Raw genomic sequence first — 56,744 nt, 5'->3', positions numbered from 1 at the left:
GCGAGAGCTGACCGCTCCGCGCAAGCACGGCCGAGGCGGAGCACCGGACGGATTCCGGTGCCCCGCCTCTCCGCATGTCCAAAAGAGGTTGCTCAGGCACCGCGCTGTCGCCACCATCTGCCCATGACCACGATTTCTGCCTCCCTGCCGCTGACCGGCGCCGCTCGACCGGCGCCGGTCCAGCAGCCCGGCTCCTCGCGGAGGCCGACTCACGCGCGGCCGTGACCGCCGCTCTGGTCGCGGGACTTCTCGCCGGTTTCGGCATCGCCATTCCGGTGGGAGCGGTCGCGACGTACCTGGTAACCCTCACCGCTCGGACATCACTCAAGATCGGCGTCTGCGCCGCGCTCGGCGTCGCGACGGCGGACGGCCTCTATGCCCTGATCGCCGTGGCGAGCGGCTCCGCACTCACCCACGCCATCCAGCCGATCATGCTTCCCTTGCGCTGGGCCTCGGCCCTGGTGCTCATCGCACTGGCCGCACGGGTCGGTGCGACCGCGATCGGCCACTACCGCAAGCGCCGGCCGGCCGCCCGGGCGGACGAGGCGCCGATCAGCCCCATCCGCGCCTACCTGGGCCTCCTGGGGATCACGATGCTGAACCCCACCACCGTCGTCTACTTCACCGCCCTCGTCCTCGGCAGCCAACCCGCAGCAGTCCCCCACCACACGGACCAGGCGATATTCGTCCTCGCCGCCTTCGCCGCGTCCGCCATCTGGCAACTGTTCCTCGCCGGCGGCGGCGCACTGCTCGGCCGGGCCCTGACCGGCACCTGTGGACGCCTCATCACCGCCCTGGTCTCCAGCACCCTGATCACCGCCCTCGCCCTCCGCCTCCTCATATCGCCCCCGTGAGGCGGTGGCCGATGACCACCCCGAACGAAGCCCCACCCCCACCCCGTTCCCGGATCCCGCCCCCTGACCCCCACCAACGTCCCCCCGAACCGGCCACGCCCGGTAGGCTGTAGCCGCTCCGTCGCAGGTAGGCGGGGCATGGGTGGGTTGCCCGAGCGGCCTAAGGGAACGGTCTTGAAAACCGTCGTGGCAGCGATGTCACCGTGGGTTCAAATCCCACACCCACCGCAGCAGATCAGCGTAGGCACTGGTCAGAGGGGGTGCTCCTCGGTGAGGGGCGCCCCTTCCGCATTGATCCTGTCTCACTGTTTCTCACCCGTAGACCACTGTGGATCAGTGCACGTCCCCCAGCTGTCCCCCAGGATCCGGCAACTCCTTGGAACAGATCGAGCCGGGCGACTCCACGTGCCGCAGGATCGGTACGGCCTTGAGTTACAAGTTTCTCTACGATTTCAAGGCGCCTCGCTCCGCTCGCTGCGCGCTCCCCGGCTCATCGCCGCTCCCGCCGCTCCTGTCTCTGCCCTGCTCCGGGCCCCGGCTACGCCGGTCGCGCAACTTGAGAGCGAACGCCAGTGGTGCGGAGAAACCCTCTCTGGCTGGGGCGGTCGGCTCCATGGCTTTAGCCACCTGCCCGATTCGGGGCCTGCGTCGAGTAAGACCAGGGGGCCACTCGATCAAATTCCGGGCAGGATCACAGCCTGCCCGAGTTACCGGCCAGCGTACGGCACGTAATAAATCTCGCCCCGTGAAGTGTGAAGAAAGTCCGACTCCCACACACGCTGCACGGTCTCACCTGTGGGCAGGACCCAAGATCTCTCCGAATCGTATATACGACGCGAGTGGATCGGCCACAGCTTCCCCTTGCCGTAGCGGGCATACTCCCGGATGGGATCTAGCTGGGCGTCAGCAACCAGGGAGTGCATGGCTACGGGATTGTCCAGTAAGCGCTCAGCCAGCGACTCAAGAGCAATCGCGAAAATTCCCCTACTTGCCATTCATCGCTTGCGCCTGGAAGGTTGATTATCGCTCGCCCCCCGCGAGTCAAGTGCGGCACGGCTTCCGGCGGCACGCTAATCACTCCATCCACAACGCCATCGGCGTAACGATGGATAATCGCGGGGAGATTCGGGCCAACTGTTCCTTCCAGGGGAGGGATGCGGCGTTTCTTACTCGGTATGGCTTGGTGGAAGCGTAGAGCAATAATTTCGGGTGACTCTAAGAATGGCTTCTCAACCTTAACGGCAAAGTAGTTATTGCATGCATCGCAGACCGTACCTGCAGGAAGGATCATGGTGGTGTTGCCTAGCGATTCAGGCACGACGTGCTCAACGCTACGCGATCCTTTAGCGTCCCTCTTGCAGAAAATGCATAACATTGCCCCTCCCCAATTCTTGTGACCAGGCTCTTCAGGAGAAGATGATTCTAGAGTTCTGTACGCGGCTGTGCGACTCATTTTAACGGGGTCATTCGCGATCTACGCTGACTATTTGGAGCGAGGGCTGGAATCTTCCTGAGGGCGCGTGCAAGAGCGGTGCTGAGGCAAGCCCTGACTACTGTCTGAGGTGTTGGGCGACAGGCGGGTGGTGAGTGTCGCTCTGTGAATGGACCCGTGATCATCACTCTGGTATTGGCGGCGGTGGCGGCCGGAACATCGGGCAGGGGCCGAACATGCGAACGCCCCCGACCGGCCAACCAGGTTAGGGGCAGCTCTTTCTTCACGGTGGCATCGCTGCCATAGATGATCTTGAGGTTACCGGTATTGAGCACACAAGGTCGGCTTGGGTTCACCTCGATCGCAAGGGCACTCGATTCCAGGAAAACCACACCAGCGACCTTCAGTGATCTCCCGCTGCAGAGCGACCTTTTCAGAATCTCTCTCCGATGCCAAGTAATCCCGCCATTCGATTGGATCACGGTCTACAGGGGCGGGTATTGGCCCTTCCGTGCCTATGTCGAGACTGGCGGGGATGCCGAGTGGTTCAAACTCATCTACATCAGCCTCAAGCCCACAGATTTGGCAGAAATAGGAATGTGCCACAAATGTGCTGATCCCGCTGTCATCTTTGCGTGTGGGGTAGCCAACCAGCATCCCAGAGTGACCCTCGACCGGGCACGGCACTCCAAATCCAGATCTCCCGGGACCGAACATCCCTGCATAACTCCACAGAATTGGACCTGGCGGGGCGGGGGAATCCAATTTTCCATAATTTTCTGCGATATAGGTGCACGCTTTCGCCAATCGCACACGCATGCGGCGGGTAACATCATCTAGATGCGCTTTGCCGAGACTCTCTCGCACGCCAACCCAAGTGCCCCAATAGGCGTCACGTGATTCCCTCAGTTCCTGCAGGAGTGCGTCTACGACATCGAAGCACGTAGCCATATTGTTCTCAGCCATGGAAACGTCAATGATGCCGAGATGGGCCACGCCATTGCGTGCGTTTAGAACCGACACCCAGCGCTGGGTACTGACACGGTCGAGACGTTTTGTGAACTCTCGCGCGAGCTCAAGGGCGTCTCTCGCTGTAATCGATGCCCCATTCTCCAATCGGCGTTCCGCAGCATGCCGAGTTCGCCGATGAATCGCCCCCGTCAGATGCAGCATCATCGTTGTGTTGTCTGCGATGATTGTGGGCTCCACGGTAAATAGGAAGCCTTTGAGAAGGTGCTCTGCTGCAACCTGGGCATGGTGGACAGCAAGGTCGTACGCGGGCGGCTCGGCAGCGGCATGCCGCATGGCTTCATGCATCCAACGCCGTGACGATACAAGGAACATGTCCGCATCGAAGATCCCACCAGTGCTAGACATGTGGAGATCGTAGCCAGCCCCCGGGGACGACGTACACGGGATTCTCTGACGGGAGGTTCGTGCCACTGCGGGATCCACGGGTCGCACCGGGGATCGGTGCGGCGGGCGACCAAGCACCGACACTGCTTCCCCGCAGGCCAGCGCGCCCTAGAGCACCTAAGTTTCCCGAGCTTAGGTTCTATTGCCTTACTTAGGGTGAGGGCGTGAAACCGGCTGACAAATCGAGGTGAAACGGGACCTGCGGAGCCGTGGGCGTCCAACCTTGTTGAAGGGCGAGATCTATGGCGCGACCAACATCTGAGGGCAGTACAGGCTAGGCCTCACGACCGAACCAGTTGCTTACGTGCGGCTGGGTGGTGGTGACCATCGTCCATGAGGTAGCGGCGATGAGTTGGCTGGCGCGGGATTGGCGGCCTCGGAGGGTCTTGATGTAGATGCGGTACATGACAGCCAGGGCGTGGCCGGCCGCTCGCGGGGACGGGGTTGGGCGGCGGGGTGAGCCAGGCTCGCGTCTGCCCGTCCCCCTGGTGTCCCCCAGCGGTGCTCTGATTGGGCCACGAGGTGGTGTTCGTACTGGTCAGTGACGTGCCGTCGCTGGCCGCTGGATCCTCTTGAAAACCGTCGTGGCAGCGATGTCACCGTGGGTTCAAATCCCACACCCACCGCAGCAGGTCAGAGAAGTAGCAGGTCAGAGGGTGCGGCTCCGCTTCGGAGTCGCACCCTCTGTGTTCACCCTGTCTCACCCTGAGCCCACAAATCCCAGCGTGAATCAGTGCGTGTGGGCCATGTGTGGGCCAGGATCACCCCTCGTGCGGTGCCGTTGCTGGTGGCAGGTTGCCGCGATGGCTTGGTGCCGGCGGCGCCAGGCGGTCCAGTGCAGGACGTGGTCACGGACGGGCGGCAGCAGGAGGGCCTGCAGAAGGCGGATGAGTTCGGGACAGGTCAGCGGGATGAGCCGGTCCGAGATGGCAGGGCTGGACTGCGCGGCAGTGGCCATGAGGGCGAGGACGGCGGCGGCGATCAGGGAGAACAGCGATCAGCGCATCCAGGAATTCCAGCAGGTCACCTGGCCCTGGTCGAGTCCGGTGAAGCCCTTGGCGAGCTGGACGGTCTCCTCAATCCGCCAGCTGCGACAGATCACTTCCACCAGCGTGCCGAGCGAAACATCGCCGGGCGCCCAGCAGCGGAAGGAGGACACCTCGCCGGTGTATCGGTGCCGGCGGGCGACCAGCACGCTCATCCCCGTACCGGCCTCGTTCTCGTCGGGGGCGTCGTCGGGGCGGACATCGAGCCAGGCCCAGTCATACTCGCGGGTGCCCTTGGTGCCGGGTCCGGTCTGCCGGCGCATCCACTGCCCGGGCCGCACCTTGCTGATCATTTTGCGGGCCTCCCACCGGCGGCCACTTCCGTCGGTGACCTGGTAGGTGGAAGCGATGCCGACCGTGTAGCCGAGACACATCGGTACGCGAACTCCCCTTCTCGCATTTGCGATTGGCGGACTTCGCCGAGTCGGAGCCGTGGCGTCGCGTACGTTCAGCACACGGGATGGCGCACCACTCGGGCGATTACGCCGCTTCGACCACGGGCGGTCAGGTGGTCTACGAGAGCCGGCTGGAGCCGGCCCGTCTGCTGCTGGCGGACTTCGATCCCACGGTATGCGGCATCTCTGCCCAGCCGTGTCGCCTGGTCGCGCGGATCGACGGCAAGGTCCGCAGCCACGTGCCGGGCTTTCTGCTGGTCACGCGAGCGGGCACCGTGCGCGTGACCAACGTCAAGCCAGCGCAGCATTTGCAGGATCCGAAGGTCGCGGGCGGCGACGGTGCTCACGCCGTGGCAGGTGGTGCCAGGGAGTCTGCCAGGTCGGCGAAGTCGTGGATGAGCCGGGAGCGGCGGGTGGCGGTCCAGGCCAGGCAGACCTGTCCCGGTCCGAGGTCCTCGACGGTCAGGGCGACGACGTCGGGGCGAGTGTAAAAGGTGGCGGTGGAGAGCGGGATGACGCAGACGCCCGCGCCGCGGGCGACGAGTTCGAGTTTCTCCTCCACGCTGTGGATGGGCGGGACCTCGGGGCGCTCGCCGGTGCGCAGTTCTTGGGCGATGTCCCGCCACTCCGGTACGGCGTCCGGGTCTTGCAGGAGGTGGTCGCCGGCCAGGTCGGCGATGGTGAGGGCGGACTTCCCGGCCAGGGGGTGGTCCGCAGGAAGGACGGCGACGCGGGGTTCGGTGAACAGGGGCCGTACGCGCAGCCCTTTCTGGTCGATCGGCAGGCGCACGATGCTGACGTCGGCCCGGCCGTCGCGCAGGACCTCCACCTGATCTTCCCAGCCGGTGCGCAGCAACCGGACGCTCAGCCCTGGGTGGCGGGCGGAGAGCGCCCGCACGGCGGGGGTGACGGTGATGCCGGGCATGAAACCGATGGTGAACACCGGGGTGTCCGCGGCCGCGGCGGTGACCCGGCGCACCGTGGCCTCGGCTGCCGCCAGCAGCGGGCCCGCCTCGTCGAGGAGCCGGGCTCCGGCGGGGGTAAGGACGGTGCCCCGGCGGTCGCGGAGGAAGAGGGCCACGCTCAGGTCGTCCTCCAGGGCGCGTACCTGGCGGGAGAGGGCCGGCTGAGCGATGTGCAGCCGCTGGGCGGCGCGGCCGAAGTGCAGCTCCTCGGCGACCGCCACGAAGTACCGCAGTTTTCGCAGGTCGACGTCCATACCGTTCCGCCTCCCGTCCTCATCCGTATCCATCCACCTCCTAATGATGTTGTCAAGCCGCTGCTGTGACCGGGAGCTCACGTTGGTAGCACCGTCCGTCACTAATCAGGGCCCACGGAACGTTGACCCGTCGCCGGGTCAGCGCGAGGACGGCCCATGGCACGGGGGCTACTCCGGCGAGGCCGGCGAGGCGGTCGGCGTTCAGGTCGGCCCGCTGGTTGGTGAGGACACGCAGCTCGATGGCGTCCTCGTCGTCCGGCCGCAGCACGGTCAGGTCGCGCCGCATCCGGGCCTGGTCGGCGATGACGGTGGCGTCCTTGGCGTCGGTCCTGCCCATGCCCCGTAGCCGGCCGATGCCCGGTTGACCGCGAGACCGGGGATGTAGAGCAACTGCTGGCTGTGATTGAGCAGCACGCTGATCAGCAAGGCCGCCATGCCGTCGGCGACATCGACCGCCCACGCGGCGTCCTCGTCGATCGCCAGCACGTCGGCGAGCAGAGCCAGCAGTTCCGGCTCGTCGTTCAGCACGCGGCGCGACAGCAGTCGCTTGCCCTCGGCATCCAGGACCACGCAGTGGTGGTGGGTCTTGCCGATGTCCACGCCCGCCCATATCTGGGGCACGGGTTCCTCCGGTCCGTCGGTGATTGTTGTTCTCCCGAACGACCTCGCCAGCGTGGTGCTACTCAGCGATACACCCGCAGGTGCTCGCAGCTCCTCATCAGCGGCCGAGTCGTCGTGAGACTCCGGGTGGCCAGGTGGGGTGAACCATCGAGGGCAACCGCTTGACAGCCATACCCGGAGTCTCCGGGTCTCCGGGTATGGCTGGCCCGTCCAACCCACCAACAAGGTAGGACCGCTTGATACCCCGCCGGGTCCGGCGGCTCGCGGGTCCGGCGGGGTGAGGCCGACCCGGACGAGAAGGGCGCTCGCCCCAGGACGGGGCATCGCTCACCCCTGGGCGAAGAGGGCCAGCGGGTCGGTGCGCGCGGGCACCCAGCCGAGCTCGTCGCGGGCGCGTGCCGGGGTGAGCTGCTGGTCCAGGGCGAAGGCGTCGGCGATGTCGCCCATGGCCGCGCGCGCCTGCTCCAGGGTGACGGAGACAGTCTTGCCCCCGAGCCCGACGCCCCGGCTGATGGCTTCGGCGCACTCCCGGGAAGTCGGGTTGACGCCCCCGACGCCCGCGTAGACGGAGCCGGGCCGGGCGCGCAGCGCGGCCACGTAGAGTTCCGCGAGGTCCTCGACGTGCACCAGGGCCCAGTGCTGGGATCCGTCGCCGATATGAGCGATGGCCCCGGCCTGCTTGCCCGGCCGGGTGAAGAAGACGTCGATGAGGCGATTGTCGCCGCCGTAGAGCAGGCCGGGCCGGATCACGACGGGACGGCCGCCTCGTGCGGCGCGGGCGAGGACGGCGTCCTCAACGGGGCGGCGCCAGGAGACCAGGGCGGGCGGGTTCCAGGGGGCGTCCTCGTCGACGACGCCGCCCGTGTCGCCGTAGACCCAGGTGCCGCCAGTATGCAGGTAGGTTCCGGCGCCGATGCCGTCCTGGATCGCGGTGGCCGCGGCGAGGTCCTCGTCGCCCGACTCGGCCTGCGCGAGGTGGATGACCGCCTCGGCGTGGGCCGCCGCCTCGTTGAGCACCCCCAGGGCGGTCAGGCCGCCGTGGACCGGCTCCGCCCCGAGCGCCCGGACCGCCCGTGCGGCGTGCTCGCTGCGGGCCAGGGCGCGCACGGTGTGGCCGTGGTTCAGCAGCGCGCCGATGACCGCATTGCCGAGGTAGCCGGAGCCGCCGGTGACGAAGATCTTCATGACGTTCGTCCTCTCGTTTCGGGATCGCCTACAGCCTGCGGCGTGTCCGGTACCGGTGTCCAAGACCCGTTCGGGCGGCTGTGATGCTGCCGAAGCATCACAGTCATGGAGGCCGTCACCACGGCGACCGCGCCGAGCGCGGCGGCCGAGACGGGACCGTCCGCCACCAGGAGGCGTTGCCGGAATGCACGGACCCGGCGCTTCCCACGACGCGGCGACGACGAGCAGGGCCAGCAGCAACCCCATCGGAAGCAGCTGGATCCGGGTGTCGCCGCCCGCTCCGGACAGGCGCAGCGCGAGGACGAGCAGCCCCGCGGCCACCGCCGTGCCGCAGCCGGGCCGGCCGGCCGCGACCGCCATACCGCCCACCGATGAGGCAGCCCACGGGAACACCGGTGATCGCGTGCTGCTGGACCACATCCTCGCCGTCCCCCACGTCATCGACGCCCGCAGTACGTTCGTCATCCGCACCGTCCTCTCGCGTGGCCCGGTGCCCCTGGAGGACTGGCCTCACCGGCGGAAGCGGCCCGGCTCCGGGTGGGGTGACGCCTCCGGGCACCACCGGATGATCCGCGCTGTGCCCGGCATCCCGTACGCAACAGCCGCCGGGGCCCGAGCCCGTCGACGGTACGGCGCGCCGAGAAGCGCCCGGCCGCCCTGCCCGCAGCGGCTCTGCCGGAAGCGCCCGAGGTCCCATGCCGCGAGGGCATCACAGCGCTTGGAACAGGTCTTGGACGCGCCCTGCGCGCGGACCGCAGGGTGGAGGCAACACTGAGGTGAAGGGAGATGACGGGAATGGCCCGCGTTCTGATCACCGGGTCCGCCGACGGCCTCGGCCTGATGGCGGCCCGGCTGCTTATCCGGCAAGGGCACGGCGTGACGCTCCACGCCCGCGACACCGAGCGCGGCGAGGACGCGCGGGCGGCGTTGCCCGATGCCGAGGGCGTCGTGACCGGAGACCTCTCCTCGCTCGGCGGAATGCGCGCGGTCGCAGAAGGAGCCAACGCCTGCGGGCGGTTCGACGCCGTCGTGCACAACGCCGGCATCGGCTACCGGGAAGCGCGCCGCGTCGGGACCGAGGACGGGCTGTGCCACGTGTTCGCCGTCAACGTCCTGGCCCCGTACGTCCTCACGGCGCTGATCACACGACCGGACAGGCTGGTGTACCTGAGTTCGGGCATGGCCCGCCACGGGCAGGCGGACCTGTCCGATCCGCAGTGGACGCGGCGGCGCTGGAACGGCGCGCAGGCGTACAGCGACAGCAAGCTGCTCGACATGCTGCTCGCCCGCGCGGTCGCAGAGCACTGGCCCGGCGTGCTGTCCAACTCCGTCGAGCCCGGATGGGTGCCCACCAAGATGGGCGGGCCTGGCGCCCCGGACGACCTGGCGCTGGGGCCGGTCACCCAGGCATGGCTCGCCGTCAGCGACGAACCGTCCGCCACGCTCACCGGAGAGCACTTCTTCCACCAGCGCCGCCACCCCACCCCCGTCGGCGCCCGCTCCCACCAGGCGGGCCGCGCACTGCTGGACTACTGCGCCGGCCTCACCGGGATCGCCCTTCCCGCCCGGCAGTGACCGGGCCCGCGGGACGGCCCGTCCCCGTGCCGGCCCGCGGGACGGCCCGTCCCCGCCCGCGTCCCGCTTTCCCTCCCGTCCGGAACCGAGAACCGGCCCACCCGGAAACGTAAGGCTGAGTGAGAACATGCGACACGACATCGAATTCGACGCCGAGGGCGTCACCCTGCGTGGCTGGTTCTACGAGCCCGAGGGGGCCGCAGGCCCTGCACCGTGCGTGGTGATGGCGCACGGCTGGTCGGCCACCCGGAGGATCTACCTGGACCGCTTCGCCGAGGTGTTCGCCGCCGCCGGAATGGCGGTGGTGGTGTGGGACAACCGCGGCTTCGGCGACTCGGACACCGCGCCGGGCAAGCCCCCCTACGAGATCGACCCCTGGGAGCAGATCCGCGACTACCAGCACGCCATCACCTACGCTCAGAACCGCCCCGAAGTCGACCCGGACCGCATCGGTGTGTGGGGCAGCAGCTTCTCCGGTGGGCACGCCTTCGTCGTCGCCGCCGTCGACCAGCGGATCAAGGCGGTCAGCGGGCAGGCCCCCTTCATCAGCGGACGCGCCACCTACGACAACGTCGCCCGAGCGAACAACCAGGTCGTCGACCCCAAGATCTTCTCCGATGACCGGCGGGCCCGCGCGGCCGGCCATGCCCCCACGATGATCCCCGTGATCGGTGAGGACCCCGCGCAAGTGACCGGCATCCCCACCCCGGACGCCCATGCCTGGTTCACGGACGCCCGCCAGCGACTCGCCCCCGAATGGCACGATGAAGTCACCCTGCGCAGCCTGGAGTTGCTCCGCGGCTACGAGCCCGGCTCCTACCTGCCGCTGATCACGCCGACGCCGCTGCTCATGATCGTCGGCCGCGACGACGGCCTGACCGGAGGAAACCTGGCCGCCTCCGCCTTCCAGACGGCCGCCGAACCGAAGAAGATCGTGTTCGTGCCCGGTGGCCACTTCGCGGCCTACACCGGACCGGGCTTCGGCATCGCCTCCGCCGCCGCCCGCGACTGGTTCGCCGAACACCTGTGAGCCCCCCACTGCCCGTGGAGCCCGGGATCCCGGGCTCCACGGGACGCCGAACGCGGCGGCACCGCCCGACGGACCCGCCCGTCGGGCTCGCCGCGACACCGTCTTCCCCTGGGGCAACAACGCGATCGTCAGCGTCCTCGCCGGACTCGGCACCGCCTACCTCGCCTGCCCGGGTTCAGCCTCCGCGACGAAGGACGCGGCCCCGAAGGGGTGCCTCTCGCCGAGGCGCCCCTTCGGCGCTGGATCGCCTGGGATCGGTGTTGGTCCCACAGGCGGACCCTCGAATCTGGCGCTGCCGGCCGGCGGATGGGGGGCCGGTGGGCAGACCTGGGGGCGGCGGGGCCGTGTGGCGGTCTTGCGTGGGTTGCCTTCTGTTGGGATGTCCGTAATTCGCTCTCTCTACCGTGCGCGGCATGAAGAAGCTTTTGATCACACTGAGCGCTGCTGCGCTGACCATCGGTCTTGCCGCGCCCGCGATGGCCGACCGGGGACATGAGAACTTCGGTCAGGCCACGCTGACCGGATTCGCGTCGCTTCCGGCCGAGACGTTCGTGCCTGGCAGCCTGCCGTCCGGCTTCGCTCTCGGCACTGAGCCGACCAATGGGATCACGGCGCCGTTCGCCGGGCAGCCGGTGCAGGGGTTCAGCGGGATCCTCAACAGACACGACGGCACCTTCGACGTGCTGTCCGACAACGGTTACGGCAACAAGGCCAACAGCGCCGACTTCCTGCTCCGTGTCCACCACATCAAGCCGGACGCGCGGACCGGGAAGGTCAAGGTGCTGGGCGGGTTCAACCTGAGCGACCCCCACCGCCGCGTGCCGTTCGCGCTCACCCGCGCCGACCGGGTGCTGACCGGCGCCGACTTCGACGTCGAGTCCATCGTCCGGGCCTCCGACGGCACCTACTGGATGGGCGACGAGTTCGGCCCGTTCCTGCTGCACTTCTCGGCGAAGGGGCAGCTCCTCCAGGCTCCGATCCCGCTCAAGGGCGTGCAGGCCCCGGAGAATCCGTATCTGAACGGCGGAAAGCCCAACCTCGGCAGCAGCAAGGGCTACGAGGGCATGGTCCGCTCGGTCGACGGCCGTCACCTCTACCCGCTCCTTGAGGGCACGGTGGACGGGGACAAGCCCGGCGACCTGCGCCTGAACGACTTCGACCTCCGCAAGGGGCGTTACACCGGGAAGCACTGGGTCTACCGCCTCGAGTCGCCCTCGCATGCCATCGGCGACGCCATCGCCGTGGACAGCCACCGCTTCCTCGTCATCGAGCGCGACGGCGGTGAGGGCGACGCCGCCGCCTTCAAGCGCATCTACCTGGCCGACAACCGCGACCGCAACCGGGACGGGGTCATGGACAAGACGCTGGTGGTCGATCTGCTGAACGTGGCGAACCCGAAGGGACTCGGCGGCTTCGGGAAGACCTTCCGCTTCCCGTTCACCACGATCGAGGACGTGGTCCTGCTCGACGACCGGACGGTGGCTGTCATGAACGACAACAACTTCCCGTTCTCCTCGGGCCGCACGCCGGGCAAGCCGGACAGCAACGAGTTCATCACCGTACGGCTCTCGCAGCGCCTGGACGCCGACAAGCGCGCGTTCAACTAATACCCAGCCGGCCACCGCGTGGTCCTGACGAGGTGGGGGAACCCGCCAGGACCACGCGACGGCCGTCGATCACTGGCCAGGCGCCGGGCGCTGATCGCCGGCCGGGGCCGCCGGCATGTGTTCGTCGATGAAGGCGAGTGTCTCGGCGCTGCGCTCGGCCTGTTTCCACTGGGTGACCCACTTCCGCAGCCGTACGGCCAGGGCGGCCGCCTCGGGCTCGTCGAATCGGCCCATGAGGATCAAGGCGTGGCAGCGGCGGACGACCTGGTCGTGGTAGCGGAAGACCGCAGGGTCCATCGAGAAGGGGAGCGCCAGCCACCGCTGGATGTAGTCGTCCGCCCACGCGGCGGCCACTCCGGTGCTGAATTGCAGGGTGAGGTCGCAGATGAGGGTGTCCAGCGCCCCGTTCATGTTCGCGGCCGGCCCATGGCGCTCGGCGTAGTCGAGGCAGCTGCCGATGCTGTTGAGCCAGCGCGTGGCGCTCTCCCTCGACGTGATGTACGGGCGGACCTGAGGTCCCGCCGAGGCCAGACGGGGGATGAGATCCTCGCTGTCGGTGTGGGTCCGGACCCAGGCGAGCAGCGCTTCGAAGATCGTGAGACTCATCAGCCGCTTGCGCAGGATCCACTTGCTCAGATACGTGAAGTCCTGGGCCGGCACATGCGCGGTGACCCAGGTGTCGACCAGGCCGGTCATGTCCGCCGGTATCTCCTGCCAGGGCAGCAGCCTGAGTAACGCTCCCAGCAGGAAATCGGCGTTGACCAGGGAGGGGAAGGCCCGGGCCCAGGTGAGTGCGGTGGTGATGGCCTGCTGCGTGTCGTGCGGTGTGAGGTCGGCGCGCGCCAGGAGCGGCGCCAGGATGAACTGGGCGTCGGTGATGGCGCCGTGGCTGCTCAGCCAGGTGAGCGCGATCGTGACGGACCGCTGGGAGTCGTCGGGCGTGAGGTCGGTGCGCGACAGCAGCGGGTTGAAGACGAACTGGGCTTCGACCGTCGTGCCGTGGTGGTCCAGCCACGTGTGCGCCGTGGTGACGGTCCGCTCGGCTTCGTCCGGTGTGAGGTCGGCGCGTGCGAGGAGTGGCGCGAGGACGAACGGGGTGTAGGAGACGGTGCCGTAGCCGGCCAGCCAGGTGAGCGCCGTGGTGACGGTCTGCCGGGCGTCGTCGGGTGTGAGGTCGGCGCGGGACGCCAGCGGGTGGAAGACGAACCGGGCCTCGGCCGTGGTGCCGTAGCCGGCCAGCCAGGTGAGCGCCGTGGTGACGACCTGCTGGGCGTCGTCGGGTGTGAGGTCGGCACGGGCCAGCAGGGGGTTGAGGACGAACTGGGCTTCGACGGTCGTGCTGTGCGCGGTCAGCCAGGTGAGTGCGGTGGTGACGGTCCGCTGGACGTCGTGGGGTGTCAGGTCAGGTCGTGACAGCAGCGGATTCAGGACGAAACTGGCGTTCAGCGACAGACCGTGCCGGTTCAGCCACGCCAGCGCGGTGGGCACCAGCAGGAGCGCGCCGTCGCCGGTGAGATGGCGAAGCCCTCGGTACAGCAGGTGGCGGGCGTTGAGACCCGTACCGAAGTCGGTCAGCCAGGGGGTGACCACTTCCTGCCAGCTCCGTACCGCGGCGGTGGACCAGGGCGGCCCCGAGCAGATCGCCCCCAGCGCGTAGCTGCCCACGTCGGCGTCGCTGCGCATGACGCGGCCTATGTCGGGCGCGTGCCGCGCGAACCAGCTGTCGAGTACGGGAGTGACCGGGCCGGCGCGGCCCGCCAGGGCCAGGTCGTTCACCAGACGCCCGACGTTGACGGCGAAGCGCCCCACCGTACGGGGGTTCGTGAGGCAGCCCGCGAGCATGGCGTCGGTGCCGGAGAGGTCGGGCACCGAGTCGCGCTCGGGCAGGATCACGGACTCCATGAGCTGGTCCGCCACCACGTCGTGAGCCACCGCGAGCACCCCGTTGTCGGGCTCCAGCCACCCCAGGGCAAGCAGCGTCGCCACGATGTCGGCCGCCGCCTCCTCGACCTGACCGGTGGCCCGGGACAGCGCCGCGTGCGCGGCCGCGATCACTTCCGTACGGGGCTGGGGGCAGGCAGCGGCAGCCGCCGCGGCGGCCACGAGCGCGGACGAGGCGCGCGCGGGACGGAAGGTGTCCTCGCGTCCCGCGACGGTCAGTCCGTCCTCCCTGAGCCTGCGTTCCAGCCAGCCGGGCAGCTCGCCGCCGGACCGCAGGCCGGCCGCCTCCGGGACGGAATGGCCTTCCACGACCCGGCGTTCGACCTCCCGGGCGATCAGCAGGGCCACGATCGGACGGTGCCCGCAGACCTCCAGCATTCGGCCCATCCCCAGCTGGTGGATGGCGGTCGGCGCGATCGTGGCCAGGGCCTTGTCCGTGACCATGCGCTGGAACTCGTCGTCCTGCCGCAGTTCGACCTCGTCGAAGAGCTCGTGCAGCAGGGCGCGGTCGGCCTTTTGCAGCCAGCCGGGCCGTACGGACGCGAGCAGCGCGACCGACACGCCGCGGCGGTGCGCCTCGGGGATGAGGCGATGCCGCAGCGCGGGAAGGTCGAGCAGGGATTCGTTGAGGTAGTCGACGACCACCAGTACGGCACTGGCCTCCGCGAACACCTGCTCGGCGATCTGGTCGGTGATCGACGCGTCCTCGCCCGGGAGGACGTGCAGCACCCGCCAGCCGGCGTCGAGCGCTCTGCGCCCCACTTCCATGCTGGTACGGGTCTTCCCGGTACCCGCCGCGCCCACCAGCAGGACGCCTCGCTCGGCAGAGGTCACCAGCCGCCGGAAGAGGTTCTGCGGTTCCGCGAGGTGGTGGGTGCCGGGGCTGACGAAGGGGAGCCGCTCCGGGGTCAGATTCTTCTTGAAGTCCCCGAAGCCCTCGATGAGTTCTTCCTGCGGGATCACCGCCCGCAGCAGGGTCCGGGACATCTGACCGGGAGGATCGACCAGTACGGGGTGCGGGCGCACCCCGTTCATGACGAGGTGGTCGACGAACTCCTGATCCTTCAGCGCCTCCGCGATCGGCTCCGCCTCCGCGCTGCTGGTCCCGCCCGCGGGCAGCCGGCTCGCCTGGACGCCGACGAGCAGGGCGCCGTTCTGGACGAAGAGGGCCGCGCCCGATATCCCCTTCCACGGGTCCGGTTTGCTTGCCAGAGGCGGGGAGGTGGTGAACGAGAGGTCCAGCAGCCCCGACTTCAGGTTGGAGCCCAGCTGGATGAACCCGTCCACCTGTCTGTTGTCCCGCCGCAGCAGCCCCTGGACGCCGACGGAGGCGGGGCGTTCCGCGAAGGCCGGGAAGCCGATGGCGGTGAAGGGGATACGGCCCACGCCGGGGCGCAGACTGCCGAAGGCGACGGGCGGCACCTTGTCGGTGACCTCGTCGAGGCGGACCAGCGCGAGGTCGTGACCGGCGCTGTGCCACACCGAAGTGGCGGGGAGGTCGGTGGTGCCTCCGCCCAGCCGGACGGTGCAGTCGATTCCCCGGCCGTTGTCGCTGTCGTTGTTGCTGCGGGTGCCGGCGCCGTTGGGAGTGGTTTTGAAGAGGTGGGCGACGGTGAGCACCAGCCGGGAGCTGATCCGGTAGCCGGAACCGTACGCGGTACCGCGCCCGACGATGACCTCGGCCACCCGGCCGGCGTCGATAGGGCTCATCTACGGGTCAGCCCGCGGCGAGGAGGTCCGAAACGTCGTCACCGGTCAGGACGGCGTCGCCGGTCTTCGTCTCGGCGGTCAGGCTGAGCTTGACGACATGGGTTTCCCCGGTCTTGACACCGCCCTTGCCGCCGAGCGAGACGACCCAGAACCGCACACCTGCCTGTGCCTCGGCGGACCGCTCGACAGCGACCTGGAGCTCCAGGTCGATGGAGTTGATCCGGAAGCGGACCTCTTGGTCGTCCGCGTCGAGACGGGCCCTGTCGATCTCCGACCTCAACGATGCGAGCAGGTCGGCGAGTTCGATACCCATACGGTCCCCCAGTGACGGATGGTCCACGACGGCCAAGAGAGCTCGAAGCTACCAGGAGAACTCCTGGGAGTGAGGGGGTTGGGCGAGACCGGGCGGTGGCGGCCGACGGCCCGGTCCGCGGTGGCGGCCGCCGGGCCGGTCCTGGGCGGTGGCCGGGCCGGTCCTGGGGGGTGGCTGGCTACAACCACCGCCCCGTCTCGATGGTCTAGCCATCGAACGCCACTTCATGTGCACCCGCAGTTCGTCCCATGTTTCCCCCACCGAGGAGAACCGTCGTGCGTCAGCTTTTCCGTCCCTCGACCGCTGCCGTGGCCGCTGCCGCCGCTGTAGCGGCCGCCGTACCCGTCCTCGCTATGGCCCCGGCCGCGCAGGCCGACGAGGGGCAGCCCCGTCTGGTGGTGACGGAGCTGCCCGGGACGGAGCTGAAGGTCGGAGAGCTCCGCCAGGACTCCGTGACGATCACCAACAACGGCACCGCCGCCGCCAACGGTGTCGTCTTCCGGATACGCCTCACCCGCGGCCTGGAGTATCCGGAGCCGGTCGAGGGCTGTACGTACACGACCGTGCGTGATCAGGTCCGCCAGGCGCTCTGCCAACTGGACACCGTGATCGAGCCCGGGAAGAGCTTCAGCGTGCCCATACGGTTCAAGGTGCTGCCGAAGGCGCTGATGGAGGTCATCGAGTACGGCACGGGCCCCACCGGCGGCGTACCGGTCGAGGGGATGACCGAGAGCCACCACCGGCTGGCGGTGGACTCGGACAGCTCGGCCGATCTCGTCGCGGTGGGCGACCGGGCCGAGGGCGAGCCGGGCAGCACGGTGACCGTCAAGGCCGCGCTCCGCAACGACGGCCCCGGCTGGGTGCAGAACCATGTGAGCGACGATCAGCCGGCGATCATGGTGACCATTCCCCAGGGCACGACGGCGATCGAAGTACCCGAGGAATGCCAGCCCTTCGCCATCGACGGGCCGAGCGGACCGTCCGAGCCGGGCAAGCCGCGGTATGTCTGCTACCCGAGCGACTACACGCTGGAGGTCGGGTCGGTCCACTCGTACACCTTCGTTCTGAAGATCAAGAAGGGCGCGCACGACACCTCGGGTGAGGTGAAGGCCACGTCGGTGTACGACATTCACCCGGAGTTCGACCACAACCCGGCCAACGACAAGGCGAAGATCGACATCGATGTGCGGGGGGCGGGGTCCGGTTCGGGCTCCGGTTCCGGGTCGGGTTCGGGGTCGGGTTCCGGGTCCGGGGGCGGCTCCGGGACGAGTGGTGGTACGACGGGCGGGAGCGGCGGCTCCGACGCGGGTTCCGGTGGCACGGGCGGCAATGTCCCGCAGGCCCAGTCCGCCGTGACTCCCTCGGCGGTCACCACCGGAAGCCTCGCTTCCACCGGCGCAGGCAGCACACCGCTCGTGGCGGGCGCGGCGGCAGCGGTCACCGCGCTGGGTGGCCTGCTGGTCATGGGCGTACGTCGTCGTAAGGGAGCCGACGCTTCCTGACGCACGGCAGAGGGCGCCCTCCTGGCCGGAGGGCGCCCTCTGCTGTTGTCTCGGCGGTCCCCTCTGCCGTTCCTCAGCGGCCGGCGGTGAGGCGGGCGGCCGAGGCGATGGTCGCGCGCGCCTCGTGTTCGTTCAGGCCGGTGCGTACGGCGGCGTCGACAAGGGACTCCACGAGCGCCTCGCCGAAGCCGTGTTCGTACGCGCGGCACGCGGCCCAGAACAGCCGCGTGTTGCGCTGGCCCGCGTGCGCGGCGAGGACGAACTGCACCAGGCCGTGGCCCTGCGCGGGCCGGCTCCGGGAGTGGTGAGGGCGCGCGGGGGGAGTGAGCAGGCGCAGCAGCGCGCGGGGGCAGGGCGCGGGCGAGAGCCCCGCCGTGCCGGGAGCCGGCCGGTAGGCGCCACGGGCGGTGACCGAGCCGGGGCCCACCAGATAGCCGCCCGCGCCGCGCACGTCGATGCCGGGGGCGAGCCGGCTCGCGGAGTTGGGCACCACGACGTTCGGCGGGCCCGTCAGCCAGATATGACGGCCCCCGCTCGGGGTCAGGACGATCACGGTCTCCGGGAGCGTGAACAGATGCTGGAGGGCCAGCTGCTGGAGCGCGGCGACGGAGTCCGAGGCCGGTCCGGCCTGCGCGGTGGTACCGGTGGCGCCCGTGATGGTGGCTTCGTGCGGGGAGCCGTCCGCGTGGGTGATGTCGAGATCGATGCCGATGAGCCGGTGCGGGGGCCTGCCGCAGGCGATGCCGTAGCCGGTGGCCCAGGGCGCGAGGGCGAACAGGGCGCGTACGGCGGCCGGGTCGGTGGTGGCGTCGTACACCCCGTGGCCCGGGAGCCCGCACTCGCTGCGGCAGAGGACCGGCTCGGGCTCGCCCCGGTGGGGTGAGCGCAGCGCGGGGAGCTTGGTGGGGGAGAGGGGGAACACGGGGAGCCCGCGCTCGGCGGCGGACAGTGCGTGAGCGAGGGCCGGGGTGGCGGTGTGCCGGGCGGTGGTGGCCATGCGTCCATTTTCGTACAAGCGTTCGAAGAAGGGAAGGGGGGTCGGCGTAGCGATGGGTGGGCGGTGGACGGGCGGTGGACGGTCTGCGGGCGGGCCGAGAATCTGGCGGAACGGTTCACCTCCTGCGGGGCCGGGATCCGTCGGTGCGCAGCGGCCGGAAACGCGGGCTTCGAGGGTGCTTCGAGGGTGTTTCGAGGTTACAAGGGGTTTATCGGCTGGTCCTCACGCTTACGAGGGAATCAGGTGCTCCGGGGGCTCCATGGTGGTTCGCGGTGGATTCGGCGGGCAGCTCTGAAGCGCGACGTCGTCATCACGTCCAAGGCGGTTGGCCAACTTCCTTGGAAAAGCCGCACTTCTGGTTCCTGGAGGAAATGACATGGCAAGCTTCCGTACCGCCCGTGCCGCCGCCGCTGTTGCCGCGCTGCCCCTCGCAGCCGCGCTCTTCACGGGGGTGGCCCAGGCCGATAACGGAGCTCTCTCCGACGACGGGGCGAACGCGACCGTGGCCACGCTCAGCGGCAGCGGGGTGGGCGGTGCCAACTTCGGCAATTCGACGACCACACAGCAGGTGGCGACGGGGGCCGGGGCGTCCAACCGGAACAACACGGCGAACGTGGTCGGCTCGGGGGGCCCCACGCTGATCGACCAGTCCAACAAGAAAGTCGCGGTGAACTTCACCAATCTCTGGTGACCTGCGGCCCGATGGGGGGCGTGACTGCGGCCCGATGGGGGCGTGACTGAGGGGTGACAGCGCTGCGCGGCGGTGCTCCGGTACCGTCGCGCAGGCCGTTTCCCCGGGGTCGACCCTGACGGCCTCCCGGCCTTTCCTCCACCTTCAGGAGGTGGAGCCAGCACCACCCCTACTCCCTGAGGCGGACATCGCTTCGGGACCTGGGGCCGATCCCCCGGGGTGGGCCCCACTCCTAGCGTGGAGCCATGACCACGTCTGTCTGCACGAGCGCCTCCAAAGCCGCCAAGGCGGCCTCGTACTCGCCCTACCAGCCCTATGCGTCGTTCTCCTCGTACGTCCGGGCACGGGGGCCCGTGCTGCTGCGTACGGCCCGCTCGCTCACCTCGGATCCGTGCGACGCGGAGGACCTGCTCCAGACGGCCCTCACGAAGACGTATGTCGCCTGGGACCGGATCGAGGACCACCGCGCCCTGGACGGCTATGTCCGCCGGGCCCTCGTCAATACCCGTACGTCGCAGTGGCGCAAGCGCAAGGTCGACGAGTTCGCCTGCGAGGAGCTGCCGGAGCCGGCGGGCGTGCCGGAGCCCGACCCGGCGGAGCGGCAGGTGCTGCACGACGCGATGTGGCGGGCGGTCATGAAACTGCCCGACCGTCAGCGGGCGATGGTGGTCCTGCGCTACTACGAGGATCTCAGCGAGGTCCAGACGGCGGAGGTGCTCGGGGTCTCGGTCGGCACGGTCAAGAGCGCGGTGTCCCGCGCGCTCGGAAAGCTCCGCGAGGACCCGGAACTCTCACCTGTCCGCTGATCCCGTCCGCTGATCCTTCCTCCTGATCCCGACGGTTCCTGCGGTGGGTTCTACATGGGTTCTACTCCCGGGTAGTGACATACCGCGCGGTACGTGCGCAGAATCTCCGGAACCCTTACCGCCACGTAGCGCTAGCGCCCACCGGGAGGACGCCGTGCTGAGCACCATGCAGGACGTACCGCTGACTGTGACCCGCATCCTGCACCACGGGATGACCATCCACGCGACGTCGCAGGTCACCACCTGGACCGGGGAGAGCGAGCCACAGCGCCGCAGCTTCGCCGAGGTCGGCGGGCGCGCGACGCGGCTCGCCAACGCCCTGCGTGACGAGCTCGGAGTCGCCGACGACGAGCGCATAGCCACCCTCATGTGGAACAACGCCGAGCACGTCGAGGCGTATCTCGCGATCCCCTCCATGGGCGCGATCCTCCACACCCTTAATCTCCGGCTCCCCGCCGAGCAACTGATCTGGATCGTCAATCACGCCGCCGACCGCGTGGTCATCGCGAACGGTTCGCTGCTGCCGCTGCTCGCCCCGCTCCTCCCGCATCTGCCGACCGTTGAGCACATCGTCGTCTCCGGCCCCGGCGACCGTGGTCTCCTCGACGGGGCCGACGCGCAGGTGCATGAGTACGAAGAGCTGATCGCCGGCCGCCCCACCACCTTCGACTGGCCCCAGCTGGACGAGCGGGCCGCCGCGGCCATGTGCTACACCTCCGGCACCACCGGTGACCCCAAGGGGGTCGTCTACTCCCACCGCTCCATCTATCTGCACTCGATGCAGGTCAACATGGCCGAGTCGATGGGACTGACCGACAACGACACCACCCTGGTCGTCGTCCCTCAGTTTCACGTCAATGCCTGGGGCCTGCCGCACGCCACCTTTATGGCGGGCGTGAACATGTTGATGCCCGACCGCTTTCTGCAGCCGGGCCCGCTCGCCGAGATGATCGAGCGCGAGAAGCCCTCACACGCCGCCGCGGTCCCCACCATCTGGCAGGGCCTGCTCGCCGAGGTGACCGCCCGCCCGCGCGATCTGACGTCCATGGCCCGGGTCACGATCGGGGGTTCGGCCTGTCCGCCGTCGCTGATGGAGGCGTACGACAAGCTCGGTGTACGGCTCTGCCACGCCTGGGGCATGACGGAGACCTCACCGCTCGGCACGATGTCCAACCCGCCCGCCGGACTCACCGACGAGCAGGAGTGGCCGTACCGCCTGACCCAGGGCCGTTTCCCGGCCGGTGTCGAGGCCCGGCTGGCCGGCCCCGGCGGCGACTTCCTGCCCTGGGACGGCGAGTCGGCCGGTGAGCTGGAGGTCCGCGGCCCGTGGATCGCCGGCGCGTACTACGGTGGCGCGGGCGGCGAGGCGGTCAAGCCGGACGACAAGTTCAGCGAGGACGGCTGGCTGAGGACCGGTGACGTCGGTGTCATAAGCCCCGACGGCTATCTCACCCTCACCGACCGCGCCAAGGACGTCATCAAGTCCGGTGGCGAGTGGATCTCCAGCGTTGAGCTGGAGAACGCGCTGATGGCCCACCCGGAGGTGGCGGAGGCGGCGGTCGTGGCCGTGCCGGACGAGAAGTGGGGCGAGCGGCCCCTCGCGACGGTCGTCCTCAAGGAGGGCGCGACCGCCGACTACGCGGCGCTCAGGGGATTCCTCGCCGGGAAGATCGCGAAGTGGCAGCTGCCGGAGCGGTGGGCGGTGGTGGCCGCAGTGCCGAAGACGAGCGTGGGGAAGTTCGACAAGAAGGTGATCCGCAAGCAGTACGCGAACGGCGAGCTGGACATCACTCAGCTGTAGCGCGCCGAATGGGGTGAGCGGTACGTGGCTGGGGCGGCGACGGTTTCACGTGAAACCATCGCCGCCCCAGCACCCGTTCCACTGCCCGTTCCAGGTCCTGCCCGACCGGACCGGACCGCACAGGAGCAGGACAGGACCTAGTTCGTTCCGATCTTCGCGAGCAGATCCACGATCCGGTCCTGCACCTCGGCGCTGGTGGAGCGCTCCGCGAGGAACAGCACGGTCTCGCCGGAAGCGAGCCGCGGCAGGTCCGCCTGGTTGATGCCGGTCGAGGTGTAGATGACCAGCGGGGTCCGGTTCAACTGGCCGTTCGCCCGCAGCCAGTCGATGATCCCCGCGCGCCTGCGACGTACCTGCATCAGGTCCATGACGACCAGGTTGGGCCGCATCTGGGTGGCGAGGGTGACCGCTTCGTTGTCGGTCGCCGCCCGTGCGACCTGCATCCCGCGCCGCTCCAGTGCCTCCGTCAGGGCGAGCGCGATCTCCTCGTGCTCCTCGATCAGCAGCACGCGCGACGGATGCTGCTCGCTGTCGCGCGGTGCCAGGGCCTTGAACAGTACGGCCGGGTCGGCGCCGTACGCCGCCTCCCGCGTCGCCTGGCCCAGACCCGCCGTCACCATGACGGGAACCTCGGCGGCGACCGCGGCCTGGCGCAGCGACTGGAGTGCGGTACGGGTGATCGGTCCGGTCAGCGGGTCGACGAAGAGCGCCGCGGGGAACGCGGCGATCTGGGCGTCGACCTCCTCGCGGGAGTGCACGACCACCGGGCGGTAACCGCGGTCGCTCAGCGCCTGCTGGGTGGAGACATCCGGCGCGGGCCAGACCAGCAGCCGGCGCGGGTTGTCGAGCGGCTCCGGGGGGAGTTCGTCGTCCACGGGCCGTGGCTGGGGGCGGTTCGCGACCTCGACCGCACCGCCGGGGCCGTCCAGCGGCTGGGGGCCCTCGGCGCCCTCGTCGGGGGCCCCTATCGCGTACGACCGTCCCTCGGAGTGGGCGGAGGGCAGTCGCGAGCCGCCTTGGGAGGAGCCGGACTGGCCCTGGGGGTGACCTTGGGCGTGACCTTGGGCCTGCGGGTGCGGCCTGGCGTCCGACTCGGGGTGGTCGTCGCCGTCGGGCGGCGTGCCCAGCTTGCGGCGCCGGCCCGAGCCGAGGGACTGCGGCTGGTTCTGCTGCTGGGTGAGGTGCTGGGCGAAGGGCACGCCCTGGCCGAGCGTGCGCACGCTGAAGGCCCGCCCTTGAGTGGAGTCGGGCGAGACCGGCGTCTCTTGTGGCAGGGGCTGCGCGGGCGGGAGCGGTTGATGGGCGCCGCGCCGCGGAAGCGGTGCGGGGGACTCCGTCGGCGCGGGCGATGCGGCCGGCACACCGCCGCCGTCGCCCGTCGCGGCGCCGCCGCCCATGGTGCCGTCCGTTTCGGGGGCGGAGTGGGTGGTGCCCGCGCCGCGTTCACCGCGTCCGCCATGGCTGGTGCCGCCCCCCGCGTCGGGGTCGTCGGGCCAGCCGGGCGGGCCCGTCATCACGCCGAAGCCCGAAGTGGTGGGCATCGCCGGTCCGTTGGAAGCCGGTCCCGCGCTCTGGCCGGGCATGCCCTGGCCAGGAGTCGCCCAGCCGTTCGGGTCGGCGGACATGGAGCCGGTGCCGTGCGTGACGGGCCGCTCGTCCACCTCGTCTCCGGCGTTACCGGGCGGTGCGGCGAGACCGGGGCCGGGAGTGCCGTTCCCGGGCCACTCGAGCGGCGCCGCCGTGTCCCTGCGCGCGCGGCGCCCGGCCGGCAGGGGGTGTGCCTGCGGCGGGGTGTGGTCGGCGTCAGGTTCCGAACGTACGGCGTCATGGCGGGCCGGCAGCGAAGCGTCGGGCGCGGTTGGCCTGGCAGGCCCGGTGGGCATGCGGGTGGGGACCGGCGCGGGTGCGTGCGGGGCCGAGGGCGGGGTGCGGTCGGCCGCGGCGGGCGGGAGGGCGAACGGGCTACGGACCCCCTCCGCCTGGGCCGGTGCGGTGTGCCGTTCCTGCGCGGGGGCGAGCGCCCGGCGGGCCCGGCGCCCGGCGGGCTGAGCCGACGCCGCCGAGGCGGCGCCCGCGGGAAGTGACTGCGCGGGCGGCATCGGAGCCGGAGGCTGCATCTGCGCCGGCGCCGCGGGCCCGGGAGCCGTACCCGGTGCCGGTGCCTGGCGCGCTGTCTGACCTGGTGCCTGACGTGCCACCTGACCTGGTGCCTGACGTGCCACCTGGCCGGGCGCCTGGTGTGCGGCCTGGCCCGGAGCGTGGCTGGTCGGAGCGGAAGGCGCGGTCGGCCCGGCGGGGAGTGCCGGAAGCGCCCGCTGCTCGCTGTGTCGCGCCCGGCGGCCTGTCCCCGCGGCCTCCACGGGCACACCCTGCGGCGGTACGGCCGCGCCGAGCGCCGCGCGCCCGTTCGGATGAGCCCCTTCGGCGGCCGTCACGATCGACCCTTCGGAGGGCGCGGCGGACGGCAGCGCGACGGCGGACCCGGGATGCGTCCCCGCTGCCGTGGCGTCCTCCACCGGGCTCGGCCGCCCGCGCCGACGGCCGGTGCCACCGCCCCCGCCGGAGTCCTGCGCCGGAATCAGAGCCTGCTGACCGTCCGTACGACCGCCCTGTCCGGCAGCCCCGGCGCCGGTATCGGTCCCGGTCGCGGGCCCTGCGCCGGTCGCCGCGCCGGTTCCGGTCTCGTCGTTCTCGGGTCCGGCCGCACGCGCCCTGCGCCGTCCTGTCGGCTCCCCGGGGTCCTCCGCCGGGCCTTCCAGGAACGCGTCCGTGGACGCCCGCCGCGCGCGCCGCCTGCCACCGCCCGAGGTCCCAGGACCTTGCTGCTGCGCGGGCAGTACCGGCTGGGCGGGCGCCGACGGCTCGGCGGGAGCCTTCACTGTCCCCGCGCCCTCGCCCAGCGGCAGCTCCAGCACATACGCGCTGCCGCTCATGCCCGGCACCTCATGCGTCTGCAGCACACCGCCATGGGCCCGGACGATCCCGCGGACGATCGGCTCGTGCACCGGATCGCCGCCGGCGAACGGGCCGCGCACCTCGATCCGTACGACATCGCCGCGCTGCGCCGCGGCCACCACGATCGTCGAGTCGACGTAGCCGCCGCCCGGTACCAGCCGGGTCCGGCCCGTCGAGTCGACCCCGGCCACATCGGCGACCAGATGCGCGAGCGCCGTTGCCAGCCGCGCCCCGTCCACCTCGGCCTCGATCGGCGGCGCGTGCACCGCGAACTGGGCCCTGCCGGGTCCGATCAGCTCGATCGCGCCCTCGACCCCCGCAGCCACGACTCCGTCGAGCAGCACATTCGCCTTGATCAGCTGTTCGGCGCCGACATCGAGTCGCTGGTAGCCGAGGACGTTGTCCACGAGCGTCGTCATCCGCGCGTACCCGGCGGCCAGGTGGTGCAGGATCTGGTTCGCCTCGGGCCACAACTGGCCGGCGGGGTCGGCGGCGAGCGTGGTCAGTTCGCCGCGCAGCTCCTCCAGCGGTCCGCGCAGCGATTCGCCGAGCACGGCGGTCAGCTGGGAGTGGCGCGCGGCCGTGTCCCCGTACCGCTCCGTCAGCTCCTCGATCTCGGCCGCGTACCGGTCACTGCGGTCCGCGAGCTCCGCCGCGTGCCGTTCTGTCGCTTCGGCCAGCGCGGTGGTGAGCCGGTCCGTCGTCTCTGTCAGCTCCGCCGTGAGCCGGTCCGTCGTCTCCGTCAGCTTCGCCGTGTGCCGCTCTGTCCGCTCGGCCAGCTCGGCGGCGTGCCGCTCCTTGGCCTGCGTCAGCTCGGTGGTGTGCTGCTCGGTGAGTTCGTCGTACGGCCGCCGGTCGGTGAAGGTCATCACGGCGCCGACGAGCTGGTCGCCGTCCCGTACCGGCGCGGTCGTCAGATCGACCGGCACCTGCTTGCCGTTCTTCGCCCACAGCACCTGCCCGCGCACCCGGTGCTTGCGGCCGGACCTGAGCGTGTCCGCCAGCGGGGAGTCCTCGTACGGGAACGGCTCGCCGTCCGCGCGCGAGTGCAGGATCAGCGGGTGCAGCTCATGGCCGCCCAGGTCGCTGGCACGGAAGCCCAGGATCTGCGCGGCGGCGGGGTTGACGAGGACGACCCGGCCGTCGGTGTCCGTACCGACGACGCCCTCCGACGCGGCCCGCAGGATCATCTCGGTCTGCCGTTGCGAGCGGGCCAGCTCGGCCTCGGTGTCCATCGTCCCGGACAGATCCCGCACGACGAGCATCAGCAGCTCGTCGCCGGTGTAGCTGTGCGAGTCGTTGTACGCGTCCCGGCCGTCCTCCAGGCTCGCGCTGGTCACCTCGGCCGGGAACTCACCGCCGTCCGTGCGCCGCGCGACCATCCGCGTCGGCTTGGTCCTGCCGCGCTCGTCGGCGGCTTCCGGGCGGCGCATCGAACCGGGGATCAGCTTGGAGTCGAACTCGGGCAGCAGATCGAGCAGCCCACGACCGACCAGCGCGGTGCCGGGGGTCTCGAACATTTCCAGCGCGATGGTGTTGGCGTTGACGACCGTGCCGTTGGCGTTGACGAGCACCAAGCCGTCGGGGAGTGCGTCGAGTATCGCCGCGAGGCGAGCAGCGCCTCGGGATGGCCTGCTGCTCACGATCGACGCTTCCTCCCTGACCTACTGCACCTTGCGGACGGCCTCCCCCATCTTGCCCTTCGGGTCTCGGCCTGTCACTGAAGGGAGTCTAAAGGCTGAGGCGACGGACGCGACGGCGGATGAGGTGGAGCCCTCACCGAGGTTGTGTGCGAATGGTCCCCGCCGGGGGCGCGCCACCGGCCCGCCATGCCCCTTTATAGCCGACTTGTGCCCGGCCCGTGGTCGGCCTGCGACCCGCCGGCGCCCGGGCTGCGACCCGCCCGGGGCCCGGTCGATACCCGGGTTCACCACTACCTGGCGCTGGGCAGTACCGGCTCCAGTGTCCGCCAGCGGGCGATCTCGCAGCCGTTCTTCCGGTTGAAGGCGGCGTCGACGCTCCGGCCCCGCCAGGTGCCGGTGATGCGCGCGGTGGCGCCTCCGCCGTACTGCATGGTGCACATCTCGCCCCTGGGCACCGGTGCGAACGGGTCCTGGCCGCCGCCGGCCAGCTCCGCCAGCCGGTCGCACGCGGCCCGCGCCTCCGGATGCGTCCCGCCGGCCGGCCCGCACTTCAGTTGGTACGTCCCGTCGGCGTTCCTGATTCCGGTGTCCGCGACGGCGACGGTGAACTCATCGCCCGGCGCCTCCCCCAGCAGGGGCAGCGGCAGCGGCGCGAGCCGGCTGAACGGGACGGCCGCGGCGGACGTGTCGCCGACGGCCGCGGGCGCGACGGCACCCAGCGTGGCGGCGGACGCGGCGAGGGAGGCGGCGACGGTGAAGACGAGGCGGCGCAGCATGGAAGCTCCTGACGGGTTACGGATCCGGGGCGGCGCCCCGGCATCTCTAACGCGCGTCAAGCCCCGGCGTTGCGCACCGAAGATGCTTTGCTCTGCGCCCCACCTGCCTAGTACCGTGAGAAGCGATTGGTGACAGCGCACTCAGCTGTGTCATCATCTGCACGCACCGTTCGCGCCCGCGCGGATGTGCTGGAGGCGTCGCCTAGTCCGGTCTATGGCGCCGCACTGCTAATGCGGTTTGGGTCTTAAAGCCCATCGAGGGTTCAAATCCCTCCGCCTCCGCGTGTTGATCACCGAAGCCCCGGCCCAACGGCCGGGGCTTCGGCCGTTGCAGCGCCGATTCCGGGCCGGATCCGCATCGCTTCTGGGGGCGTCTTCGCAGCTCAGGCGTGGTGCGAGGAATGGATTTCACCTGGCGCCGCAGGTCATGTAATGTTGTTCTCGCAACGCCGACCGGGACAAAAAAGCCCGGAACGCCAAGCACTCGTAGCTTAACGGATAGAGCATCTGACTACGGATCAGAAGGTTGCAGGTTCGAATCCTGCCGAGTGCACAGCAGGCCAGAGGCCCTGTCGAGTAATCGACAGGGCCTCTGGTTTTTTCCCTTGACGGCAGTGCTTGACGGCAACCGCCCCGCAGCGGGGATCAGATGGCCACCGGCACCCCGCCCGAGCCCTCGCCATCGTCCCGCCCGCCAACTCCCGAGGATTCTGATGCTGAGGCGAACCCTCCCGATCGCCGTCATGGCACTCGTGCTGCTGACTGGCGCGTGCACCTCGGACAACGACGGCGAGGATGCCGCGGCGGACGACGCGGCCGCCGAACAGGCCACGTGCGGAGAACTCCTCGGTGACGCGGGTGTGAAGTGGCTGGAGAGCCGAGCAGGCGGGGCCGGATCGGTTCGCATGATGAGCCACCACGGCCTTGAAAAGGCGCGCTCGATGCTCAGCGGCCAGATCAAGAACTGGGAGCCGGGCAGGAAGGGGATTCCGTTCTACGCGGAGTCCGATGTCTGCAGGGTGACGGCGGCTGCCGACGGCCCCGGAAGCGAACTCGCCCTCGAGTACCGTCCCTCCATCCTCCCCTTCGACGCTCCCATCACCGGTTCCACAGACAGTGAGCTGACCGAAACGCCGGTGAACTCCGACGTGCGGCTGCTGCGTCGAGTCGCCGACGGCGACGACGTCCAGTACGTCGTTTTCGTCACCTGCAAGCTGCCGGGTACACCGGCGCAACAGGAGAACTCCGTGCCGATCGAGGGACGGATGACGGACACGCTCACCGGCGATACCGGCATCCGCACCCGCTTCACCCACCTGCTGCACTCCGCCCAGGTGATGACCGCCGAACTCGACTGCCAGAACAAGCCCGTCATCCCGGCCGAGCCGCCGGCGTCGGTGAAGTAGCCCCCGCTCTATGAAGAAGGTCAACGCCGACGGGACGCTGGGCCGGGCCAAGGGGATCACGTCGGTCACCCGGGCGCCCGCCCCCGGCCGGTTTGTGGGGTGGGGAGCGTGCTTCGGTTCGCCTCTGTCGGGCGTGGGTGCCATCGTGCCAGGGGGCGATGTGGGACGGACCTGGGGAACGGCGGAGTGGATGGGCTGGCAGTGCGGGGGGCTCAGGTGGGCGGACGGGGTGCCCGTGCTGGTGTGGCGGAAGGGCGGGGGCCGGCGGGAGAGTGCCTTGGCCTACGGGCGTGACCTGGGGTTTCGTGCCCTCGGGGCGCGGAGCTGTGCCGGGGCTCGGGGGAATGTGTGTCCTGTCGGGGCGCTGGTCGCCGGGCGCAGTACCGGAGGGCAGTGCCCCGAGTGCGCGCGGCTGGACCGGGCGCATTCTGTGGCCGCCGACACCGTCGCCGATGATCCGCGGACGTATCGCGTCTACCTGGCGTGGTTCGGGCCCGGGATGGTGAAGGTGGGGATCACCGCCGAGGAGCGCGGGCCCGCGCGGCTGCTGGAGCAGGGGGCTGTGACGTTCAGCTGGCTCGGGCGTGGGTCATTGATGGCCGCGCGGCGGACCGAGGAGCTGCTGCGGACGGCGCTCGGGGTGCCGGACCGTATTCCGTACGCGCGGAAGCGGGCCGTACGGTCCGCCCTGCCGGGCCCGGTGGAACGGGCGGCCGAGATCGAGCGGATGCACGCGCGGGCGGTCGCGCTGAACGGGTGGCCGCAGTCGCTGGAGCGGCTGGAGTTCGCGGCGGCCGATCATGTGGGGGCATTCGGTCTGGACGGGGTGGCGCCGGTCACGGGCGTGGTGGGTGAGCTGGTCGACGGCGGGTGCGTCGCGGGGCGGCTGGTCGCGGCCGCCGGGCCCGATCTGCATCTCGCCACGGCCGACGGCGGGCTCGTCGTCCTCGACACCCGGCTCATGAGCGGGTGGGAGCTGGCGGCGGAGACCGGGGCCGCGGTCACCGTGCCGGTGAAGGGTGTACGCAACGGGGTAGTGCAGGACGGGCTCTTCTGAACCCGCCGACATCGGTGGACACGCGATCGGTGGACACGGCATCGGTATCGGTCGGAGGGTGGGGCATATGAACGATCACGACATCGAGGCCGTACGCCGGTTCCGGGAGCGGATCGGGCTGCCCGGACTCGTCGACGTACACACGCACTTCATGCCGGAACGCGTCCTCAAGAAGGTGTGGGCCTATTTCGATGCCGCCGGGCCGCTCATAGGAAGAGAGTGGCCCATCTCCTACCGGCACGAGGAGGACGAACGCGTCGCCCTGCTGCGCGCGTTCGGCGTGCGGGCGTACACCTCGATGCTCTACCCCCACAAACCGGGCATGGCCGACTGGCTGAACGGCTGGGCCGCCGGGTTCGCCGCGCGCACGCCGGACTGTCTGCGGACCGCCACGCTCTTCCCGGAAGAGGGTGTCGAGACCTACGTGCGGGAGGCCGTCGAAAGCGGCGCGCGGATCTTCAAGTCGCATCTTCAGGTGGGGGCGTACGACCCGAACGACGAGCGGCTCGACCGGGTGTGGGGTCTGCTCGCCGAGGCCGGCGTTCCGGTGGTGATGCACTGCGGCTCGGGGCCCGCGCCCGGCAAGCACACCGGGCCCGAGCCGGTCGGACGGCTGTTGGCCCGGCATCCCCGGCTGCGGCTGGTCGTCGCGCATCTCGGCATGCCGGAGTACCGGGACTTCCTCGGTCTCGCGGAGCGGTACGGGGAGGTCAGGCTCGACACGACCATGGCGTTCACGGACTTCAGTGAGGGCTTCGCGCCGTTTCCGGCGGAGGCGCGGGGGCGGCTGGCGGACCTCGGAGACCGGATTCTGCTCGGGACGGACTTCCCCAACATCCCGTATCCGTACGTCCATCAGCTGGAGGCACTGGAGCGGCTCGGGCTGGGTGACGACTGGCTGCGGGCGGTCTGTTACGGGAACGGGGCCCGGCTTTTCGGCCTTGAGAAGCCCGATGGGCCCAGTGGCCCCAATGGCCGCAGCGGTCCCAGCGTCGGGGTCAGTTCCTAGGGGTTTCTCAGCGGATTCACAGGAAGCGGCAAGAGCGCTTTAAGAGGCCGTCCCCAGGGTGGCCACCATGACCATCACCTCGCCCCGGGGGCGTACCGAAATGCTCAGGCCGGACGGGAGCCCCGTCCGTGTGCTCGTCGTCGACGACGAGACCTCGCTCACCGAGCTGCTGTCCATGGCCCTGCGGTACGAGGGCTGGGAGGTGCGCAGCGCCGGTGACGGCTCCGGCGCGATGCGTTCGGCGCGGGACTTCCGGCCCGACGCGGTGGTGCTGGATGTGATGCTGCCCGACATGGACGGGCTGGCGGTGCTCGGCCGGCTGCGGCGCGAGCTGCCGCAGGTGCCCGTGCTCTTCCTCACCGCGAGGGACGCGGTGGAGGACCGGATCGCCGGACTGACCGCGGGCGGCGACGACTATGTCACCAAGCCGTTCAGCCTGGAGGAGGTCGTGGCGCGGCTGCGCGGGCTGATCCGGCGGTCCGGCGCCGCGGCCGCGCGCAGTGAATCGATGCTGGTCGTGGGGGATCTGACGCTCGACGAGGACAGCCATGACGTCACCCGCGCCGGGCAGTCCATCCATCTGACGGCGACCGAGTTCGAGCTGCTGCGTTATCTGATGCGCAATCCGCGTCGGGTGCTGAGCAAGGCGCAGATCCTCGACCGGGTGTGGTCGTACGACTTCGGCGGCCAGGCCAATGTCGTCGAGCTGTATATCTCCTATCTGCGGCGGAAGATCGACGCGGGACGTCCGCCGATGATCCACACCCGGCGCGGGGCGGGATATCTGATCAAGCCCGGTGAGCCGGGCGACGCACCACGATGAGCGGGGCGGCGCGACGGCGCTGGTCGCTGCGGACGCGGCTCGTGGTGTCGGCGGTCGCGCTGATCGCGGTGGTCGCCGCGGTGATCGGGGCGGTCACGACGATCGCGTTCCGCTCGTATCTCTACGACCAGCTGGACACGCAGGTACAGGCCATAGCGGGACGGGCCGCGGGGCCGCCGGCCGGCCGCGACGGTGACCTCGACGGCGACCTCGACGGCAGAGTCAGCGGCGGGCCGCCCGGCGGCCTGCCCGGGGGCAAGGACCCGCTGAAGATCGTCACGGGCGGCGGGGCGCCCGTGGGGACCGTCGGAGCGGTGGTGGGGGACCGCGGCGACATCGGTAGGGCCCTGGTCAGCGCCTTGCCGGAGGCCGACGACTCCGAGACGCCGATCGTGGGAGAGCCGCTCGGCGAGGCGCAGACCGCCGCACTCGCGACGGTCCCGCGTGACGGCGCCCCGCATACCGTCGCGCTGCCGGGCCACGGCGACTACCGCGTCAAGTACGTCAGCGGCGGCAACGGAGACTTCCTTGTCGGCGTACCGCTCACCGAGGTGCAGAACACCCTCAACACCCTGGTGGTGGTGGAAGTCTGCGTCACCGTCGCCGGGCTGATCGCCGCCGGCCTCGCGGGCGGCGCGGTCGTCGGGGTCGCGCTGCGGCCGCTCAGGCGTGTCGCCACGACCGCCACCCGGGTCTCCGAACTGCCGCTGCACAGCGGTGAGGTGGCCCCGCTCGTACGGGTACCGGCGGCGGAGGCGGACCCCCGCACCGAGGTCGGGCAGGTCGGCGCCGCGCTCAACCGCATGCTGGGGCATGTCGGTTCCGCGCTCGCCGCCCGGCAGGAGAGCGAGATGCGGGTACGGCGGTTCGTCGCCGACGCCGGCCATGAACTGCGGACGCCGCTGGCCTCGATCCGGGGGTACGCCGAGCTCACCCGGCGCGGCCCCGAGGAGACCGGTCCTGACACCCGGCACGCGCTCGGGCGGATCGAGTCCGAGGCGGAACGGATGACCGGTCTGGTGGAGGATCTGCTGTTACTGGCGAGACTCGACGCCGGACGTCCGCTCTCGTACGAGAGCACTGATCTCTCGCCGCTTGTCGTGGACGCGGTGAGCGATGCCCGTGCGGCCGGGCAGGGTCACCACTGGCGTCTTGAACTGCCGGAGCCGGACGAACCCGCCGCCGCCGTGCTCGGTGACCCGTCCCGCCTCCACCAGGTGCTCGTCAATCTGCTCGGCAACGCCCGTACGCACACCCCGCCCGGCACGACCGTCACCGCGCGCGTCCGCGGAAGCTGCGCCGAATCCCCCGGTGGCAGACCCCCGGGCGGCAGGCCCTTCGTGCTCCTGGAGGTGCAGGACGACGGTCCCGGGATTCCGCCCGCGCTGCTCCCGCATGTCTTCGAACGCTTCGCGCGCGGTGACGCGTCACGCTCGCGCGCGGCCGGATCCACCGGGCTCGGCCTCGCGATCGTCCAGGCGGTCGTCACCGCGCACGGCGGGACCGTGGGCGTACGGAGCGTGCCCGGCAGGACCGTCTTCGCCGTACGTCTCCCGGTCGCGCCCGCGCGCCCGCACCCGCCGGAGTCCGGTCGCGACTCACAGACAGGGCACAGCCTCACCACACGGCCGTGACAGCGCCCCTGGCGAGTGTCGATTCATGCGAACCGACACCCCATGGGGCGCCCTCCCGGCCCGGGAGCATCTCCCGGTCGAGGTGACCGACGCCCCCGTGCTCGATGTGACGATCCCCGTCTACAACGAGGAGCAGGACCTCGAACCGTGTGTGCGGCGCCTGCACAGTCATCTCGCCCGCACCTTCCCGTACAGCTTCCGCATCACCATCGCCGACAACGCGAGCACCGACCGCACCCCCGAGGTGGCGGCCCGGCTGGATGCCGAGATACCCGAGGTACGGGCGTACCGCCTGGAGCAGAAGGGCCGCGGCCGGGCTCTCCGGACCGTGTGGACGCATTCGGACGCGCCTGTCCTCGCCTATATGGACGTGGACCTGTCCACCGACCTCAACGCACTGCTGCCGCTGGTCGCACCGCTGATCTCGGGGCACTCCGACCTGGCCATCGGGTCACGGCTGGCCCGCTCGTCGCGCGTCGTGCGTGGCCCCAAGCGCGAGTTCATCTCGCGGGCGTACAACCTCATCCTCAAGTCCTCTCTCTCCGCCCGCTTCAGTGATGCGCAGTGTGGTTTCAAAGCCATCCGGCGTGAGGTCGCCGAGCGGCTGCTGCCGATGGTCGAAGACACCGGGTGGTTCTTCGACACCGAGATGCTGGTGCTCGCCGAACGCGCCGGACTGCGGATCCACGAGGTGCCGGTGGACTGGGTCGACGACCCCGACAGCCGGGTGCATATCGTCAGCACGGCGGTCGAGGATCTGAAGGGCGTCTGGCGGGTGGGGCGGGCACTGGCGGTGGGCGCGCTGCCTCTGGACCGGCTTGCGAGGCCTTTCGGGGATGACCCGAGGGACCGCCGGATCGGTGGGGTGCCGGGCGGACTGGCCCGGCAACTGGTCGGCTTCTGTGTCGTGGGCGCCCTGTCCACGCTCTTCTATCTTCTGCTCTACTCCCTCTTCCGCGCCATGGTGGGTCCACAACTCGCCAACGCGGCCGCCCTGCTGGTGTCCGCGGTCGCCAACACCGCTGCCAACCGGAGACTCACCTTCGGGGTACGCGGCCGGGAGCGCGCCGTACGCCATCAGGCCCAGGGCCTGGTCGTGTTCGCCATCGGACTGGCCCTGACCAGCGGTTCGCTGGCCGCGCTGGACGCCGCCTCCGGCGCCCCCTCCCACTCCACGGAACTCGCCGTGCTGATCTCCGCCAACCTCGCGGCGACCGTACTGCGCTTCCTGCTGCTGCGCGCGTGGGTCTTCCCGGACCGGCGCACGGACGACCCCGCCCCGCTCGACGCAGACCTGCTCGACCCCGCAACTCACGGCCCCGCCCCGCTTGCCCCCGCAACTGACGCCCCCGACGCTCTCGACCCGAGGAACGCTCGATGACCACGACCCTTCACCCCGACGGACCCCCGCGGGCGGTGGACGGCCATCACCGCCGCCGTGCCGCACCCTCCGCCCGTTTCTGGCGGGGCAGGGCCGAGGACGCGCGCTGGGTACGCCCGGCCTTCCTCGCCCTCCTCCTGGCCGCCGCCCTGCTCCAGCTCTGGAACCTGAGCGCCTCCGGCTACGCCAACTCCTTCTATTCCGCCGCCGTCCAGGCCGGCAGCGAGAGCTGGAAGGCCTTCTTCTTCGGCTCCTCCGACGCCGCGAACTCCATCACCGTCGACAAGCCCCCTGCCGCGCTCTGGCCGATGGCCCTGTCCGTACGGCTCTTCGGGCTCGGTTCCTGGCAGATCCTGGCGCCCGAGGCGTTGATGGGGGTCGGGACGGTGGCGGTGCTGTACGCCGCCGTACGCCGCCGCTTCAGCGCCTCCGCCGGGCTGATCGCGGGCGTGGTGCTGGCTCTGACGCCCGTCGCCGCGCTGATGTTCCGCTTCAACAACCCGGACGCGCTGCTCGCGCTGCTGATGACCGTCACCGTCTACTGCGTGCTGCGCGCGCTGGAGGGCGCGCGGACGAAGTGGCTGCTCTGGGCGGGCGTCGCGGTCGGCTTCGCCTTTCTGACGAAGACGCTGCAGGCGTTCCTGATCCTGCCGCCGCTGGCCGTGGTGTACGCGGTGTGCGCGCCCACGTCCGTACGGCGCAGGCTCGGCCAGCTCGGCCTGGCCGGGCTGGCCGTGGTGGCCTCCGGCGGCTGGTGGGTCGCGATCGTGGAGCTGTGGCCCGCGTCCTCACGGCCGTACATCGGCGGCTCGCAGAACAACTCCTTCCTGGAGCTGACCTTCGGCTACAACGGCCTCGGCCGGATCAACGGCGAGGAAACCGGCAGCGTCGGCGGAGGCGGTGGTGGCGGCCGGGGCGGTGGCCGCTGGGGCGAGAACGGTCTCGGCCGGATGTTCAACGAGAGCGTCGGCGGCCAGATCTCCTGGCTGCTGCCCGCCGCTCTGCTCCTGTTGATCGCCGGACTGCTCGTGACCCGGCGGAGCGCGCGTACGGACACGGCGCGCTCGGCATTCCTGGTGTGGGGCGGCTCGCTGCTGATGACCCTCGGGGTCTTCAGCTTCATGGCCGGGATCTTCCACGAGTACTACACGGTGGCGCTCGCGCCGTATATCGCCGCCCTGGTCGGGATGGGTGTCACGGTGCTGTGGGAGGAGCGCGCCGGGCTGCCGGCCTCGGTGGCGCTGGGGGTGACGGCCGCGGTGACGGCGGGCTGGGCGTACGTTCTGCTCGGCCGGACCCCGGACTATCTGCCGTGGCTGCGCTGGGCGGTACTGATCGGTGGTCTGGTGGCCGCTGCCGGGCTGCTCGGCGCGGGACGGCTCGGGCGGCGGCTCGCCCTTGGGGCGGCAGGTCTCGGAGTGGCAGCCTCGCTGGCCGGGCCGCTCGCGTACACGCTGTCCACGGTCGGCACCGCGCACACGGGGTCGATCGTCACGGCGGGCCCGGCCTCGATGCGGGGCGGCCCGGGAGGCGGCGGCTTCGGTGGTGGTGGCCCCGGTGGTGGCGGCGACGGAGGAATGCGGCCGCCCGGACAGCAGGGAACAGGCCGGGGGCCGGGTCAGGGCCAAGGCCAAGGCCAAGGCCAAGGCCAAGGCCAAGGCCAGGGACAGGCTCAGGGCCAGCCGCCCCGGCAGAACGGCGGGCTTCCGGGCGGCGGGCTGCCCGGCGGCGGCACCCTGCCCGAACGCCCCGGCGGTGGCGGCGGCGGAGGAGGCGGCATGGGCGGCCTCCTCAACGGCCAGAACGTCAGCTCCCAGGTCGAGGCCACCCTGAAGAAGGACGCCTCCGACTACACCTGGGTCGCCGCGGCCATCGGCTCTCAGAACGCCGCCAGCTATCAGCTCGCCACCGAGAAGCCGGTCATGGCGATCGGCGGCTTCAACGGCAGTGACCCGTCCCCGACCCTCGCGCAGTTCAAGCAGTACGTCGCCGACGGCAAGATCCACTACTTCCTCGCGAGCGGCGGTGGCGGTGGCGGCGGCGGGGGCGGCGGGGGTGAAGGCGGCAACGGCGGCGGCCCCGGCGGTGGTAATTCCGGCATCACCGCCTGGGTGGAGGCCACCTTCAAGCAGGTCACCGTGGACGGCGCGACCCTCTACGACCTGACCCGGAGCAATTAACTATACGGCGTACAAGACTCCCTTGTACGGTGTACGGCATCGAGTCCCGTACACCGTACAAGGGAGTCCCCGATGACGGCCACGGCCGCCGAGAACCACACCGCCCCCGCACGTCACCCGCAGCGCTGGCTGATCCTCGGCGTCATCTGCCTCGCCCAGCTCACCGTGCTGCTCGACAACACCGTCCTCAGCGTCGCGATCCCCTCCCTCACCCGGGAACTGCACGCGTCCACCGCCGACATTCAGTGGATGATCAACGCCTACTCCCTGGTCCAGTCGGGCCTGCTGCTCACCGCGGGCAACGCCGCCGACCGCTACGGCCGCAAGAAGCTGCTGACCGCGGGCCTCGCGCTGTTCGGTATCGGCTCACTCGCCGCCGGACTCGCCCAGTCCAGCGCCCAGTTGATCGCCGCACGCGCCGGAATGGGGATCGGCGGCGCCCTGCTGATGACCACCACCCTGGCCGTCGTCGTGCAGACGTTCGACGACTCCGAGCGCGTCAAGGCGATCGGCATCTGGTCGACCGTCAGCTCTCTCGGCTTCGCGGCCGGTCCGCTGGTCGGCGGAGTCATGCTCGACCACTTCTGGTGGGGGGCGATCTTCCTGATCAATATCCCGGTCGCGGTGATCGGGCTGGTCGCGGTCCTGGCGCTCGTACCGGAGTCGAAGAGCAAGGAGGGCGACCGCCCCGACCTGCTCGGCGCGGTGCTCTCCACCATCGGCATGACCGCTGTCGTGTACGCGATCGTCTCCGGCCCCGACCACGGCTGGACCTCGGGTCAGGTCCTGCTCTCCGCCTCCGTCGGGTCGGCTGTCCTCGGCCTCTTCGTGGCCTGGGAGCTGCGCATCCCGTACCCCATGCTGGATATGCACTTCTTCCGCAACCAGCGCTTCATCGGGGCGGTCGCGGGCGCCATCCTGGTCGCCTTCGGCATGAGCGGCTCGCTCTTCCTGCTGACCCAGCATCTTCAGTTCGTCCTCGGCTACGGCCCGTTGGACGCCGGTCTGCGTACGGCTCCGCTCGCGGTCACCGTCATCGTCCTCAACCTGACGGGTGTCGGGGCGCGGCTGCTCCCGAAGCTCGGCACCCCGGGCACCATCGCCGGCGGAATGGCTCTGGTGGCCGCCGGGCTCGCCGCCATCGCGGTACTCGGCGCCGACGGCTACGGCGGGATGCTGCTCGGTCTGATCGTGATGGGCGCGGGTGTCGCCCTCTCCATGCCGGCCATGGCCAACGCCATCATGAGCGCGATCCCGCCGGAGAAGGCGGGCGTGGGCGCGGGCATCAACGGCACGCTCGCCGAATGCGGCAACGGCCTCGGGGTCGCCGTCCTCGGCGCCGTACTGACTGAACTCCCGCTTCGCCGCGCTCGTTCCCGCGGCCGTCGGAGCCGCCTCGCTGCCCGCCGCGCTCGCGGCGGCCGAGGGGGAGGCGGAGCGGCTGCGGATCTCCGACGCGTTCGCCTCGGGTCTGGAGACGAGTCAGCTGGTCGGCGCGGTGGCCGTACTGGTGGGCGGAGTGCCGGCCGCGCTGCTGCTGCGCCGCGCCGAGCGGGCAGACTCTTCCGCAGGGGCGGCATAGCATCGGGACCGGGCGGACTGCCGGGCTCCGGTAGCCGGCCGCACAGTCGTCCGGTGGCCGGAGGGGGTAGGTCACTGGAGTCCGGTCCGCCCGGCCGGAAGGAACCGAGGAGGCTCACCCATGGTGTCGGAAGCCGATCGCGCCAAGCGTCCGACCCGGACCAGCGTATGGCTGGAGGGGAAGCCGGCGGCCCGTGGCCGCAAGAGCGAACGCCCCGAACGCCCCGAACGCTCCGAACGTTCGGACCAGCGGTCCGATCAGGGAGCCGACCAGCCCGCCGGGCTCGACCGCGACCGGATCATCGCGGTCTCGGTGCGGCTGCTCGACGCGGAGGGCCCGGCGAAGTTCTCCATGCGGCGGCTGGCCGCGGAGCTGGGTGTGACGGCGATGTCCCTCTACTGGTACGTCGACACCAAGGACGACCTGCTGGAACTCGCCCTGGATTCTGTCTTCGGCGAGGTCCAGGTCCCGGATCTGACGGACGAGACCGCCGACTGGCGCGACCAGATGCGCGAACTGGCCGCCAGCTACCGGTCGGTGCTGGTCCGTCACCCGTGGGTATCGCCCCTGATCGGCAAGTACCTGAACATCGGGCCGAGTTCGATGGTCTTCTCGGCTGCCGTACAGGCGGTCGTCGGACGTACGGGCCTGGCGCCGCACGGCCAGATGGGCGCGCTCGCCGCGGTCTTCCAGTTCGTGTACGGCTTCGGCACGATCGAGGGCCACTTCGTGCAGCGCTGCGCCGAGGCGGGGCTGACCCAGGACGAGTACTACCGGCAGGCCATGGGGACGATCAATGAACAGCCCCATTTCCAGCGGCTGTTCGAGGGCGCGGGCGAGCTGATGGAGGCGCGCGGCGGCGACACGGTGGAGGAGATGCGCGAACGGGACTTCACGTTCGCGCTCGAACTCCTCATCGCCGGCATCGAGACGATGCGCGCCCGAGGCTAGAACACGCCTCGGAGGCTCCGTAAGCCCTGTCCGGACCTAGTCCTTCGGGGCGAGGTGGGCCGGGAAGCCGCCGGTGGCGAGGGGGCTCCAGCGGGTCGGGGTGATGCGGATGAGGGACTTCCCCTGCCTCACCATCGCCTCGCGGTATTCGTCCCAGTCGGGGTGCTCGCCGGCGATGTTCCGGTAGTACTCCACCAGCGGCTCCACCGACTCCGGGGAGTCGATGACCTCGGCCGTGCCGTCGATCTGCACCCACGGACCGTTCCAGTCGTCCGACAGGACGATCACGCTCACCCGCTCGTCCCGCTTGGCGTTCCGCGTCTTGGCGCGCTCCGGGTAGGTGGAGACGACGATCCGGCCCGAATCGTCGACCCCGCAGGCGAGGGGCGAGCCCTGGGGACGGTCGTCGGAGCGGGTGGTCAGCAGGATCGCCCGGTGCCGGGGGCGTACGAACTCCAGCAGCTCTTCGAGGTCAACGGCGGTATTCGTTGCGATATTCGGGGCCATGGTCCGCAGCCTACGACCTCCGCGCCCGCCCGGCCGCCGGGACGACTCCACATGCGCGCCCGCCTCACGCCACCGGCGCCACCCGGCCGGAGCGACCGTCCCGCGTGAAGAGGACCTGGCGAACAGGGCCTAAGCGACCGGCAGGCCCTCGCCCTGGACCGCCTGGATGTCCAGCTCCACCCGCAGCGTCGTCCCGATCGCCGAGATCCCCGCCTGCACCACCTGGTTGTAGTTCATCGCGAAGTCCTCGCGGCGCAGCTCCGTGGTCGCGCGGAAGGCCGCCCGTACACCTCCCCACGGATCGGGCCCCGTGCCCAGATAGCTCAGCTCCAGATCGACCTCGCGTACGACCCCGTGCAGCGACAGCTGCCCGTGGACCGTCCAGCGGTCCTGACCCGCCGGTGTCAGCCCCGTACTGCGGTACGTGATCTCCGGGAAGCGCTCGACGTCCAGGAAGTCCGGCGACTTGAGGTGCTTGTCCCGCAGCGCGTTGCCGGTGTCGATGCTCGCCGCGCCGATGACCGCGTCGACCCGCGACCGCTCATGGCCCCCGGCGGCCTCGACGATCTCGATCCGTCCGCCGAACTCCTTGAACCGCCCGTGCACACTGGAGATCCCCAGATGCTGGGCCACCGCGCTGACCGAGGAGTGCGCCGGATCCAGGCTCCACACGCCGGGCGGTGGCAGCTCGGCCCCGCCCTGGCGGGCCAGGACCACCGTGCCCACCTCGGCGCGGCCGCTCGCCGTGACCAGCGCGGTGGAGGCGACCGGTGCGTATCCGACGGCCGTCACGATCACGGTGTACGGGCCCGGCGCCAGCGCCATGTCGGCGCGCACCGCCCCGTCCTCGTCGGCCGGCACCCGCAGCACCTGAGCGCCGGTCATATCGGTCATGGTCACGATCGCGTGCTGGACCGCCCAGCCGTCCCTCGTCCGTACCTGTCCGCGAAGTCCCATCCCGTTCTCTCTCCTTGATCTCGTCAAGAACCGGGCCCCGGCCCGGGGGTGGCAGGCCGTCCCTGCCCGCCACCTCCGCCACCGGGGCCCATGTCCGCCCCGGACACACGCGCCGCCCCGCTACAAAGCGCCGCGCCGTCCGGGGGGTTTCGCTACTCGCCGGGGTGGGCGAGCTCGATGTCGTGGCCGTCGACCCCGCGGCCGGTGACCGTCAGGGCGCCCGCCACCGGCGGGTATCCGGTCGCGATGACCGTGTAGTCGCCCGTGTTCAGGTCGGCGAAGGCGTACGCGCCGTCCTCCCCGGTCGTCGCCGTGGCGACCACGTTCCCGGCCGCGTCCATCAGCGTGACGCGGGCGTCGGGCGCGGGGCGCCGGGCGGCGCCCGCCCTGACGGTGCCCTGGAGCAGGGCGCCGGACTGCAGGACGGCCTCGATACGGGTGACCCCGTGGCCGCCGATCTCCACCGGCAGGGCCAGCGGCCGGAAGCCGGCGGCGTTCACCGCGACGGTCACCGAGCCGGGGATCAGCTCACCGAAGGCGAACTCACCCTGCTCGACGGACTTCCCGGTGGCCAGCACATCGCCGCGCACATCGGTCACGATCACCATCGCGCCCTCGATCGGCAGCCCGGTGTCCGCGCTGCGTACGGATCCGGTGAGGCCGCTCGTACCGGAGAGCAGGATGTCGTACCCGAGCGGCCCGTCACCGACGACCACCGTGGAGGCCTGCGGCTGGAAGCCGTCGGCGGAGGCGATCAGGACGTACGAGCCGGAGCCCGGCGCGTCCAGGACGTAGCCGCCGTCGGGCTGGGCGACCGAGCGGGCCAGCTGGCGCCCGGCCAGGGAGATCAGGGTGACGGCCGCGCCGGGCACGGCCGTGCCCTCGGAGCCGAGCACCACACCTCGTACGGCGATGCCTTGGATCGCTGTGGCCTGTGTCGCCGCCAGGGACATCGCCCCCAGGGGCTCTGGCCCACCGGCCTGGGCCGGTATCGCGGCAGTCATCGCGGGCGCCGGAACAGCGGTCCCGGCGGCAGTCCCGGCAGCCATCCCGACCGCCGCGGTGGCCCCTGCGGATACGGGAACGGCGGTCTCCGCCGTCTCACCGCCGGCCCGCGTCTTCAGCGCGACCTCCTTGATGAACAGCGTCAGCAGGAAGGCGAGCAGCGCGGCCGGAGCCGAGTAGAGGAAGACATCGCCGACGCCGTGGCCGTACGCCATCTCCATGACCGTCCGCAGCGGGGCGGGCAGCGTGTCCAGGTCCGGGATGGCGCCGCCGCCGGTGCCGGCGTGGCCCAGGGCCGCGCCCTGCGGGCCGAGATCGGCCAGGCCGTCCTTCACATAGTGGGTGACCCGGTTGCCGAGTACCGCGCCCAGCGCCGAGACCCCGATCGCACCGCCCAGGGAGCGGAAGAAGGTGACGGTGGAGCTGGCGGCGCCGAGATCCTGCGGGGAGACCTGGTTCTGCGTGCACAGGACCAGGTTCTGCATCATCATGCCGACGCCGAGGCCCATCACCGCCATGTAGATCGCCATGTGCCAGTACGGGGTGTCGTACCGGATGGTGCCCAGCAGCCCGAGGCCCGCCGTCACCAGCACACCACCGGTGACCAGCCAGACCTTCCAGCGGCCCGTCTTGGTGATGATCATGCCCGAGACGGTGGAGGAGATGAACAGCCCGCCGATCATCGGGATGGTCATCACACCGGACATCGTCGGCGACTTGTCGCGCGCCAGTTGGAAGTACTGGCTGAAGAAGACCGTGCCCGCGAACATCGCGATACCGACGAAGAGCGAGGCCAGCGAGGCCAGGGTGATCGTACGGTTACGGAAGAGGCGCAGCGGGATGATCGGTTCGCTGGCCTTCGACTCCACGAAGACGAAGATCGCGCCGAGCAGGATCGCCCCGCCGACCATCGCGTATGTCTGCCACGAGACCCAGTCGTACTTGTCACCCGCGAAGGTGACCCAGAGCAGCAGCAGCGAGACGGCCGCGCTGATGAAGAAGGCACCGGACCAGTCGACCTTGACCTGGCGCTTCACGACCGGGAGCTTCAGGGTCTTCTGGAGAACGATCAGGGCGATGACGGCGAACGGGACGCCGACGTAGAAGCACCAGCGCCAGCCCAGCCACGAGGTGTCGGTGATGACACCGCCGAGCAGCGGGCCGCCGACGGTGGCGACGGCGAAGGTCGCACCGAGGTAGCCGCTGTACCTGCCCCGCTCGCGCGGGGCGATCATGGCGGCCATCACGATCTGGGCGAGAGCGGAGAGACCGCCGACGCCGATGCCCTGGAACACCCGGCAGGCGATCAGCATCTCGGCGTTCACCGAGAGGCCGGCCACGATCGAACCCGTCACATAGATGATCAGGGATATCTGGACCAGGAGCTTCTTGCTGAAGAGGTCGGAGAGCTTGCCCCACAGCGGAGTGGTCGCCGTCATCGCCAGCAGCGACGCGGTCACCACCCAGGTGTAGGCGCTCTGGCCGCCGCCGAGGTCGGAGATGATCTCGGGCAGCGCGTTGGAGACGATCGTCGACGAGAGGATCGCGACGAACATGCCCAGAAGCAGCCCGGAGAGCGCCTCCATGATCTGACGGTGTGTCATCGGCGCGCCGGTCGCGGAAGCGGGGTCGCCCCCGTGCTTGGCGTGGCCGCCCCGCACACCCGTTGGTGTGGTCGTAGCCATTGAATTCCTTGTCTTACGTCTCTTGCCGCATGGGTGTACGGGAGTACGAATCTTCGTAGCGCCAGTCCCGGCAGTCGCCGAAACTGCCGCGCAGCCGCTCCAGCATCGTGCTGAGCTGGCCGACCTCGTCGTCGGTCCAGTCGTCGAGCGTGCGCGCGAACATCTCGGTCGTCCGCCGGACGAGCTCGTCGAGCAGGTCCTGTCCCGTCGGCGTGAGCCGCAGGATGCGCGAGCGTTTGTCGGCGGGGTCGGGGGACCGCTCTATCCAGCCGCGTTCCGCGGTGTGTGCGACATGTCTGCTGGTCACCGACATGTCGACGGCGAGCAGCTCCGCGAGGCGGCTCATCCGCATCTCGCCGTGGCGCTCCAGCAGGGTCAGCACGGCGGCCGAGCCGGCCGGGCACTCGGCGGGCAGGATGCGCGCCAGGCCTCGTTTGACGACGCCGACGGCGCTGAGCTGTCGGGCCAGTTCCGCGTACTGACTCCGTGCTGCGGCCATGGGCCCTCCCGACATCTTGTTGCTTAGGGCAACCATAGAACCATAGAAGCTGTTGGTTGCTGCAGGCAAACGAAATCGGGCCGAGCGGAGTAAAGGAACCCAAAAGGCTTCGCATGGACGGGGTCAATGCCTCGCGCGGGAGGGTGCGGGATGGTGTGTGAGGGGCGCGGGGGGACGCAGGAGAGTCGCGGGAGGGCGCCTGGCCTGGGTGGCGAGGACGACCGGCCCCGATTTGTGGCGGTTAGGGGGAGGCGGGGGTAGGCCCGGGGTTGGGCTGGATCCCCGCGTTCGCTAGGGTCCTGCCCCATGGCACACAACCCCCATGCCCCGCAGGGCCCCGAGGGCAATCCCGACCCCGCGGGCAGCACCCAGATGTTCCGTGCGTTTGTCGACGACGGCGAGCCGCAGCGCCGACAGGCGCCTCCGCAGAGCGGACCGAAGGTCGGACTGATCGTCGGCGTCGTCGCGGTCGTCGTGATCCTGGCCGTGGTGGCCTGGCTGGCCTTCGCCTGATCCCCTCTGCTTGACCTCCTTCGCCTCATGCCCTTCGCCTGATGCCCTTCGGAACCCCGCCCGGGAGCACGCACGATGGGCGGGGTCCGCGGGGGTGTTGGAGCGCCAGGCGCCCGGCGCTGAGGCACCCGGCGGCGGCCTCAGGCCTGGGCCGCGTACCGCCAGAAATCCCGCATCAGAGCGGGCGGGGTCGGTCCGGCCATTGCCAGCTGGCTCAGCAGGATGGCCACCGCGCCGGTGGACGCGGTGATGTGCGCTGCCGTTCCTGTGCCACCGACCCAGCCGTAGCGTCCCGGCACATTCCAGGGATCGATGGCCGCGACGTCGACCGAACCGCCGAAACCCCATCCCTGGCCCTCCGTGAACAGCCCGCTGGCTTCGCGCTGGGACCGGGTCAGGTGGTCGGTGGTCATCTGTCGCACCGACGCGGCCGACAGCAGCCGACGTCCGTCGACGGCCCCCTCGGCGAGCAGCATCCGGGCGAAGGAGTGCCAGTCGTCGACGGTCGAGACCAGCCCGCCGGCGCCGGACGGGAACGCCGGCAGGCTGCTCCAACCTCCGTCGGGAGTGTCGACCAGCTCGATACCTCCCTCGGGAAGGGGCCGGTAGTAGCTGGTGAACCGGTCGAGCTTGGCGGCCGGCACCGCGAATCCGGTGTCGACCATGCTGAGCGGCTCGAACAGCCGCTCAGCCAGGAACTCGGGCAACGGACGGCCTGAGACCCTCGCGATCAGCACGCCGAGGATGTCGGAGCAGGTGTTGTACAGCCAGACGTCGCCCGGCTGGTGCAGCAGCGGAATACGGGACAGCGTCGCCATCCACTCGTCCGGCGCCGCGACATGCTGCGGCTGCGGTGGCCCTTGGCGCAGCTCGCTGAACAACAGTTGGATCACCGGCAGCGAGAAGTCGGACGGGAAGCCGTACCCGGCGCGGAAGGTGAGCAGATCGACCACGGTGATCGCCCGGGCAGCAGGGACCACGTCGTCGACCGGTCCGGCCGGCGTGCGGAGGACGGTCGGCGACGCCAGCTCCGGCAGCCATCGGTCGACCGGGTCGTCCAGCGCGATCAGGCCGTCCTCGACCAGCATCATCACCGCCGCGGCGGTGACGGGTTTGGTGATCGAAGCGATGCGGAAGATCGAATCCCTGGCCATCGGGGAGGAGCCGTCGACGTCGACAGAGCCGACGGCCTCCACCTCGATCCGGTCCCCGCGAGCCACCAGGCCCACCGCTCCCGGCACCGGTCCGTTGCTGACGTGCTGATCCAGGATGTCGCGCAGGTTCGTCATCGGTCCGCCTTTTCGACGCGTGTGCTGTCGGAAGGAAGACCGCGCGAGCGGCGCGAAATCATCGGGCCGGCGCCGCTGGATCCGCCCAGATCCGCCACGGCTCACGCAGGCGCGGCCGCCGGGCCGAGACCGGTCACCAACGCGCGCGCCGGTGAGCGGAGTTGGGCAGGCGGGGCTCCCGCCTGCCGAGCACGAGCCGGTCACAGCTTGCTGGCCACGGGACTAGTCCGAGATCAGCCCCTCCCGCAGCTGCGCGAGCGTACGGGTCAGCAGCCGCGAGACATGCATCTGCGAGATGCCGACCTCCTCGCCGATCTGCGACTGGGTCATGTTCGCGAAGAACCGGAGCATGATGATCTGCCGCTCGCGGGGCGGGAGTTTGGCGAGGAGCGGCTTGAGCGACTCGCGGTACTCGACGCCCTCCAGCGCCATGTCCTCGTAGCCCAGCCGGTCCGCGAGCGAGCCCTCCCCGCCGTCGTCCTCCGGCGAGGGCGAGTCGAGCGAGGAGGCGGTGTATGCGTTGCCGACGGCCAGACCGTCGACCACGTCCTCCTCCGACACGCCCAGTACGGCGGCGAGTTCGGGGACGGTCGGCGAGCGGTCGAGCTTCTGCGCCAGCTCGTCGCTGGCCTTGGTCAGCGCGAGGCGCAGCTCCTGGAGCCGGCGCGGCACGCGCACCGACCACGAGGTGTCCCGGAAGAAGCGCTTGATCTCGCCGACGACGGTCGGCATCGCGAACGTCGGGAATTCCACGCCCCGTTCGCAGTCGAACCGGTCGATCGCCTTGATCAGGCCGATCGTGCCGACCTGGACGATGTCCTCCATCGGCTCGTTGCGGCTGCGGAACCGGGCCGCGGCATAGCGCACCAGCGGCAGATTCAGCTCGATGAGGGTGTCACGTACATAGGTGCGCTCGGGGCTGTCCTGGTCGAGCACGGCTAGCCGCAGGAACAGGGAGCGGGACAGAGTGCGGGTGTCGATGGCTTCCGGCTGGGACACGCGTGGCTGAACCACGTGGTCGAGAGCATCGGGCGCGGGAGCGCTCTTCGTGAGCGTGAGCACCTTCGAGCTGCCCTGTTCTACGGACATGCCACCCCCTTAAGGTCGCGGACGGTCGCGTCGGCCGCTCCCGTCGGAGGAACGCAGCCTCCACCTGAATACCGGAGGTGGGGCTGCGGCAAACGCGGTTCCAGCAGAATGTCACATGTCGGCAACACGCTGTAGTGACATGTCGACAAGTGGGAGCTGCATCCGCCCAGGAAAGGGAGGGTGTGGGGCTTTTCGGCGGGGGAGGTGGGACCGGAGTGGATTTGCTCGTGGTTTGCCCGGGAGGGTTACGCCTCGATCCGATTTGCGGATCTCAGTCGGGCGAAACTTCTGGCCAGGAGTCTTGACACGTGCATCTGGGAAACGCCCAGTTCCTGACTGATCTGTGACTGCGTCAGGTTGTTGTAATAGCGCAGCATCAGGATCCGCTGCTCTCTTTCGGGCAGTTGTACGAGCAGATGGCGGACCAGATCGCGGTGTTCGACCCCGGCCAGGGCGGGGTCCTCGTAGCCGAGCCGGTCCAGCAGGCCGGGGAGCCCGTCGCCTTCCTGGGCGGCCTCCAGTGAGGTCGCGTGGTACGAACGCCCCGCCTCGATGCAGGCCAGTACCTCTTCTTCGGAGATCTTCAGCCGCTCGGCGATCTCGGCGGTCGTCGGGGAGCGGCCATGGGCGGTCGTCAGGTCCTCTGTCGCACCGGTGACCTGGACCCACAGCTCATGCAGCCGGCGCGGCACGTGGACCGTCCGTACGTTGTCGCGGAAGTACCGCTTGATCTCGCCGACGACCGTCGGCATCGCGAACGTCGGGAACTGCACCCCGCGGTCCGGGTCGAACCGGTCGATGGCGTTGATCAGGCCGATCGTGCCGACCTGGACGACATCCTCCATCGGCTCGTTGCGGCTGCGGAACCGGGCGGCGGCGTAGCGGACGAGCGGCAGGTTCGCCTCGATGAGCGCTCCGCGCACCCGGGTGTGCTCCTGGCTGCCCGGCTCCAGCTCCTTCAGCTCGGCGAACAGCACCTGCGTCAGCGCCCTGGTGTCCGCTCCCCGGCTCTGGGTCGCGGGGCGGGGTTCGGTCTCGATCTGGGGCGGCACCTGAGGCGTAGTACTGGCCGGCACGGTCACGCCACCCCTTAGCGGTCGACTACGGTCAACTCATCCGTCAAAAGCGGTCATAGCATCACAAGACATGTCCACTGTGTGCAAGCACCAGATAACACCGTGTTGACGGCAAGTTGGGGCATTAAGCCCAAAAACCCCACACCCGAGGGGTGTGGGGCAGGGGGAGCGGAGGGCTCAGAACTCGTAGTCGGCGATCACCCAGGTGGCGAATTCTCGCCACTGGCCGACGCCCGCCTGATGGGCCGGGTGGTCGAGGTAGCGCTGCAGCGCATCCCGGTCGGCGACGGCGGAGTTGATGGCGAAGTCATAGGCGATCGGCCGGTCGCTGATGTTCCAGGCGCACTCCCAGAACTCCAGCTCGGGCACCTGTCCGCCGAGCTCGGCGAAGGCCCGCGCACCGGCGATCACACGCGGCTCGTCGCGCGAGACGCCCTCATTGAGCTTGAAGAGGACCAGGTGGCGGATCACGGGCACTCCTTGGGGGACGATCCTGGCTGTCGGCCGAGCGGCCCGGCCAGTTGCCGAGCGTCCGGGCTAGTTAATGAGCTCGGACATGAACTGGCCGACGCCCTGAGCGGCGCTCGAAATGCCCTCGAACCCTACCTGGACAAGATCAGCGGCCCGGGCAGGCGACGTGATGATCGTGTACAGCACGAAGACAGCGAGCGCATAGAGCACGACTTTTCTCACTTGCCCCATCAGCCGCTTCCTCCCCTGCGTCTCCAGTGCGGTCGCGAGAGTCTAACCATATGAACGCCACCGCCTGGAGGCCGTTCACGCGTTGATCCACCTTTGTGCGGGCTTGCGGGCCCGGTTCCTGTCCCGGGGGGAGCGGCCTGTCCCCTTGACGCCGCTCTCCCCCCAAGGTGCTGCGACGTCAGACGAGAACGATGTTCTCCGCGTACGGGGCTTCGAGCCCCGGTGTGACCTCGAATTCCACCTTCTGGCCTGTCCGTAGCCCCGGGAGGCTTCGGTCGGCGATGTTCGAGTAGTGGGCGAACACGTCGGCGCCCCCGTCTGACTGCTCGATGAACCCGAAACCCTTTGCCGGGTTGAACCACTTCACGGTGCCGGCAGCCATGTCGTACCTCCTCAAGGAAGTGCTCAGGAGCTCGCACCGTGCGAGCCTCTCTGTCCTGCGTAGCCCGTTACGCGGCTGTCGTGGCTCCGAGGAGCGCGGCCGCGGTCTGCAACGGGGTGAGGGTGGGGGCGGGCGCGAGGGTGGGGGCGGAGCGGCAGGTGAAGCCGAGGCGGGTCAGTGCCCGGGTCACTTCCCCGGCGGTGAAGTCGCGACGGTCCTGGCGGGTGATGACTTCACCGACCTGCTTGACCGGGTAGTGGCGGCGGCCGATGATCACGGACTCGCCCGTGATGGGCTCCGGTTTGATGCCCTTCATGGATGCCTGCACGTCGTTCTTGACGAGGTCGAAGGGGAAGCGGGCGATGACGCAGCGCATAGTGCCTCAACAGGATCGAGAAGAAGGCCGGCAGCGGATCGCGGACCGGCGGCGGATCAGCGGGAGAGAACGCGGACGCCACGTCGTGGCGGGATGAACCAACGGCCCGGACGTATCCGTCCGGGCCGTGCTCAGGTCACCCGACAGGCTCTCAGGCCGCGGTGCCGAGCGAGGAACGTCGCTGGGACGAGACCGCGGAGCGTCGGGCCTGGCCGGGGCGGCTACGCCGCCCGCGCGAGGAAGAACCGTCGCGCTTGGGGCGTTCGGTGACCGGTGCGCTGATGGTGACGGGGACTCCGGTGGGGGCCTGGGCGCCGGTGATGCGGCTGAGTTCGGCCTCGCCGGAGCGGACCTGGGTGGTCTGCGGGGTGATCCCGGCGTCGGCCATCAGACGGCTCATGTCGCGGCGCTGGTTGGGCAGGACCAACGTGACCACGCTGCCGGACTCGCCGGCGCGGGCGGTGCGGCCGCCGCGGTGCAGGTAGTCCTTGTGGTCGCTGGGCGGGTCGACGTTGACCACGAGGTCCAGGTTGTCGACGTGAATGCCCCGGGCCGCGACATTGGTGGCCACCAGCACCGTGACATGACCCGTCTTGAACTGGGCCAGCGTCCGGGTGCGCTGGGGCTGGGACTTGCCGCCGTGCAGCGCCGCGGCACGTACCCCGCTGTTCAGCAGGTGCTCGGTGAGCCGGTCGACGGCGTGCTTGGTGTCCAGGAACATGAGGACCCGGCCGTCACGGGCCGCGATCTCCGTCGTCGTCGCGTACTTGTCCGCGCCGTGCACATGCAGCACATGGTGCTCCATCGTGGTCACAGCACCCGCGGACGGGTCCACCGAATGGACCACCGGGTCGTGCAGGTAACGGCGCACCAACAGGTCGACATTACGGTCGAGGGTGGCCGAGAACAGCATCCGCTGCCCCTCCGGCCGCACCTGATCGAGCAGGGCCGTGACCTGCGGCATGAAACCCATGTCCGCCATCTGATCGGCCTCGTCCAGCACCGTGATGGCAACCCGGTCCAGCCGGCAGTCACCCCGCTCGATGAGATCCTTCAGCCGCCCCGGCGTCGCGACAACGATCTCGGCCCCGCCACGCAGCACACTGGCCTGCCGCCCGATCGACATACCACCCACCACCGTCGCCAGCCGCAGCTTCAGCGACCGGGCATACGGCGTCAGCGCATCGGTGACCTGCTGCGCCAGCTCCCGCGTCGGAACCAGCACCAGAGCCACCGGCTGCCTCGGCTGCGCACGCTGCCCCGCCGTACGGACCAGCAGACCCAACCCGAAAGCCAGCGTCTTACCCGACCCCGTACGCCCCCGCCCCAGCACATCCCGGCCCGCCAGCGAATTCGGCAATGTCGCCGCCTGAATCGGGAACGGCACGGTCACGCCCTCGGCGGTGAGAGTGGCCAGCAGCTCTGCCGGCATGCCCAGCTCGGCGAAGGACGCGACGGCGGGCAGGGCCGGGGTGATGGTGACCGGAAGGGCGAACTCTCCTTGCAGCGCGGCGGGACGTCGTCCGTAACCGCCGGAGCGGCCGGAGGCTCCCGAACGGCCCTGTCCAGCCGAGCGGCCCGAGGCCTGGGCGCCGAAGCGGCCACCCCGGCCGGAGCCACCGGAGCCCCCGTAGCCGCCAGAGCCGGCGGACCCGCCGGTACGAGTGCGGGAATAACGGTCGTTCGAACGTGCTGTGCGGTTCATGCGGAACCTTCCTCGATGCGGCACGTATCGAGGAATTCCCGGCAGCAAGGGGCCGCAGGAGGAATCGCAAGAACGGGCCGAAGAAAACGAAATGAAGCAAGGCCGAATAGGAGACTCGGTGCTTCGAAAAGGGGCGGCGGTCCGCCGGAAAGAATCACGGTCGGGTGTATGCCGTCCCCTGGCCGCTCGTGGAGCCGTCACGGCTCGTGGAGCGCAAAAGACGAACGAGCTGGGGCCCGCACCCCAAGGTGCGGGCCCCAGCTCGTGTACGCGTCAGCGTCAGGCGGGAACGATGTTCTCGGCCTGCGGGCCCTTCTGGCCCTGCGTGACGTCGAAGTTCACCTTCTGGCCCTCCTGCAGCTCGCGGAAGCCGGAGGCGGCGATGTTCGAGTAGTGGGCGAACACGTCAGCGCCGCCACCGTCCTGCTCGATGAAGCCGAAACCCTTTTCCGCGTTGAACCACTTCACGGTGCCAGTAGCCATGTCAATCTCCTTCGGGGCATTACCCGGGGTCCGCACTGTGCGAGCCCCGCGTCGCCGCGATGATTACCCCGTCCGGAAAGCACCGGAAATACAAAAGTGCTCCCACCGGTACAGAGACCAGTGAGGGCACTTGAAGTCTTTGGGAACCACAACTGCAACTGCCATCAACAGTAACACGACCCGAGCGGCCATGCGGGACGACTTTCTGTAATTCAACGTCAAGGCCGCAGAACTCATCACACCGCGCGGTCGCTATTTCTCCACTTGCCGCATCAGATATTTATTTCCGGCAGGGTCCGAGGCGCGAGGTCGGGCGGGCGGCCGGTCGGGCGGCGGGGTTGCATGCCGGGACGCTACCGGCGGAGTTGGGCGTGGACGGTTTTGCCGGGTCCGGGGCCCGGTGTGATGGCCAGGCGGTGGCTGAGCCGGCGGACCATGTGCCAGCCGAAGCCGCCGCTGCCGCCGTTCAGGTCGGGCGCGCGTTCCCGCGGAGGCGTGGGGCTGGGGTCGCTGACGGCGACATGCACGAGGTCGGCTCCGGCGGACAGGACGAGGGTGTATCGGCCACCACCGTGACGCAGTGCGTTGGTGACGAGTTCGGACACCACGAGGACGAGGCTCTCCGCCGTGTCGGAGTCCGGCGCCGGGGCGAGGCCGCCGGTGAACGTGCGGACGATGTCGCGGACGCGGTGGACGCCGACGGCACTGTCTCCCCGCACCACGATCGGTGTGGGGGCTGACCTGCTGGTGCTCTTCGTGTGGTTCATGCGCGTACACCCCACCTGTATCGGTTGTACCGCTCAGGAGGGGAAGGGTGCCCGTTCTTCCGGCGTTCAGACACCCGGGAGTGGCACATTCGATGCAGCTTCCAGTATGCGCGGGTGGCAGAATCCCCGCCTCCGGGCTGACAGAAAATCTGTTGTGGCGGGAGTAGACATGGGTGCCTGCCGAGGTTAATGTTCTGTCCGTAGCCAAGACGGCAAGTGAGGCGCGGCAGAGACGAACTGCCACGCATGCAGGTCCAGCAGGTTGTGGCACGGCAGTGGAGTGGCGGGGCCCGGACGGTACGCAGGGGCCCCGCCACTGACAGCCGGGCCGGCGGCTCAGAGGGGCCGCAAGCAGTCCAGCAGTTCCAGCAGTACGACAGGTAGGCAAGAAGGAACAGGTAGGAAAGAAGGAGGCGGACGCCATCAGGATCGCCCGGGCGAGGTTGTAGCCGCTCGGGTACCGCAGGCCCCGGAATGGAAGGTGGTCCCCGGTCACGCATCCGCGATCCCCGCACCCCGGTCCTCCCAGACGGACGTGCGGAAACGGTAAGTCGGCGCAGCAGTAGGCCGACAGATGGTGTTGTTCCCCCAGGGGCCCTGGTGCCATACGGCACCAGGGCCCCTAGACGCGTCCGACGACGATGCCCGCAAAAGCCCAGCCCACGACGACTATCCCGCCCACCCCATCGGCCGCGCCGTCGGCGAAGCCCAACTGATCGCTCCGCCGAGTTCGGAGGCCGGACCCCGCCGCCACTCCCGCGCCCGCAAGCTCATCGACCAGGTCACGCAACGCGAAAGAGCCAGGGTGAGTCCGACGAGGTGCCGATGGTGGTGTGCCCATGGCGCCGTGCGACGAGCTGCCGGGCGAGCTTGCCAATGGGTTCAGACAGCAGCAGGGGAATGTCGCCCAGCATCAGCGAGGTCTGCGGACCTTCTGTGATCACCGCCGTGACTGGCAGCTGCGAGACGACGGTGAGGGGTTGGGCATAGAGCAGGACGAGGAGCCCGGCGAACCGGTCCTCGACGGCGAGGCCGCTGTCGTGCATGAGGCGGCGGCTGAGCTTCCAGCGATCGTCTTCGTCCGTCGGTCGGACATGGCTCAGCTTCTCGCGGGCCGGGATTTCCAGGCCCTTGCCGATGTGGCGGTTCTTGCGGCACCACTCGACGAAGCCGCGGGCGTCGTAGCGGGTCGCCACCGTCGCACAACTACCGGCCGGCACGGCGCTCACCGTCCGGACGGTGGCCGATGTGTTCCTCGACTCGCTTGGCAACCCGAACACGGTGCGGAGCTAATCGCGGTGGGCAAGACCACCGAGCGGCTCGGCGAGGGCCGTCCGCTGGCGACGGTGGCGGACGACGAGATCGGCGAGGCGCTCGAACTCTTGTGGGGCACCTCGGCGGTCAACACCTGGAACGCGCGCCGCGCGTCGGTGCTGTCCTGGCTGAGCTGGTGCCGCGAGCGCGGCCACGACGCCCCGGCGGTCCCGGTGTGGGCGAAGCGGATGGCGGTGCCGGACTCCCAGACCCCGGCGCGCTCGCGGACGGCGATCGACCGGCTGATCGCGAGGCGCGAGGTCCACCAGATCGCGTGAGCAGCCAGTCACCGAGACATCTCACCGTCACTGTCGGGCTCTCCCACGCGGCCGTGGTCCTGACGGCGAAGCAGGCCGGAGAGATGGACCCGTGGCCGGGAGCGCCGCTGGGGCGGCAGTGGTGGTGGGACAGGGGCCAGGTGATGCTGGAGCCGGGCGTGGCGGAATTGGTAGAACGCTCCGTTCCGGCGCAGTACGCCACGTCGGTGGGCGTCCTCCAGGAAGGCGCTCACGGCCCATGGCAGTCGTCCGGTCAGCGGCAGCCAGCCGCGCGCCAGGATCACCCAGCGGCCCCAGGCGGTCAGCGCGAGCGCGGCCACGAGCGCGCTCCCGAGCCCGGACAGAATCCCGGATCGCAGCCCCACGGCGGGGGTCCACACCACGGTGACGCCCCACATGTGCCGGGGCAGCAGACCCGCCATGACCCAGCTCCCGAGCAGGATCAGAAGCCCGAACACCACTCCGAGCACCAGCGCCTGGCGGAGCACCGTCGCACGGTTGGTGTTCAGCAGACCGGTGGGACTGGTGGCCTCCTGCGTGTCAATGGGCTCCTCGAACCAGGCCGTGGAGCCGAGGACGAGCGCGGCCCCGACCCCGACCACCAAACCCCAGAACCCCGCGTTCAGCACCCTTGCCAGCAGCCAGAACGGCTCCTGGTAGGCCGCCACATTCACCACTCCGGCGAGCAGATTGCCGGTGACCTGGGCAATCGGCCCTACCACGAGCCCTGCCATGAACCGGGGCAGGAACCTCGGGCGAGCCCGCCCGGTCTGCCGGCCGCGAAGGCTCAGCCGTACGCGTGACGGCTGGAAGGCCCCGTCGATGAACCTGGCCACAACCCCGTGCGCGAGTCCGAAGGACAGCCCGGTCATGGACCCGTTGAGCAGCCCGCTCACCAAGACGTCCATGAGCCCGAACCCGCCCAGTCCGTGTACCAGGCAGGACAGGAGTCCGTACACCAGTCCGGTGGCGATCCCGACCAGCACCATGCGCGACGCCAGGGGCACGGTGGTGCCGAGCTGCCACCAGGCCAGATCGGGCGTACGGAACTTGTCGAGATGCCGGGCGAGGAAGCTCAGCCAGCGGTGGGCCTCCTCGCCGCTCCACCTCCGGGTGTCCTCCCCTGGAAGATCGCGGGAGTACACGGCCGGGATGAGGCGTTGCAGGAGGTGCTCCTCCACCGCCGTCCGGTCGGCGAACCGGCGGATCCCTCCCTGTTCGGCGAGCAGTTCCGCGGGCCCGGCCGTGGTGTCCGCGTAGGCGGTACGGGCGAGCCAGGCCATCAAGGGAGTGGACAGTGCCTGGGCCACCGGCCCGCCGGGGGTGCTCTCCACCTCGGCGAACAGGGGATCCCAGCAGCCGGTCCGGGCGGGGACCGTGCTCACCCGCAGATAGGTCCGCAGGTCGGCCGGGTCCAGCGGGCACAGCTCGACCACCGCGGCGGCGGTGAGCACCGTACTCCCCACCGTCCGCTGGTACTCGTCGGCCCGGCAGGTCAGCACCAGCGGTTCGCCCCGTCCCAGCTGCCGGCTCAGGGCTGCCAGCGCTTCCGACCGCGCCTGCGGGGGCATCTCGTCCAGCCCGTCCAGCACCGGCAGCACCTGTCCGGAGGCGATCAGCTCCTGGCCGAGAGTCGCTCCCGACCTCGACCGGGAGCGCAGCGCCGGGTCGTCCTCGGCCAGCCGACGGGCCATCCAGGAGTGCAGAGTCTCCTGGGCGGGATCCCAGGATCCCATGGGGAGGAGAACGGGTACCCGCTCCCCCTCCTGGCGCCGGTCGAGCAGATGCAGCACCAGATTCAGGGCGAGGACGGTCTTGCCCGCGCCCGGTGCGCCGAGAATCACGAGCCGCCGTGACGCCACCCGGTGGAACACAGCGACGATGCTGTCGTCCGCCCGGCCGTCCCCGCCCAGCCGTCCGGACAGATCCACCGGTTCGCCCAGGTCGTGGGTGCCGTTGATCGCCTCCCAATGGTCTGCCACCGGCCGTGCGGTGTTCTCCCATCGCAACGGTATCGGCCATGGCGCCTGCAGCTGGAGGGCCGTCTCCTCCCTGCGCCACTGATCGGCCACCGCGGTGGCCAGTGTCTCGGCGAGCTCCGCCACCGGCTGCGGCTCGTTCGGCTGTCTGGCCATGGAGCCCAGTACGGCGAGGGCTGTGGCCGCCATGAAGAGGACGACCGCGAAGGTGGTGTGCTGTTCCATCCAGGCGATGAACGGCGGCGGGCGCTCCTTCATCCACTCGCCGAGGGGGCCGAAGTAGATCGGCAGCCACATGCCCAGCACCGCCGCCGCCATGAGCAGTAACCGTCGGCGTCGCCCGGGGGGAGGGCCTGAGCGGTTCCTACGCACCCGTCCCTCCGACAGCCGCTCCGCCACTGGCCTGGCCGCCGCCCGGCCGCGGTGGTGCGGCGGCCCGAGCCCGTGTCCCTGCCCGTGGTGTTCGTGCCACGGCCCGGATCCTGGCCGGCGGTCCGGGCCGTGGCCGTCCCGGGGGCTGAGGATCCTTCCGCGCGTCAGAGCCGTCCGCGTCCCGCACAGTCAACCGTGCCCCCATTTTCCGCTTCGGGCGGTGGCACC

Annotated in this window: 44 protein-coding genes, 3 tRNA genes and 4 pseudogenes (1 of these 51 only partly in view); 24 read left to right on the top strand and 27 right to left on the bottom strand. The window is 70.1% G+C overall.

What is annotated here, in order from left to right:
- From ACFVWW_RS09020 to ACFVWW_RS09010, 3 genes are all read left to right on the top strand, one after another.
- Positions 1 to 11, top strand: partial view of a S1C family serine protease gene (locus ACFVWW_RS09020; protein ID WP_386876926.1) — the 3' portion only. 1,498 nt of this gene lie to the left of the window's left edge; 11 of the gene's 1,509 nt are visible here — the last part of the coding sequence; its start codon lies off the left edge, out of view; it ends in the stop codon at positions 9 to 11.
- A 210-nt stretch (positions 12 to 221) separates the two neighbouring features.
- Positions 222 to 854: a LysE/ArgO family amino acid transporter gene (locus tag ACFVWW_RS09015; protein WP_386876924.1), complete on the top strand. Its 633-nt coding sequence runs from the start codon at positions 222 to 224 to the stop codon at positions 852 to 854.
- A gap of 141 nt (positions 855 to 995) precedes the next feature.
- A tRNA-Ser gene (locus tag ACFVWW_RS09010) sits at positions 996 to 1,082 on the top strand.
- A 697-nt stretch (positions 1,083 to 1,779) separates the two neighbouring features.
- Here the strand turns inward: ACFVWW_RS09010 and ACFVWW_RS09005 are convergent.
- The 3 genes from ACFVWW_RS09005 to ACFVWW_RS08995 all read right to left on the bottom strand — a co-directional run bounded on the left by ACFVWW_RS09005 (position 1,780) and on the right by ACFVWW_RS08995 (position 5,122).
- Complete coding sequence (locus ACFVWW_RS09005) at positions 1,780 to 2,229, bottom strand: HNH endonuclease (protein WP_386876922.1); 450 nt, start codon at positions 2,227 to 2,229, stop codon at positions 1,780 to 1,782.
- A 375-nt stretch (positions 2,230 to 2,604) separates the two neighbouring features.
- Positions 2,605 to 3,663: a hypothetical protein gene (locus ACFVWW_RS09000; protein WP_386876920.1), complete on the bottom strand. Its 1,059-nt coding sequence runs from the start codon at positions 3,661 to 3,663 to the stop codon at positions 2,605 to 2,607.
- A gap of 1,036 nt (positions 3,664 to 4,699) precedes the next feature.
- On the bottom strand, positions 4,700 to 5,122 hold the full coding sequence (locus ACFVWW_RS08995; RefSeq protein WP_386876918.1) for a hypothetical protein: 423 nt from the start codon (positions 5,120 to 5,122) through the stop codon (positions 4,700 to 4,702).
- Positions 5,123 to 5,208: 86 nt separating this feature from the next.
- Between ACFVWW_RS08995 and ACFVWW_RS08990 the strand changes: the two are divergent.
- Positions 5,209 to 5,412: pseudogene (locus ACFVWW_RS08990) on the top strand (hypothetical protein); the annotation flags it as partial.
- 74 nt (positions 5,413 to 5,486) lie between these two features.
- Here the strand turns inward: ACFVWW_RS08990 and ACFVWW_RS08985 are convergent.
- The 3 genes and pseudogenes from ACFVWW_RS08985 to ACFVWW_RS08975 form a co-directional block, all read right to left on the bottom strand.
- Complete coding sequence (locus ACFVWW_RS08985; protein ID WP_384178598.1) at positions 5,487 to 6,362, bottom strand: LysR family transcriptional regulator; 876 nt, start codon at positions 6,360 to 6,362, stop codon at positions 5,487 to 5,489.
- A 190-nt stretch (positions 6,363 to 6,552) separates the two neighbouring features.
- Positions 6,553 to 6,983 (bottom strand): annotated as a pseudogene (locus tag ACFVWW_RS08980) (IS110 family transposase); the annotation flags it as partial.
- 327 nt (positions 6,984 to 7,310) lie between these two features.
- Positions 7,311 to 8,168: an NAD-dependent epimerase/dehydratase family protein gene (locus tag ACFVWW_RS08975; protein WP_384178067.1), complete on the bottom strand. Its 858-nt coding sequence runs from the start codon at positions 8,166 to 8,168 to the stop codon at positions 7,311 to 7,313.
- Positions 8,169 to 8,963: 795 nt separating this feature from the next.
- On the opposite strand from ACFVWW_RS08975, the gene ACFVWW_RS08970 reads away from it, so the two are divergent.
- The 3 genes from ACFVWW_RS08970 to ACFVWW_RS08960 all read left to right on the top strand — a co-directional run bounded on the left by ACFVWW_RS08970 (position 8,964) and on the right by ACFVWW_RS08960 (position 12,380).
- Positions 8,964 to 9,743, top strand: coding sequence for an SDR family NAD(P)-dependent oxidoreductase (locus tag ACFVWW_RS08970; protein WP_386876915.1), 780 nt, complete (start codon positions 8,964 to 8,966; stop codon positions 9,741 to 9,743).
- 127 nt (positions 9,744 to 9,870) lie between these two features.
- The gene (locus tag ACFVWW_RS08965) at positions 9,871 to 10,773 is read left to right on the top strand and encodes an alpha/beta hydrolase (protein ID WP_384178061.1); all 903 of its coding nucleotides are present in this window, start codon (positions 9,871 to 9,873) and stop codon (positions 10,771 to 10,773) included.
- Positions 10,774 to 11,186: 413 nt separating this feature from the next.
- Positions 11,187 to 12,380 carry an esterase-like activity of phytase family protein gene (locus ACFVWW_RS08960; RefSeq protein WP_384178058.1) on the top strand — a complete coding sequence of 398 codons (1,194 nt, stop codon included), beginning with the start codon at positions 11,187 to 11,189 and terminating at the stop codon, positions 12,378 to 12,380.
- Between the two features lie 69 nt (positions 12,381 to 12,449).
- Here the strand turns inward: ACFVWW_RS08960 and ACFVWW_RS08955 are convergent, their stop codons facing one another.
- Together ACFVWW_RS08955 and ACFVWW_RS08950 are read right to left on the bottom strand one after the other, a co-directional pair.
- Positions 12,450 to 16,031 carry a trypsin-like peptidase domain-containing protein gene (locus tag ACFVWW_RS08955; protein WP_384178055.1) on the bottom strand — a complete coding sequence of 1,194 codons (3,582 nt, stop codon included), beginning with the start codon at positions 16,029 to 16,031 and terminating at the stop codon, positions 12,450 to 12,452.
- Between the two features lie 7 nt (positions 16,032 to 16,038).
- On the bottom strand, positions 16,039 to 16,344 hold the full coding sequence (locus ACFVWW_RS08950; RefSeq protein WP_384178052.1) for a trypco2 family protein: 306 nt from the start codon (positions 16,342 to 16,344) through the stop codon (positions 16,039 to 16,041).
- A 275-nt stretch (positions 16,345 to 16,619) separates the two neighbouring features.
- On the opposite strand from ACFVWW_RS08950, the gene ACFVWW_RS08945 reads away from it, so the two are divergent.
- Positions 16,620 to 17,846: a hypothetical protein gene (locus tag ACFVWW_RS08945; RefSeq protein WP_384178049.1), complete on the top strand. Its 1,227-nt coding sequence runs from the start codon at positions 16,620 to 16,622 to the stop codon at positions 17,844 to 17,846.
- Between the two features lie 73 nt (positions 17,847 to 17,919).
- Here ACFVWW_RS08945 and ACFVWW_RS08940 read toward each other — a convergent pair whose 3' ends face one another.
- Complete coding sequence (locus tag ACFVWW_RS08940; protein ID WP_384178046.1) at positions 17,920 to 18,843, bottom strand: bifunctional DNA primase/polymerase; 924 nt, start codon at positions 18,841 to 18,843, stop codon at positions 17,920 to 17,922.
- 376 nt (positions 18,844 to 19,219) lie between these two features.
- Here ACFVWW_RS08940 and ACFVWW_RS08935 point away from each other — a divergent pair, with 376 nt between their 5' ends.
- The 3 genes from ACFVWW_RS08935 to ACFVWW_RS08925 all read left to right on the top strand — a co-directional run bounded on the left by ACFVWW_RS08935 (position 19,220) and on the right by ACFVWW_RS08925 (position 22,141).
- A complete protein-coding gene (locus ACFVWW_RS08935; protein WP_384337498.1) occupies positions 19,220 to 19,534 on the top strand; it encodes a hypothetical protein in 315 nt (104 codons plus the stop codon).
- 245 nt (positions 19,535 to 19,779) lie between these two features.
- The gene (locus ACFVWW_RS08930) at positions 19,780 to 20,340 is read left to right on the top strand and encodes a SigE family RNA polymerase sigma factor (RefSeq protein ID WP_384178039.1); all 561 of its coding nucleotides are present in this window, start codon (positions 19,780 to 19,782) and stop codon (positions 20,338 to 20,340) included.
- Between the two features lie 154 nt (positions 20,341 to 20,494).
- Positions 20,495 to 22,141 (top strand): long-chain fatty acid--CoA ligase, encoded by a 1,647-nt coding sequence (locus ACFVWW_RS08925; RefSeq protein WP_384178036.1) that lies wholly within the window; start codon positions 20,495 to 20,497, stop codon positions 22,139 to 22,141.
- Between the two features lie 137 nt (positions 22,142 to 22,278).
- Here ACFVWW_RS08925 and ACFVWW_RS08920 read toward each other — a convergent pair whose 3' ends face one another.
- Positions 22,279 to 26,739, bottom strand: a complete 4,461-nt coding sequence (locus ACFVWW_RS08920; protein WP_384178033.1) for a PAS domain-containing protein — start codon at positions 26,737 to 26,739, stop codon at positions 22,279 to 22,281.
- 290 nt (positions 26,740 to 27,029) lie between these two features.
- The gene (locus ACFVWW_RS08915) at positions 27,030 to 27,515 is read right to left on the bottom strand and encodes an SSI family serine proteinase inhibitor (protein WP_384178030.1); all 486 of its coding nucleotides are present in this window, start codon (positions 27,513 to 27,515) and stop codon (positions 27,030 to 27,032) included.
- A 191-nt stretch (positions 27,516 to 27,706) separates the two neighbouring features.
- Between ACFVWW_RS08915 and ACFVWW_RS08910 the strand changes: the two genes are divergently transcribed.
- The 11 genes and pseudogenes from ACFVWW_RS08910 (at position 27,707) to ACFVWW_RS08860 (ending at position 39,538) form a co-directional block, all read left to right on the top strand.
- Positions 27,707 to 27,797: transfer RNA gene (locus ACFVWW_RS08910), tRNA-Ser, on the top strand.
- A 198-nt stretch (positions 27,798 to 27,995) separates the two neighbouring features.
- Positions 27,996 to 28,068 (top strand) — tRNA-Arg (locus ACFVWW_RS08905).
- A gap of 160 nt (positions 28,069 to 28,228) precedes the next feature.
- The gene (locus ACFVWW_RS08900) at positions 28,229 to 28,921 is read left to right on the top strand and encodes a hypothetical protein (protein ID WP_386876908.1); all 693 of its coding nucleotides are present in this window, start codon (positions 28,229 to 28,231) and stop codon (positions 28,919 to 28,921) included.
- A gap of 190 nt (positions 28,922 to 29,111) precedes the next feature.
- On the top strand, positions 29,112 to 29,978 hold the full coding sequence (locus ACFVWW_RS08895; protein ID WP_386877380.1) for a DUF2797 domain-containing protein: 867 nt from the start codon (positions 29,112 to 29,114) through the stop codon (positions 29,976 to 29,978).
- Positions 29,979 to 30,045: 67 nt separating this feature from the next.
- Positions 30,046 to 30,987, top strand: coding sequence for an amidohydrolase family protein (locus ACFVWW_RS08890; protein ID WP_384178024.1), 942 nt, complete (start codon positions 30,046 to 30,048; stop codon positions 30,985 to 30,987).
- Positions 30,988 to 31,054: 67 nt separating this feature from the next.
- Positions 31,055 to 31,810, top strand: a complete 756-nt coding sequence (locus ACFVWW_RS08885) for a response regulator transcription factor (RefSeq protein WP_384178021.1) — start codon at positions 31,055 to 31,057, stop codon at positions 31,808 to 31,810.
- Positions 31,807 to 33,444, top strand: coding sequence for an ATP-binding protein (locus ACFVWW_RS08880; protein WP_386876905.1), 1,638 nt, complete (start codon positions 31,807 to 31,809; stop codon positions 33,442 to 33,444). Before ACFVWW_RS08885 ends, ACFVWW_RS08880 begins: the two co-directional genes overlap by 4 nt.
- A 25-nt stretch (positions 33,445 to 33,469) precedes the next feature.
- Positions 33,470 to 34,825, top strand: coding sequence for a glycosyltransferase (locus ACFVWW_RS08875; protein WP_386876903.1), 1,356 nt, complete (start codon positions 33,470 to 33,472; stop codon positions 34,823 to 34,825).
- A complete protein-coding gene (locus tag ACFVWW_RS08870; protein WP_386876902.1) occupies positions 34,822 to 37,005 on the top strand; it encodes an ArnT family glycosyltransferase in 2,184 nt (727 codons plus the stop codon). Before ACFVWW_RS08875 ends, ACFVWW_RS08870 begins: the two co-directional genes overlap by 4 nt.
- A 72-nt stretch (positions 37,006 to 37,077) precedes the next feature.
- Positions 37,078 to 38,587 (top strand): annotated as a pseudogene (locus ACFVWW_RS08865) (MFS transporter).
- 120 nt (positions 38,588 to 38,707) lie between these two features.
- The gene (locus ACFVWW_RS08860) at positions 38,708 to 39,538 is read left to right on the top strand and encodes a TetR/AcrR family transcriptional regulator (RefSeq protein WP_386876900.1); all 831 of its coding nucleotides are present in this window, start codon (positions 38,708 to 38,710) and stop codon (positions 39,536 to 39,538) included.
- A gap of 36 nt (positions 39,539 to 39,574) precedes the next feature.
- Here the strand turns inward: ACFVWW_RS08860 and ACFVWW_RS08855 are convergent, their stop codons facing one another.
- The 4 genes from ACFVWW_RS08855 to ACFVWW_RS08840 all read right to left on the bottom strand — a co-directional run bounded on the left by ACFVWW_RS08855 (position 39,575) and on the right by ACFVWW_RS08840 (position 44,191).
- Entirely contained in the window at positions 39,575 to 40,045 is a 471-nt protein-coding gene (locus ACFVWW_RS08855; RefSeq protein ID WP_384178003.1) for a PPOX class F420-dependent oxidoreductase, read from the bottom strand.
- A gap of 129 nt (positions 40,046 to 40,174) precedes the next feature.
- A complete protein-coding gene (locus tag ACFVWW_RS08850; protein WP_384178000.1) occupies positions 40,175 to 41,002 on the bottom strand; it encodes a YceI family protein in 828 nt (275 codons plus the stop codon).
- Positions 41,003 to 41,154: 152 nt separating this feature from the next.
- Complete coding sequence (locus ACFVWW_RS08845) at positions 41,155 to 43,692, bottom strand: MFS transporter (protein ID WP_384177997.1); 2,538 nt, start codon at positions 43,690 to 43,692, stop codon at positions 41,155 to 41,157.
- Between the two features lie 13 nt (positions 43,693 to 43,705).
- Complete coding sequence (locus tag ACFVWW_RS08840) at positions 43,706 to 44,191, bottom strand: MarR family winged helix-turn-helix transcriptional regulator (protein WP_384177994.1); 486 nt, start codon at positions 44,189 to 44,191, stop codon at positions 43,706 to 43,708.
- A gap of 306 nt (positions 44,192 to 44,497) precedes the next feature.
- On the opposite strand from ACFVWW_RS08840, the gene ACFVWW_RS08835 reads away from it, so the two are divergent.
- Positions 44,498 to 44,704: a hypothetical protein gene (locus tag ACFVWW_RS08835; RefSeq protein WP_384177991.1), complete on the top strand. Its 207-nt coding sequence runs from the start codon at positions 44,498 to 44,500 to the stop codon at positions 44,702 to 44,704.
- Between the two features lie 140 nt (positions 44,705 to 44,844).
- Here ACFVWW_RS08835 and ACFVWW_RS08830 read toward each other — a convergent pair whose 3' ends face one another.
- From ACFVWW_RS08830 to ACFVWW_RS08780, 11 genes are all read right to left on the bottom strand, one after another.
- Entirely contained in the window at positions 44,845 to 45,993 is a 1,149-nt protein-coding gene (locus tag ACFVWW_RS08830) for a serine hydrolase domain-containing protein (RefSeq protein ID WP_386876896.1), read from the bottom strand.
- A gap of 222 nt (positions 45,994 to 46,215) precedes the next feature.
- Positions 46,216 to 47,082, bottom strand: coding sequence for an RNA polymerase sigma factor SigF (locus tag ACFVWW_RS08825; RefSeq protein WP_030349953.1), 867 nt, complete (start codon positions 47,080 to 47,082; stop codon positions 46,216 to 46,218).
- Between the two features lie 245 nt (positions 47,083 to 47,327).
- Positions 47,328 to 48,158 (bottom strand): RNA polymerase sigma factor SigF, encoded by an 831-nt coding sequence (locus ACFVWW_RS08820; protein ID WP_384177984.1) that lies wholly within the window; start codon positions 48,156 to 48,158, stop codon positions 47,328 to 47,330.
- 177 nt (positions 48,159 to 48,335) lie between these two features.
- Positions 48,336 to 48,629, bottom strand: coding sequence for a Dabb family protein (locus tag ACFVWW_RS08815; protein ID WP_384177980.1), 294 nt, complete (start codon positions 48,627 to 48,629; stop codon positions 48,336 to 48,338).
- 66 nt (positions 48,630 to 48,695) lie between these two features.
- Positions 48,696 to 48,860, bottom strand: coding sequence for a hypothetical protein (locus ACFVWW_RS08810; protein WP_384177977.1), 165 nt, complete (start codon positions 48,858 to 48,860; stop codon positions 48,696 to 48,698).
- 178 nt (positions 48,861 to 49,038) lie between these two features.
- The gene (locus tag ACFVWW_RS08805; RefSeq protein ID WP_384177974.1) at positions 49,039 to 49,242 is read right to left on the bottom strand and encodes a cold-shock protein; all 204 of its coding nucleotides are present in this window, start codon (positions 49,240 to 49,242) and stop codon (positions 49,039 to 49,041) included.
- 67 nt (positions 49,243 to 49,309) lie between these two features.
- Complete coding sequence (locus tag ACFVWW_RS08800; protein WP_386876893.1) at positions 49,310 to 49,618, bottom strand: SCO5918 family protein; 309 nt, start codon at positions 49,616 to 49,618, stop codon at positions 49,310 to 49,312.
- A 151-nt stretch (positions 49,619 to 49,769) separates the two neighbouring features.
- Positions 49,770 to 51,323 (bottom strand): DEAD/DEAH box helicase, encoded by a 1,554-nt coding sequence (locus ACFVWW_RS08795; RefSeq protein ID WP_386876891.1) that lies wholly within the window; start codon positions 51,321 to 51,323, stop codon positions 49,770 to 49,772.
- Positions 51,324 to 51,602: 279 nt separating this feature from the next.
- A complete protein-coding gene (locus tag ACFVWW_RS08790) occupies positions 51,603 to 51,806 on the bottom strand; it encodes a cold-shock protein (RefSeq protein ID WP_319684733.1) in 204 nt (67 codons plus the stop codon).
- 353 nt (positions 51,807 to 52,159) lie between these two features.
- The gene (locus ACFVWW_RS08785; protein ID WP_386876888.1) at positions 52,160 to 52,573 is read right to left on the bottom strand and encodes an ATP-binding protein; all 414 of its coding nucleotides are present in this window, start codon (positions 52,571 to 52,573) and stop codon (positions 52,160 to 52,162) included.
- 782 nt (positions 52,574 to 53,355) lie between these two features.
- The gene (locus ACFVWW_RS08780) at positions 53,356 to 53,802 is read right to left on the bottom strand and encodes a hypothetical protein (RefSeq protein WP_386876887.1); all 447 of its coding nucleotides are present in this window, start codon (positions 53,800 to 53,802) and stop codon (positions 53,356 to 53,358) included.
- 10 nt (positions 53,803 to 53,812) lie between these two features.
- Here ACFVWW_RS08780 and ACFVWW_RS08775 point away from each other — a divergent pair.
- Positions 53,813 to 54,153, top strand: a pseudogene (locus ACFVWW_RS08775) (site-specific integrase); the annotation flags it as partial.
- A gap of 20 nt (positions 54,154 to 54,173) precedes the next feature.
- On the opposite strand, the gene ACFVWW_RS08770 reads toward ACFVWW_RS08775, so the two are convergent.
- Complete coding sequence (locus ACFVWW_RS08770; protein WP_386876885.1) at positions 54,174 to 56,462, bottom strand: NACHT domain-containing protein; 2,289 nt, start codon at positions 56,460 to 56,462, stop codon at positions 54,174 to 54,176.
- Between the last annotated feature and the right edge of the window lie 282 nt (positions 56,463 to 56,744).

The sequence above is a fragment of the Streptomyces sp. NPDC058198 genome, from assembly GCF_042882605.1.
Classification (GTDB): Bacteria; Actinomycetota; Actinomycetes; order Streptomycetales; family Streptomycetaceae; genus Streptomyces.
This window is presented reverse-complemented; position numbering and strand designations above follow the sequence as displayed.

What these genes read in the sequence shown, in the direction of transcription:
- ACFVWW_RS09005 (WP_386876922.1), bottom strand. Translation starts at nt 2,229, where the DNA reads ATGTTATGCATTTTCTGCAAGAGGGACGCTAAAGGATCGCGTAGCGTT.
- ACFVWW_RS09000 (WP_386876920.1), bottom strand. Translation starts at nt 3,663, where the DNA reads ATGTCTAGCACTGGTGGGATCTTCGATGCGGACATGTTCCTTGTATCG.
- ACFVWW_RS08995 (WP_386876918.1), bottom strand. Translation starts at nt 5,122, where the DNA reads ATGTGTCTCGGCTACACGGTCGGCATCGCTTCCACCTACCAGGTCACC.
- ACFVWW_RS08985 (WP_384178598.1), bottom strand. Translation starts at nt 6,362, where the DNA reads ATGGACGTCGACCTGCGAAAACTGCGGTACTTCGTGGCGGTCGCCGAG.
- ACFVWW_RS08975 (WP_384178067.1), bottom strand. Translation starts at nt 8,168, where the DNA reads ATGAAGATCTTCGTCACCGGCGGCTCCGGCTACCTCGGCAATGCGGTC.
- ACFVWW_RS08970 (WP_386876915.1), top strand. Translation starts at nt 8,964, where the DNA reads ATGGCCCGCGTTCTGATCACCGGGTCCGCCGACGGCCTCGGCCTGATG.
- ACFVWW_RS08965 (WP_384178061.1), top strand. Translation starts at nt 9,871, where the DNA reads ATGCGACACGACATCGAATTCGACGCCGAGGGCGTCACCCTGCGTGGC.
- ACFVWW_RS08960 (WP_384178058.1), top strand. Translation starts at nt 11,187, where the DNA reads ATGAAGAAGCTTTTGATCACACTGAGCGCTGCTGCGCTGACCATCGGT.
- ACFVWW_RS08955 (WP_384178055.1), bottom strand. Translation starts at nt 16,031, where the DNA reads ATGAGCCCTATCGACGCCGGCCGGGTGGCCGAGGTCATCGTCGGGCGC.
- ACFVWW_RS08950 (WP_384178052.1), bottom strand. Translation starts at nt 16,344, where the DNA reads ATGGGTATCGAACTCGCCGACCTGCTCGCATCGTTGAGGTCGGAGATC.
- ACFVWW_RS08940 (WP_384178046.1), bottom strand. Translation starts at nt 18,843, where the DNA reads ATGGCCACCACCGCCCGGCACACCGCCACCCCGGCCCTCGCTCACGCA.
- ACFVWW_RS08935 (WP_384337498.1), top strand. Translation starts at nt 19,220, where the DNA reads ATGGCAAGCTTCCGTACCGCCCGTGCCGCCGCCGCTGTTGCCGCGCTG.
- ACFVWW_RS08930 (WP_384178039.1), top strand. Translation starts at nt 19,780, where the DNA reads ATGACCACGTCTGTCTGCACGAGCGCCTCCAAAGCCGCCAAGGCGGCC.
- ACFVWW_RS08915 (WP_384178030.1), bottom strand. Translation starts at nt 27,515, where the DNA reads ATGCTGCGCCGCCTCGTCTTCACCGTCGCCGCCTCCCTCGCCGCGTCC.
- ACFVWW_RS08900 (WP_386876908.1), top strand. Translation starts at nt 28,229, where the DNA reads ATGCTGAGGCGAACCCTCCCGATCGCCGTCATGGCACTCGTGCTGCTG.
- ACFVWW_RS08895 (WP_386877380.1), top strand. Translation starts at nt 29,112, where the DNA reads ATGGGCTGGCAGTGCGGGGGGCTCAGGTGGGCGGACGGGGTGCCCGTG.
- ACFVWW_RS08890 (WP_384178024.1), top strand. Translation starts at nt 30,046, where the DNA reads ATGAACGATCACGACATCGAGGCCGTACGCCGGTTCCGGGAGCGGATC.
- ACFVWW_RS08885 (WP_384178021.1), top strand. Translation starts at nt 31,055, where the DNA reads ATGACCATCACCTCGCCCCGGGGGCGTACCGAAATGCTCAGGCCGGAC.
- ACFVWW_RS08880 (WP_386876905.1), top strand. Translation starts at nt 31,807, where the DNA reads ATGAGCGGGGCGGCGCGACGGCGCTGGTCGCTGCGGACGCGGCTCGTG.
- ACFVWW_RS08875 (WP_386876903.1), top strand. Translation starts at nt 33,470, where the DNA reads ATGCGAACCGACACCCCATGGGGCGCCCTCCCGGCCCGGGAGCATCTC.
- ACFVWW_RS08870 (WP_386876902.1), top strand. Translation starts at nt 34,822, where the DNA reads ATGACCACGACCCTTCACCCCGACGGACCCCCGCGGGCGGTGGACGGC.
- ACFVWW_RS08860 (WP_386876900.1), top strand. Translation starts at nt 38,708, where the DNA reads ATGGTGTCGGAAGCCGATCGCGCCAAGCGTCCGACCCGGACCAGCGTA.
- ACFVWW_RS08855 (WP_384178003.1), bottom strand. Translation starts at nt 40,045, where the DNA reads ATGGCCCCGAATATCGCAACGAATACCGCCGTTGACCTCGAAGAGCTG.
- ACFVWW_RS08850 (WP_384178000.1), bottom strand. Translation starts at nt 41,002, where the DNA reads ATGGGACTTCGCGGACAGGTACGGACGAGGGACGGCTGGGCGGTCCAG.
- ACFVWW_RS08845 (WP_384177997.1), bottom strand. Translation starts at nt 43,692, where the DNA reads ATGGCTACGACCACACCAACGGGTGTGCGGGGCGGCCACGCCAAGCAC.
- ACFVWW_RS08840 (WP_384177994.1), bottom strand. Translation starts at nt 44,191, where the DNA reads ATGGCCGCAGCACGGAGTCAGTACGCGGAACTGGCCCGACAGCTCAGC.
- ACFVWW_RS08835 (WP_384177991.1), top strand. Translation starts at nt 44,498, where the DNA reads ATGGCACACAACCCCCATGCCCCGCAGGGCCCCGAGGGCAATCCCGAC.
- ACFVWW_RS08830 (WP_386876896.1), bottom strand. Translation starts at nt 45,993, where the DNA reads ATGACGAACCTGCGCGACATCCTGGATCAGCACGTCAGCAACGGACCG.
- ACFVWW_RS08825 (WP_030349953.1), bottom strand. Translation starts at nt 47,082, where the DNA reads ATGTCCGTAGAACAGGGCAGCTCGAAGGTGCTCACGCTCACGAAGAGC.
- ACFVWW_RS08810 (WP_384177977.1), bottom strand. Translation starts at nt 48,860, where the DNA reads ATGGGGCAAGTGAGAAAAGTCGTGCTCTATGCGCTCGCTGTCTTCGTG.
- ACFVWW_RS08805 (WP_384177974.1), bottom strand. Translation starts at nt 49,242, where the DNA reads ATGGCTGCCGGCACCGTGAAGTGGTTCAACCCGGCAAAGGGTTTCGGG.
- ACFVWW_RS08800 (WP_386876893.1), bottom strand. Translation starts at nt 49,618, where the DNA reads ATGCGCTGCGTCATCGCCCGCTTCCCCTTCGACCTCGTCAAGAACGAC.
- ACFVWW_RS08795 (WP_386876891.1), bottom strand. Translation starts at nt 51,323, where the DNA reads ATGAACCGCACAGCACGTTCGAACGACCGTTATTCCCGCACTCGTACC.
- ACFVWW_RS08790 (WP_319684733.1), bottom strand. Translation starts at nt 51,806, where the DNA reads ATGGCTACTGGCACCGTGAAGTGGTTCAACGCGGAAAAGGGTTTCGGC.
- ACFVWW_RS08785 (WP_386876888.1), bottom strand. Translation starts at nt 52,573, where the DNA reads ATGAACCACACGAAGAGCACCAGCAGGTCAGCCCCCACACCGATCGTG.
- ACFVWW_RS08770 (WP_386876885.1), bottom strand. Translation starts at nt 56,462, where the DNA reads ATGGCGGCGGCGGTGCTGGGCATGTGGCTGCCGATCTACTTCGGCCCC.